Origin of the sequence: Crystallibacter permensis (genome assembly GCF_025960875.1) — a bacterium.
In the GTDB taxonomy this organism is placed as follows: Bacteria; Actinomycetota; Actinomycetes; order Actinomycetales; family Micrococcaceae; genus Crystallibacter; species Crystallibacter permensis.
The window spans coordinates 55,994-111,312 of sequence record NZ_JAODLR010000015.1 but is presented as its reverse complement, the minus strand read 5'-3'; the positions used below and the strand labels follow the sequence as shown (position 1 = coordinate 111,312).

Here is a 55,319-nt window from a genome sequence, read left to right as displayed (position 1 = left end):
GCAGCCGGTGTGGACAAGCTGCTCTTTCCGGAGCTCGTCGAATCGGACGTGGTGGTCACGAACGCCCGCGGCATCTTCGACCGGCCGATGGCGGAGTTCGTGCTTGGCGGCATCCTGCATGTCGCCAAGGGATTCGGAGTGGCGGGGGAGCGGCAGCGCCGGCAGCAGTGGGAAAGCTGGCCGACAACGGAGGTTGCAGGGGCACGGGTGCTGGTGGCCGGCACCGGGAGCATCGGCCGCTGCACCGCCAGGCTCCTGCGCGCCGTCGGAATGGAGGTGGACGGATTGGGCCGTACCGCCAGGACCGGGGACCCTGACTTCGGGACTGTCCACGCCAGCGCAGACTTTGCCCGGGCCGCCGGCGATTATGACTACGTGGTGCTCGCCGCTCCACTGACGACGGCGACAGAGAGGATGGTCAGCCGGACAGTCTTGGAAGCGATGAAGCCGTCTGCCGTGCTGATCAATGTGGGCCGGGGCAGGCTGGTGGACCAGGACGGTCTCGTTCAGGCCCTGCGTACCGGGCGGCTGGGCGGCGCGGTGCTCGACGTCTTCGAAACCGAGCCGTTGCCCAAGGGTCACGCGTTGTGGCAGCTGGACAACGTCCTCGTCACTCCGCATATGTCAGGCGATTCCCAGAACTGGCTGGACGAACTAGCCGCGCAGTTCGAAAGCAACTTCCATGCCTGGCGACAGGGGAAACCGATGGCGAATGTGGTGGACAAGCGGCTCGGCTTTGTTCCGCGGGACCGTTAACCGGCGGTCACGTAACCGGCGGTCACGCCTGCATCAGTGGTGTCCGTGATCTGAGTCGTCTCGTTCGTCATCCCACTGATCCCATGACTCGTCTTGCTGGTCATCCCACCGATCCTGGTCTTCGTCATCCCAACTGTCCCGGCCGTCGTCGTTCTCCCACTGTTCCCAGTCCTCATGTCCCTCGGAGTTCCGCCAGTCTTCACCATCATCGGAGAAGGTTTCCTCAGGGGCCGGACGGTCCGCCGTTTGGGTCACGTCCGACTGGGCGGTTTCCTCGGCCAGCACCTCGAGATCGTTGCGGACTTTGGCCAAGGCCTTCGCAGCTTCCTGCTGAATTTCCGCCGCGATATGCCCATTCGCGGCTGCCTTGTCCAAGTCGTTCTCCAGCAGGCCAACTTCGTCCAGAGCAGTGGAAAGGTTCTGTTCTGATGCAAGTTGCCTGATGGTGCTGGCCCGTTCCTGCAGGGTGTCGAGGGCGGTTGCGGCCGGATTCTCCTGCTGGGCGCAACCTGCCAGCAGTGCCGTGGCTGCTACGCCGGCCAGAAAGATTCGGGCGAGGGCTGTCGGCCGGTTCATGGGGTGAGGCTTTCTTCGAGCTGTTGCAGGTGCTCGTCCAGCTCCGCAGGCACAGCCGGAGAAGGCGTTTGCGCGGGGCCGGAGCTCCCGGAGGTGGCGATCACGGCACCGAAGATCAGTGCCGCGACCATGAGGATCAAGGCCACTGACGCAAGGCCGAGTTGCAGCATGGACGGCTTTCGTCTGCCGCGGGTCCGCGTGGCTGCGGACCCGGACAGCGCTATCGGATATACCGGGGCCGGTTGACGGGTCGGCCTTTCCGGCAGGGCCTGCCAGGGCAGGCCTCGCGTGGCGTTGGTCATGAGGCTCGTCTTCAGGACGGGCAGGGCAATGTGTGCTATCGGCGGTTCGTTGCCCGGGCGAGCAGCAACGGGCGGCATGGCAGCGGATCTGACACCGGAACGCACATCGGAACCGGCACGGGCAGCGGCGACGGGTGCCTCGCTACCGGAAATCCTGCGGAGGACTTGAGCGGCCTCGACTGCTGCGGGACGATGCCGGGGATCAATGGCTGTCATGGATTCAAGAAGCCGGGCCAAGTCCACCCCGAGGTGACTCGGTATTCTTGGCGGACGCGCCAGCCTGGCTCTTGCCGATGCCAAGGGCTGGCCGGGGTACTCCAATTCGCCCGTGAGGCACTGCAGCAACACCAGGCCAAGAGAGTAGACATCTGAAGGAGATCCAACGGCTGAGCCGACCACCTGTTCTGGGCTGAGGTAGCTGGCAGTGCCCAAAATAATCCCGGAGGCGGCCAGCGGCGTCCCATTGATCATGCTGGCAATGCCGAAATCGGCCAGCTTGGGGTGCGGAGCTTCATCATCGAAGTAGCGGGCCATCACGATGTTGGCCGGCTTCACATCCCGATGGACTATGTTGCGCCGGTGGATGTAGTGAAGGGCGGAAGCCAACTCGGCACCGAGCCGGATTGTTTCCAGGTAGTCCAGGGGCCCTACATCCAGATGCCGCCCGAGGTCGACCCCGGGGATGAGTTCCATGACCAGCCAGGACACGGTCCCGCCGTCGAAAGGGGAGCTGCCGGCATCGTAGAGCGTGACCAAACCCGGGTGGTTCAGCCGGGCCAAGGTCGCGATTTCCTCCTGGTGCCACCGGAGCCGTTCCGGATCAACGGGATCCGGGCGGTAAACCTTGAGCGCCACTTCGCGGCCAAGGACTTCGTCCTCGGCGCGGTAAACGGTACCCATGCCGCCCAGCCCGATGACCGGACCCACTCGGTACCGGCCGGCCAGAAGATTATTCGAGATACCCGGAACTGAGTGGTCGGTCATCAGATTCCCCGTCAATCCCGGCGGAGTTCTGGTGGCAAAGACGCTGTGTTTAGCTGTCATAGCGGTCCGCTCCCTGCAGCCAGACGTGTTAGCTGGCCTTGCTCGCGTAGTTCCCCCTGCGGGGCTATACCTGAGACCTTAGGCGGCGAATCTATGAAGAAGCTGTGACAGACCTTTGTTCCTCAGGTCAGATGCTCCCTGCGTCCGGCGTTCCCAGATCAGGCCTTGGCAGCCGTGTGGCCTCGTCCCAGGAGAAGACCGAGGCCGAGCATGGCGACGCCCAGGACGAAGTGCAGCCAGTTATCGGCCATGTTCAGCGGAACGAAGTTGGCCGGAGACTCGTGCCCGATGACCAGCCCGTAGATCCAGAGCACAAGGTAGATTGCTCCGCCCCAGATAAGGTAGCTTCGCGAGCCGGTCCAGCTGCGCGACAGCGCCAGACCGACGACGCCGAAGAGCAGGTGCACAACGTTATGCAGGACTGAAACCTGGAACAGTCCCAGCAGCATGGCGCCGGACTGGTGACCTGCGAAACTCAGCTGATCGACCCCGCTGGTAATGCCGGGAACAAAGCCCAGGATCCCGACCAGCAGGAAGACCGCGCCGACGGCCAAAGTTACTGTCTGAACGCTGGTCCGCCTGCCACCACGGATGCTGGTTTGATCTGACGTAGTCATGATGCTCTTCCTCTCTGATGGACTTACTTCTCGGCGGCCACGTAGTTGTCGTGTGGACTCGCCTGTCAGTTATTCGGAGCGGACGCGCGGGTGGTTTGGACCTTCTGTGAAAATCCGGCCAATACTTTTGGTTCGCGGCTACGAATACCGGGTGTGAAGAAGCTCAAGAGAATCCCCTTGTCCGCCCTGGCCGCCGCGCTCGCCGGACTGGTTTCGGCCGGTGTGCTGCTGGGAGTCGCCCAGCTGGCCGGCGTCTGGTTCCGTCCGGCCGCTTCGCCGCTGGTCGCCCTCGGTGCCGCGTTTATCGATTTCACGCCGGCCTGGCTGAAGAATTTCGCCGTCGAAACCTTCGGCACGGCGGACAAGACGGTCCTGTTCATCGCTATGGGTGTAGTCACGGCGGTACTGGCCTGCCTGGTCGGACTGCTCGCCCGGCGCCGCTGGACCTGGGGCGCCGCAGCGGTGGTACTGCTGGGCGCGGTCGTCGGCGCGGCAGTGATCACCCGGGCGGGCGCCAATGTCCTGGATTTAATCCCGACGGCCGCGGGCACCCTGGCCGGACTCGTTTCGCTGCGGCTGCTGGAGCGCCGCATCCCTCAGGCAAGAGAAACTGGCGCTGCAACTGCCGACCCTGCTGCGGCCGCCGATCCTCCTGCAGTTGCCGACCCTGCTGCAACCGCCGATCCTGCTACGGACGTTACCCCGGGTCCGGCCGTTGCCGGCGGCCGGTCGCCGTCCGGTCCCGCTCCCTCCGACCCGCCGACAAGGCGATCCTTCTTTGCCGCAGCAGGCATGCTCGCCGTTACCGCGGCGGTCATGGGGGCTGGCGGCACCGCGCTCGCTGGCCTGCGCAACAGCGTGGAGGATTTCCGCAAGGCACTCCGGCTGCCATCGGCGTTCCGCAAAGCAGACCCACTGCCGGCGGGTGTCCATGCACCGGTAGATGGAGTGGTCCCCTTCGTCACGCCCAACGCGGACTTCTACCGGATCGATACGGCGCTGGCCGTGCCCCGGGTTGATCCGCAGACCTGGCAGCTGCGCGTGCACGGCATGGTGGAGGAGGAGTTCACAATGTCCTTCCAGGAGCTGCTGGATTCCGAACTGCTGGAGTCCTATGTGACGCTGACCTGCGTCTCCAACCCCGTCGGAGGGGACCTGGCCGGCAACGCCAAGTGGCTGGGCTATCCGCTGGCGAAGGTACTGGAACGGGCGCGCCCGCTGCCCGGCGCGGACATGGTGCTCTCCACCAGTGCCGACGGCTTCAGTGCCTCGACTCCGCTGGAGGTGCTGCGGGACGGCCGGGATGCGTTGCTCGCGGTCGGCATGAACGGCGAACCGCTGCCGCTGGACCACGGTTTCCCCGTGCGGATGGTGGTGCCCGGGCTCTACGGCTTTGTTTCGGCCACGAAGTGGGTGGTGGATCTGGAGGTCACGAGGTTCCAGGACAAGACCGCCTACTGGACGGACCGCGGCTGGTCGGAGCGCGCCCCCATTAAGACCGCGTCACGGATCGAAGCCCCGCGGCCGTTCGCACGTGTGCCGGCAGGCAAGATCGCGGTAGGCGGCACCGCGTGGGCCCAGCAACGCGGTATCGAACGGGTGGAAGTGCAGGTGGACGACGGGCCCTGGGAGGAAGCCGAGCTGGCCGCCGAAGCCACGGTGGACACCTGGCGCCAATGGTCGTTCAGTTGGCAGGCCGAGCCCGGGCAGCATTACCTGCGCGTCCGGTCCTACGACGCGGTAGACGGACTGCAGACCGATGAGCGGGCAGACCCGATTCCGAATGGTGCCTCGGGCTGGCATTCCATCAGCGTCACGGTCGAACCCTGACCGGTCCCAAAGTTTTTCCGATGTCATCCAATCCATCCCGGCACCCGTTCCGAATACATCATGACAGCCCGGAAGCGTTGCTTCCGGAACAGGAGGCGGCAGCAGCCGCGCCACCCTCAAGGAGAAAAGCCATGTTGAAGAACAGCAGCAGGAACTTTGCAGCACTCGGAATGATCGCAGTGGCGACCCTCGGCCTGTCCGCTTGCGGCGGCGGGTCCGAGGAATCGGGCGACGCCGGCGCGGCTCCCGAATCCACCACCGGATCCGAGTCGACCACAACCGAGTCCATGGCGCCGGAGTCCGGCGAAGCCATGGATCCGGCCGCCAACCTGGTCGGCCCGGCCTGCGCCGACTACGCAGCAGCAGTACCGGACGGCGCAGGATCCGTGGCAGGCATGGCGCAGGACCCGGTTGCCGTCGCCGCCTCCAACAACCCGATGCTCACCCAGCTGACCGCAGCGGTCTCCGGCGAGCTCAACCCCAAGGTTGACCTGGTGGACACGCTGAACAGCGGCGAATTCACCGTCTTCGCACCGGTGGATGAGGCCTTCGGCGCCATCCCGGCCGAAACCCTGGAAACCCTCAAGACCGACGACGCCACACTGAGCACCATCCTGACCTACCACGTGGTGGAAGGACAGCTGAGCCCGGAGGAGATCGTCGGTGAGCACACCACCGTGCAGGGCGAGTCCGTCGAGGTCAGCGGCAGCGGCGACGAGCTGATGGTCAACGACGCCAAGGTTGTCTGCGGCGGCGTCCAGACCGCCAACGCCACCGTCTACATGATCGATTCGGTCCTGATGCCTCCGGCCAAGTAGCCGGAAAAACTCCGCCTAGGGGAGCGGAAAGGGGAGAACGACGGCGGCAGCCCGCCTGCCGCCGTCGTTCATCGCCAAAAAAGCAGGGCCGACACAGTGATCAGGGAGGTGCAGAGTGTCCGACGGGCGTGAGAACCTTGAATCCATGCGATTGCCATGGCTGCGGCCCGTGGGGCCGGACGCCCCGCCGACACAGGAGGAGCTCATCCGGCGCGTGGCGCTGGGGGACGAATCCGCGTTCGAATCGCTCTATGACTCGGTGTCGCCCACCATCTTCGGGCTGGTGCGCAGGGTGGTCAGGGACCCGGCCCAAAGCGAGGAAGTCACGCAGGAAATCTTCGTCGAAATCTGGCAGAACGCGGCCCGGTTCGACGCGGACCGCGGCAAGGCCCTCTCCTGGATCCTGGTGATCACCCACCGGCGGGCCGTGGACCGGGTGCGGGCCAGCCAGGCCAGCATGGACCGGGACCTGCGCCAGGGGGCCAAGGAATACCAGGCCAGTTACGACGACGTCGCGGATACAGTTGAACTGCGGCTGGAGTCCGAACGCGTGAACAAGGCGCTCGCCAGCCTGACGGACAGCCAGCGCGAGGCGATCACGCTGGCCTACTACGGAGGCCATACCCACCGGGAAGTCGCCACCATGCTGCACATTCCGGTGGGAACAGTAAAGACGCGGATCCGCGATGGCATGATCCGCCTAAGGGACAAGTTGGGAGTGGCGTGATGGACGAGCAGTTGCATCTGTTGACCGGCGCGTACGCCCTCAACGCCTTGGACGACGACGAACGCGATGCCTTTGAACGGCATGCCCTGGGAGCCGTGGATACCCGCGAGGAAGTCCGTGGATTGAGCGAAACCGCCGCCATGCTGGCCTACGGCACGCCCGCCGTCGCCCCGCCGCCTGAGCTGAAATCCAAGGTGATGGCTTCCATCCGCAACACCCGCCAGCTGCCCGTTGACGCAGTGGTCGCGGACCTCGATACGAAACGGCTCGAGGGCGGGGCGGGCCGGACCGGCCGCAGGGCCAGGGTTGGCGGCACAGACCGCGGTTCGGACGGTGCCAGGGCCAGAAGCACGACGGCGGTGCGCTGGCTAAGTGCCGCGGCCGGAGTTCTGCTGGTCACCACCGCCGCACTGGGTGGCTGGGCCGTGGGCGTCTCCAATGACCAGGAACGGACCGAGCAGCGCCTCCAGGCGCTGGCCGAGCAGCAGACCCAGGTGATGTCGGTCCTGACGGCGCCGGACGCCAAGATGATTCCGGCACGGATGCCGGACGGCGCCGCGGTGACCATCGCGTTGTCCGCGCAGGCTGACAAAGCCGCGGTGATCACGCACGACCTCCCGCAGCTGGAGCAGGACCGGACCTACGAGCTGTGGCTGATCTCGGACGAGGGTGCCCAGCCCGCCGGCCTGATCCAGACGGACGCCGCGGGGCAGACCAGCATGAGACTGCTGGAAGGCATCTCCGCTGCCACCCATCTGGGCATCACCGTGGAACCTGCCGGCGGATCACCCCAACCCACCACGGATCCGATCATGCTGCAGGAGCTCTAGGCTGAGCCGGTCCGGCTAGCACCAACCATTAAACGAAGCGGGCGGCCACCGAAAGGTGACCGCCCGCCGTCGTGAGTCCGGCGCTCTTAGTAGGCGCGGACCCGCTGCTCGACCACGAGGTGGATGAGGGCAAAGGTCTTCTGCTCGTCGATTGCCTTCAGGGCCGCTTCGAGGGCGGCGGGCACATCGGCGTCGTTCTCTACCTTGATGCCGAAACCACCGAAGGCCTGGGCCATCAGCGCGAACTCCGGGTTCTTCAGCTGGGTGCCGGAGATCCGCTGGGGGTAGTGCCGCTCCTGGTGCGTGCGGATGGTGCCGTATTCCTGGTTGTCCATCACGATGACCAGCGGAGTGGCGCCGTACTGCGCGGCCGTGGCCAGCTCCTGGCCGTTCATCAGGAACTCGCCGTCGCCGGCGATGGTCACCACACGGCGTCCGGGATGCGCCAGCGAGGCGGCGATAGCGGACGGGATCGAGTAGCCCATGGAACCGTTGCGGGCACTGAGCATCGAGGCGTACTGCTGGGTGGGGAAGTAGCGGTGCGCCCAGTTGGTGTGCTCGCCGGCGCCCAGCGTGACCATGGCGTCTTCGGGCAGGCCGCGGACCATGTTGGCCATAAGGGTGTCCATGCGGGCCTGGCCGGCCGTGGGCTCGGCCTGCGGCAGGGCGGCGAACTTCTCCTGCTCGGCGCGCATGCGCTCGGTCCAGGTCTTCCATTCCGGCTTGACCGGCAGGTCCATCATGACAAGGTCGCGCACAAAGACGTCGGGCTTCGCCACGATCTGGTGCGAGACCGCACCGGAGCGGCCGCGCAGCGAGGAATCGATGGTGACGAGGAAATTCTTCTTCGACCAGTCCTGGCGGACAAGGAAACCGTCGGTGATGACGTCGCCCGGGACGGTGCCGACGAAGATCAGCAGGTCCGTTTCCTCCAGCAGGTCGTACGTCGGCTTGGGCCGGCCATAGCCGATCGGACCTACGTAGGACGGCGAATCGAAGGGGACTATTCCTTCGCAGCGCCACTCGGCCGCGGCGGCAATATGGTGGTCCTCCAGCCAGTTGGACAGGGCCGTCGCGCCCTCCTGGGTCCAGTCATTGCCGCCGACTACGAACAACGGTTTCTCTGCATCCTTGAGCGCGGACTTCAGCGCCTTCCAGTCCGTGACGGTCATGCCGCCCTGGGCTACGGGGATTTCCGGGTGCAGTGTCGGGTCGACCTGCTCGCGGATGATGTCTTCCGGCAGACCAACGACGACGGGGCCCGGGCGTCCGCTCATGGCGGCGAACATGGCTTCGGCGACGATTTCGGACGCGCGCTCCGCGTGGTCCAGCACCATGACGCGCTTGGCACCGGTGTCGAACCAGGACTTGATGTCGAACTCCTGGAAAGCCTCGCGGTCCCGGTGCTCGAAGGGAATCAGTCCGACAAAGAGGACCATCGGGGTGGAGTCCTGCCACGCGGTATGCAGGCCGACGTGCGCGTTGGCCGCTCCCGGGCCGCGGGTGACCATGGCGATGCCGGGGACCTGGTTCATCTTGCCGTCGGCCTCGGCCATGTAGGCGGCGCCGCCTTCGTGGCGGCAGACCACGGTCTCGATGTCGGACTCATGCAGGCCGTCGAGGACATCCAGGAAGCTCTCGCCCGGAACCACATAGGTGCGCTTCACCCCGTGGGCCACCAGCGTGTCCACAATGACGTGCCCGGCTGACTTCAGCAGCGGCTGCTGCTCCTTGGCGTCGGCTGGTTCCACGGTCAACTGCGTCATGGGTGTCCTCTTTCATCTTTGAATGAACAGTTTGGTCGGTTCGTCAATGTGCGGTCGCATGGATTTTGCACATTGCGATTGAGCAAAAGTTACATCACTAACGGCGTAGGACGTCAGCGGGCAGGACACAGTGGGGTAATGAATGTGAAACGCGGCACTTTGGGTTGTTTTGTCCGATTGCCGCGCCTCGGCGGGCTGGAAGGCACGCTTCAGCCGATCGGCTCGAAGCGGTTGGGGTCTTTAACATCGTGGCAGTGTGCCAGGACCTCGACGGCGCGGGCGATGTCCTGGTCCTTGAGTGCCTGCAGAATGCGGCGGTGGTCGTGGATGACCTTGGCCTGGTGCTCGGGGCCTTGGCGGTAGGTGAGGGTGATGCGGTGCTGGATGGGGTGGTTCCAGATCGATGTGATGACGCCGCGCAGGTAGTCATTGCCCGAGGGCTCGACCAGGGCAAGGTGGAACGCCCGGCCAAGCCGGAAGAGTTCGGCGCTGTCCGCGGGATCGACAATTTCCGTTTCATCGATGAGTCCCTTGAGCCGCACCAGTTGCTGGGGCGTGTAAGCACCGGCCGCACGCTGGACCGCAAGGGATTCGAGCGCGTAACGGACCTCGTAGACATTCTCGATCTCGCGTTCATCTAACTCGTTGACGATGTAGCCCTTACCCGGGACCAGCGTCGTCAGTCCTTCAATGGTCAGCTGGGTCAGGGCGTCGCGCACCGGCGTGCGTGAGACGCCGTATTGTGCGGCGACGGTCTCCTGAGCCAGCGCCGAACCCGGCTCGATGGTCCCGCTGATGATGTCGGTGCTGATCTGTTCGTAAACGCGCACGGCCAGTGGCCTCACATCATTCGGCATTCCGGCCATGGCGGTCCTCCTTGGTTCTGATCCATCTTGGCATGAAGTTGTTCCCGCCAGCATCAGCCCCGCTGCCCGTGCATGGTCAGGACCGATGGCTGGATAAGCATTTGCAAGCCTTTTCCTAAAAGTGGTTGACCTCACATCGCTCCTCTGAATACAGTGTATACACGCTGAACGAGGAGATCTAGAAAATGTATGTGTTGAACACCTGGTACGTAGCCGCGTGGTCCACGGAAGTGACGCGCAAGCCGGTTCGCCGGGTCATCTGCGAACAGCCCATCGTCCTGTTCCGCACCCAGTACAACCAGACCATCGCGCTGGCGGACCGCTGTGCCCACCGGGCCTTTCCGCTGTCCGAAGGCCGAACCATCGGCGACTCGGTGGAATGCGGCTACCACGGCTTCACCTATGGGCCCGATGGCGTGTGCACGAAGGTTCCGGCCCAGTCTTCGATTCCGGAACGCGCAAAGGTGCGCAAGTATCCGGTGGTCGAACAGGACGGCTGGATCTGGGTCTGGACCGGCGATCCCGAACTGGCGAACCCGGCCGACGTGCCCGATACGCACTGGATGGTGGACCCGGAATGGGCCACGGTGACGCACTCATACCACTTCAAGTGCCGCGCTGATCTGATCCACGACAACCTGCTGGACCTGACCCACGAGTCCTTCCTGCACAAGACCACCGTGGGAGACGACTACATCTACGAACACGGCATCACGGTAGAGGTCGAGGGCAACGTGGTCAGCGTCGACCGCCTGATGCCCTCGGTGGCAGCACCCCCGCTTTACGCCGAAACGATGGACGCGCGCGGACTGTTCGACCGCTTCCACTGCACCGAATTCTTCGTGCCGAACCTGCATGTCCTCCACTCCGGTATCACGGGCGAGGGCAAGCCTCGCGAGGAGGGCTACCTGATCAAGGTCCTCAACGGCATCACCCCGATCGACGAGCACAATTCCTGGTACTACTACGCCTTCAGCCGCAACTTCGCCGTCGACAACGAACAGGCGACCGAGGATCTCCGCATAGGTTTGGCCACGGTGCTGGACGAGGACGCATCGGCGCTGGAGGCGCAGGAGATCGGCATGCAGACCCGGCCCGAGGGCGAGTTCGACGTGCTGATCGCCCAGGATGGCGGCGTGGCCAAGGCCCGCCGTATCCTGAGCGCCCTGCTGAAGAAGGAACAGCAGGCGAAGTCCGCCGCGGCCGGATCAGCTGTCCGTCGGGAGCCGGTTGCTCCCAAGACGGCGTAGGTGCCCGCATGTGGATGCTGATCCGAGCCAACGCGCTGGGCGGGGAGGCCGCGGCTGAATCCGGTGCCAGGATTCTTGCGGCCTGTCCTGACTCGGCCGAGCGCGGCGACCCATGGCGCTGGACCGTGGAGCTGGATGAATCCGGACCGGAACCGGCAGTAGTGCTCGACGCCGATGCCAGCTACATCTCCTCCGAAAACCACCGCTACACCGGCGGCTATACAGGAGTGCTGCAGCGTGGAGCCGGCGAGCAGCTGGTGGTGACGGGACTGGCAGGCGAAGCACTCGTCGCCGCGGAGGACGGCCCCTGGGAGCGCTGGCTCCGGGCGGGCGACGTTTTCATCGTCGAAGGCGAGGAAGCCGAGACCCTCAGGCTGTCGCTGGCAGCCGGCAATGCGGCCGTCCAAGTCATCACCCTCGCCCCAAGGCAAGCCAAGGTTCTGCGGTGGGTCCCTTGACCGCCGCTAGCGCCGTCGACACCCAGCACGGTACGTCAGGTACGGCCTTGCACGGGATCGAAACGGGCCGGGCCGGCAAGCAATTGGGTTTTGCCGGCCTGTCGCATTCGGACAACGTCTACGACAACGGGCTGATTCCGGTGCCGGTCGCGGTCATCTCCTCGGGAACCGGGCCAACGGCGTTGCTGGTGGCCGGCACCCACGGGGACGAATACGAAGGCCAGGTGGTGCTGCACGAACTGATCCGCTCGCTGGAACCGGAGCACCTGAACGGCACGGTGGTCATCGTGCCCGCCGCGAATGCGCCGGCAGTACGGGCCGGCACCAGGGTTTCGCCGATCGACGGCGGCAACCTCAACCGCAGCTACCCGGGACAAGAGCTCAGCGGTCCCACGGACCAGGTCGCCGATCTGATCGCGGGCACGCTGCTGCCGGAGGCCGACGTCGTTATTGATCTGCATTCGGGCGGTTCCAACTCCACCTACCTGCCGAGCATGTTCATCTACCGTGGGCCCGACCAGCAGACGTGGGAGCGGAAGGTCTCCGCGTCGCGGGCCATGGGACTGCCCTATGTGATCGCAGTGCAGCCCCGCCTTGAACCGGGTTCGCTCAGTACCGCGGGCGACGACGCCGGCGTGCTGGCACTGTCCACGGAACTCGGCGGCGGAGGCACGGTGGATCCGGGCATTCTGGCTGACGCGCGGCGCGGCGTGCGCTCGCTGCTGGCCCACATGGGAATCCTGGCAGCGCAGCCCGGCACCGAAGCGGAGCCGGAAGCAACGGCCGCCGAACCGACCTGGTTGGAGCTGGTGCCCGATTCCCCGGTCATGGCTACCGCTGCGGGGATCTTCGAACCGCTGGTGGGCCTGGGCCAGCGGGTCCGGGCGGGCGATCCAGTTGCCCGGGTCCATGCCATCGATGACCTGGCGCGTCCGCCCCAGGAATACACGGCCCGGGTGGACGGCGTCGTCGCCATCTTGCGCCGGCCCGCACTGGTCGCGCTGGGCAACTACCTGCTGCATGTCGCACCTGAACTTGAAGCACCGAGGCACTGATCGTCTCCTGATCAATGCCGGATATCCATAACCGGACAACGCTGTCCGGACCATGAGAGGAAAATCCATGCGTCATTCCCGTCAACGTGCCACCCGTTCAACCATCCTGGCCGGCTCCGTCCTGCTGGCCTTGTCCCTGAGTTCCTGCACCAATGCTTCCCAGGCCGCACCGGAGCCGGCAGGTTCCGCTGCGTCAGCCGGATCCGGTGCCGACGCCGTTGCCCTTAACGAGGCAGCCAGGGACCTGCTGCCTGAGGAGATCCGGGCCGCCGGAACCCTCCGCGTGGCCTCGGACCCGACCTACGCTCCATTCGAGTACTACGACACCGACAACAAGACGATGATCGGTTACGACGTCGACTTCTCGGACGCCGTGGGCGCCGCTCTGGGCCTGGAAGTCGAACACGTGCCGGCAACGTTCGATACCATCCTGCCGGGGCTGGCCTCCGGCAAGTACGACATGGCCATGTCGACGTTCTCGATCACACCGGAACGCGAGAAGATCGTGGACTTCGTGAAGTACCTCGACGGTGGTTCCGGTGTCGCTGTTCTGCCGGGAAACCCCAAAAATATCTCCATGGACGCCCTGAGCATGTGCGGCAAGAAGATCGCCGGCCAGAAGGGCTCGATCCAGTCCATGGACTATCTGCCCAAGTTCTCCAAGGAATGTGTCGACGCCGGCAAGGAGCCCATCACTATTCGCAACTTCCCGGGGCAGACGGATGCCAACCTTGCGCTCACCTCCGGCCGGGTGGATGCCGTTGTCGCTGACAGCATGTCGCTGGCCTACCAAGGTAAGGAAGCCGACGGACAGTTCGAGCTTGCCGCCGGCGAGGATTACGACCCGATCCCCACTGGCATCGCGCTAAGCCAGGACGGCGGGCTGCAGAAAGCTGTCACCGAGGCCACCCGGGGCATCCTCGACAGCGACTACTACCAGGAAATCGGCGACAAGTGGGGCATCCCTGACTCTGTCCTGCTGACCTCCGACGCCCTCGACAAGAAGTAGGGAGAGGAAGCAGCCGCATGACTGCCGTGACTACCCGAACCGAGCAAGCAGCCGCCACCAGCGACGGCTACACCGTTGTGAAGGCCAAACATCCCGGCCGCTGGCTGTCCGCCGTCGTCATCATTGTGATCGCGGGGCTGTTGCTGCGCTCCGTGATTACCAACCCCAACTTCGGTTGGGACATCGTGGGACTGTACCTGCGCGATGTTTCCATTGGCCGCGGCATCCTGGTCACCCTTGGGCTGACCGCGATCAGCATGGCTATCGGCATCGTGCTCGGTGTGATCTTCGCAGTCATGCGGCTCTCGGCCAATCCGATTGTCCGCAGCGCCGCCTTCGCCTACGTCAACTTCTTCCGTGGCACGCCGGTGCTGGTGCAGCTGCTGTTCTGGTTCAACCTGGCGGCACTGTACCCGGTCATCACCCTCGGCATCCCCGGCGTTCAACTGGACGCTAACCAGCTGATCACACCCATGACAGCAGCAATCCTCGGACTCGGCCTGAACCAGGGCGCGTACATGTCCGAGATCGTCCGGGCCGGCATCCTCTCCGTGGACCACGGGCAGACCGAGGCGGCCGAGGCCTTGGGCATCACCCGGCTGCAGACCATGCGCCGGGTGGTCCTGCCGCAGGCGATGCGGGTGATCATCCCGCCGACGGGCAACGAAACCATCGGCATGCTCAAGACCACCGCCTTGGTCAGCGTGATCTCGGTGCCGGAACTGCTGTATTCGGCGCAGATCATCTATGCACGGACCTTCGAGACCGTGCCGCTGCTGATCGTCGCCAGCCTCTGGTACCTGCTGATCACCTCGATCCTGACAGTTGGCCAGTACTACCTGGAGCGGCGGTTTGCCCGTGGCAACCAGCGGAACCTGCCGCCGACGCCGCTGCAGCAGCTGAAAAGGTTTTTCGCCACCCATGACGCACTCTCCCTGAAAGGCGGCAAAAAATGACGACGGCGCACGACGTTGAACCGATGGTCAAAGCCAACGCGATCTGCAAGAACTTTGGCTCCAACCAGGTGCTCAAGGGCATCGACCTGCACGTCCAACCCGGAGAGGTAGTGTGCCTGATCGGCCCGTCCGGATCCGGGAAGAGCACGTTCCTGCGCTGCATCAACCATCTGGAAACGGTCGACGGCGGCCGGATGTGGGTCAATGGGAAGATCGTCGGCTATGACCTGAAGGGCAGCAAGCTTTACGAGCAGAGCCATAACGATATCTGCCGCAGCCGCTCCGAAGTGGGCATGGTCTTCCAGCAGTTCAACCTGTTCCCGCACATGACCGTGCTGGAGAACCTGATTGAGGCGCCGCGGCTGGTGCGGAGGGAGAAGAAAACCGAGGCTGTGGCACAGGCCATGACCTTGCTGGAGAAGGTGGGCCTGGCCGAGAAGGCCCGGGCCTATCCGCGCCAGCTCTCCGGCGGCCAGCAGCAGCGGGTAGCGATCGCCCGTGCCCTGTGCATGGAGCCGCAGCTGATGCTCTTTGACGAGCCGACCTCCGCCCTGGACCCGGAACTGGTGGGCGAGGTCCTGAAGGTGATGAAGGACCTGGCCCACTCCGGCATGACCATGGTGGTGGTCACGCACGAGATGAACTTTGCCCGCGACGTCGCCGACCGGGTGGTCTTCATGGCCGACGGTTACGTGGTGGAGCAGGGCCCTGCCCGGGAGGTCATCACCAATCCGCAGAACGAACGTACCAAGGCCTTCCTCGCCTCGGTGCGCTCCGAACCGGCCGTGGCCTGAACTATCAACGGTGAATGAATCATGAATGAAGAATTTTTCGACGTCGAGGTCCGCTCGATCCAACGCGAGTCCAGCAGCGTGGTCTCGCTGCGGCTGGAACACCCATTGGGGGAGGAGCTGCCGGAATGGGAGCCCGGCTCCCACGTGGATGTCCTCCTGCCCAACGGGATTCTGCGCCAGTACTCGCTCTGCTCCGAGACTGCTGACCGGACTGCATGGCGGCTGGGTGTGCTGCGCGAAGCCGAAGGACGCGGCGGCTCGGCCTACGTCCACGACGAGCTGAAGCCGGGGACCAAGATCCAGCTCCGCGGACCGCGCAACAACTTCGCGCTGGAGCCAGCCACTGGCTATGTCTTCATCGCCGGCGGGATCGGCATCACCCCGGTGCTGCCGATGGTCCGCAACGCCGCCGAACGAGGGGTTCCCTGGCGGCTGGTCTACCTAGGGCGCAGCCGGGAATCGATGGCATTCCTGGAGGAAATACAGGCGCTCGGCGGGAACGTCGAAATCCACGCCGACGACGAAAGCGGTCTCTACCCGCTCGCAGACCTGCTGGGCGGGCTGGAGGCGGGCACGCACGTGTACGCCTGCGGGCCAGGGCCGCTGCTGAATGTGCTGCAGTCGTTCGCCGACGGGTGGGATGATGCCAAGCGCTTCCACTGCGAGCGGTTTACCGCTGGCGACCAAGCCTCGGCCAACCCCTCCGGCGAGTCTTCCTTCGTGGTGGAACTAGCCGACGGCACCGAGGTTCCGGTGGGACAGGATGAAACCATCTTGCAGGCGCTGGAGAACGTCGGGATCAACCAGCCGAACTCCTGCCGGGAAGGAATCTGCGGTACCTGCGAGACCGGCGTGCTGGGTGGCGAGATCGATCACCGGGACTCGCTGCTCTCCGACGACGAGCGCGAGGCTGGTGACACCATGATGATCTGTGTCTCCCGGTGCAAGGGCAAGCGGCTGCTGCTGGACCTGTGAGGCATCCCCGCTGCTTGTAAGCTGGACGAATGCTTCGACGCCCTGCTGGCCTGTCCCCGGTTCCGTCCAGCCCGATGCCGCCGCGCGCCGGCTGTAGCGGGGGCAGCGGACGGCGCGGCTCCGCCGGAAGGGAGTAGGCGCGTGCACGAGTTGACAGTGCTGGAGCAGCAGATTGTCACTGCACTTCAAATAGACCCGCGCGCGTCCTGGCGGAAAATCGCCATGGTCCTCAGAGAACCCGAGCGGACCGTAGCCCGCCGGGGGAGCGAACTGCTCGAGTCCGGCATCGTCGGCGTGCTCGGGATCCGCTTGCGGCCGACACCGGTACTGGTTGAAATGCGCTGCGCCCCGGGGACTGCCCGGGTCGCAGTCCAGGCGATGGCTCAACGAGCGGATACTTCCTTCGTCTATATGGTCACGGGTACTACCGACTGCCTGGCCGAGATCCTCACCGACCGGGACCGGCTGCATTCGGCGCTGGCCGATGAGCTGCCCGGAATTGCCGGACTCCAACATGTCAACACCTACCCGATACTGCGCTACTTCAAGACTCTGCGGGCCTGGCAGCCCGGGCCGCTCACGCTTGAACAGCGCGCCGCACTGCAGCCCGTCCCGCTCAAGGATCCGGCAGTGTTCGGCGAATACCCGGAGATGACCAAGGCCGACGAGCAGATAGCCACGGTGCTGTGCGAGGACGGCCGGGCGTCCTTCGAAGCCATTGCCCGTCGGGTGGGAGTCTCCGAGGCAACGGCACGGCGGCGCACCGAATGGCTGCTGGAAACCAACACCGTGCACCTGCGCGCCCTCGTCGAACCGGCAACGCTGGGACTGCCTGTCGAGGCATTGTTATGGATCAAGACCAGTCCCGCCCAGCTCGAAACCCTCGGACAGCGCTTGGCCGCGCTGCCGGAGACACGGTACGTGGCTGCGATTACGGGGGACTACCAGATCCTTGCGGACGTCACCGTGGCGAACAACCAGGCGCTGTACGACTTCACCAGCAGCGGCGCCTGGACCGCCGACGTTGCCCAGATCAGCACGTCGCTGCTGCTGCATGCGCGCAAGCGCGGCGGCCGCCTCACACCCGGGAAATAGCAAAACTGCGATCCCGGTGACGCTATCAGCCGCCACTGCCTCCGACGATAGTGCCTCATGGTCGGATTGAGGCAGAGTTTTGGCAGATTCCGTCACCTATTGCTTCTGGCTGGCCGAAAGACGCATTGTTGTTCCAACAGTAAACCGTTTGAGACACACATCACATCTTGAGGAACCATGTCACCCACAACCTCCAGCATTGTCTCCGCCGCCGGCGAATCCACTGACATTCTGGCCATAGCAAACATGCCAGTGCTGTGGATCTGCGCAGCCGGCGTCTTCGCCGTGATCCTTATCCAGTCCGTCATCTATATGAAGGCCGCCCGCAAAGCCGCCCCGGCGGCCGAGATCACCGGCCCCGAGCTGAAGACCGCCTTCCGGTCCGGTGCGATTGCCGCCATCGGCCCGTCCCTCGCCGTCGTCATGGTGGCCATTGCGCTGCTGGCCGTCTTCGGTACACCTGCCGTGCTGGTGCGGATCGGCCTGATCGGCTCGGCTGCCTATGAGACCGGCGCGGCGAGCATTGCGGCCGGTAGTGCCGGGGCGGAACTCGGCGGACCGACTTACACCCAGAACGTCTTCGCCATCGCCTTCTTTGCCATGAGCATGGGCGGCGCGATGTGGATGCTTGCCACTCTGATCCTGACTCCGTTGATGAAACGCGGCGGCACCAAGCTGGCCAAGGTCAACCCGGTGGCCATGTCGATTGTCCCCGGCGCCGCCCTGCTCGGTGCGTTCATCGCCTTGGGCGTTGCCGAGGTACCCAAGTCCATGATCCACGTCTATGCACTGCTCACGTCCGCCGCAGTGATGGGCCTGTGCGCCGCAATCGGCCGGAGCCGGAAGCGCGCCTGGCTGCGCGAATGGGGCTTGGGTTTCGCCATCGTCGCCGGTCTTGTGGTGGCCTACATGGCGCACACGGCCGGAACCCCCGTCGCCTGATCCGCCGCCCTACCGGAACGCTTTGTAAGGAACACATAATGTCTGCAACCAGCATCTCTACGCCCATTACCGCGGCCGAGGCCGAGTCGGATCTTGCCGAATTCGACCGCACTACGTCCCGCTGGGGACGCCTGACCATGATCGCCGGCCTCATCCTCTCGGTGGCCGGGCCGCTGTACCTGGTCTTCTTCACCGGCCTGGACATCAGTGCGGCCCAGCTGTGGACGGCCTTTGCAGCCGTGGCCGCCGTGTTCGCCGTCATCTGGATCGTCGAACCGGTCACGTATTTCCCGATCCTTGGGCCGGCCGCCATGTACCAGGCCTTCATGATCGGCAATATCTCCAGCAAGCTGCTTCCTTCGGCCCTGATTGCGCAGACGCGGATCGGTGCCAAGCCCGGCACCCGCCGGGGTGACTTCGCCGCCGTAGCCGCTATCTGCGGTGCCGCAGCAATCCACCTGGTCTCATTGGCCCTGTTTGTCGGCATCCTTGGCACCTGGCTGATCAGCATCATCCCCGTCGAGGTCATCGACGTTGCCCGGCTCTACGTCCTTCCGTCGGTATTGGGGGCGGTCATCGTGCAAGCGATCCTCACGATCAAGCAGTTGCGGATCACCATCATCGCCGTGGTCGTCGCGCTGTTGGTACAGTTCGTCCTGTTGCCGCTGGTCCCGGCCATCGCCTTCCTGACCACCGGTATCGCCGTGATCGGAACGATTATCGTTTCGTGGCTGGCACGGGACCGTAAGCCCGCTGTCGCCGTCGAGAATTAGACCTTAGAACTACAGGAGAGATGATGACCAACACCCTCGACGCCGTGGAACAGACCGCCGGGCTTGCCCTCACGCAACAGCAACAGGCACAGCTGCACGAGCTCTACCGGCACCTCCACGCCCACCCGGAACTGTCTATGCAGGAGCACCGGACGGCGGAATTCATCGAGCAGCAGTTGGACGGGCTGGGCATCGAAAACTTCCGCTGCGGCGGCACTGGCGTGGTGGGCGTACTGCGCAACGGCAACGGCCCCGTGGTTGGCTTCCGCGCCGATACCGACGGCCTGCCGATCGTGGAAGATACGGGTCTGGATTATGCCAGCACCGACACCGGCATCCTGCCGGACGGCGCCGAAGTGCCGGTGATGCACGGCTGCGGCCACGACACCCACACCGCGGTGTTGCTGACCGTGGCCCGCATATTTGCGGAGTCCCGAGGGGCTTGGGCCGGAACCTTGGTCCTGATCTTCCAGCCTGGTGAGGAGACCGCCGCCGGTGCGGCCGCCATGGTGGCCGACGGACTGTGGGAGCGCGCGCCGAAGCCGGAAATCGTCTATGGCCAGCACGTCATGCCCGGACTTGCCGGGACAGTCTCGCTCTCGGTCGGCAGCGCCATGGCCATGGCGGACTCGCTCAAGGTCACCGTCCACGGCCGCCAGTCCCACGGGTCGCAGCCGCAGGATTCCATCGATCCGGTTGTCCTGGGCGCCCACATGGTGGTTCGGTTGCAGACGATCGTCTCGCGCGAGCTGGATCCCCGGCAGGCTGCCGTGGTCACCGTCGGCACCTTCCACGGCGGGCTGAAAGAGAACATCATCCCCGCGTCCGCGGAGTTCACCCTGAATATCCGCACCTTCGACGACGTTGTCCGCGCCCGGGTGCTCGCCGCCGTGCGGCGCATCGTCTCGGCCGAGGCCTCCGCCTCGGGGGCGCCCGAGCCGGAGATCGAGGAGTTGTACACCTTCCCGGCCTGCTACAACGAGCCCGTCGAGGCCGAAAGCCTGGCCGAGGTGCTGCGGGGCGCGATCGGGCAGGATGCGGTCTCCGTAGTGCCGCCGCTAATGGGCAGCGAGGACTTCGGCCATCTGGCCGCGGCCATCGATGTGCCAGCCGTGTACTGGTTCTTCGGCGGCCATTCCGCGGACGTGGTGAACGGCGAGGGGCCGGTTCCGATGAACCATTCCCCGTTCTTTGCCCCGGTCATGGAGCCCACGCTTTCCACGGGCGTCAAGGCCGCTGTGGCAGCGTTGCGGTCGCGGCTGGGCCGCTAAAACGGCTCCAGCTCAGCAGCAGCGCGGTCAGCACGGCGGCAGCCAGATGGAAATGCAGCATCAGCATGACGTATTCGCCGTGGGGTCCTGCCTGCTCGGTAGCGACGCTGGCCGTGGCCGCCAGCTGTGCAGGGTCCACTTCCGTGTGGTGGGAGTGGGGCCCACCTGCCGAAGAAGCTGCGGATGCGCCTGTTGCCGGCCGTGCGGCACAGGCCTCGAAGGCTAGGTGCAGCACCTGCTGGGCGGCTCCTGCGGACACGATGAGGACCCATTGGGGAGCCTGAACGCGGGACAGTACGGTGGCGGTGAGGGTAGTCAGGGCGGTGATGGCGCCGAGGACCGGAAGGGCCGGCATGGTCCCGCCTGAGGCGAGATGGGCGACCAGCGCCAGCACCATCGTCAGCCCCGCCGCCACCAGGACAGGCACGAGCCGCACCTGTTTGTTCGGCGTTCCGGAAGGACCGGTGGATGCCCTGGCCATCAATGCCCTCCGTACCGTTGCTGGTGTTTTCCGCGTAGAAGTAGTTCGGAGCCACCGGCACAACGGATTGCATTCTTAGCAGGAAAGATCCGTGAACGGACTACTTCTCGCCGGCACCGCTGCGGGCGTCGCTTGGGATCAGCGGCTTGTCGGCCCGGACTTTCAGTTCCTGCACAGCCCACGTATTGCCGTCCGGGTCGCTGAACCCGAAGAAGGTTCCGCCGTCGCGCTTGTCGAAAACGGTGATTTCGCTGGCCTCCACACCGCGGGAGAGGAGTTCCTCGCGGGCGGCTTGAGCATCGGAAACCACCAGCTGGAGGCCGCGCAGGGAGCCGGGTTCCATTTCGCTCTGTGCCGGCAGGTTGCCGATGACGATCGAGCAGCCGGAGCCACGCGGGGTCAACTGGGCCACGTTCATGTGCTCATTGACGGTGTGGTGGTCCAGATCGAAACCGACCTTGTCGCGATAGAACTCGATGGCTCGGTCAATATCGGCGACCGGCAACAGTACTACTTCCAGCGTCCAATCCATGGTGCATCTCCTTGGTGGCGGTGGGATCAGGCGGCCCGAACCCCGGCGAGTACTTCCTCGAGCCGATCGTAACCTTCGGAGATGCCCCTTTCCATCCCATCGGTCAGATAGCGGTCGCGCGAAGCCAGATCAGGGAAGACGGAGCGCCCGGTCAACCGGGACCGTCCGCAGGGCAGATCCTCCAATGCTGTGTACTCCAGGGTGACAACGTCGGGGTAACCCTCGTACTCGAAAGTGTTGAGAATGAACTCGTGTTCGCGAACATTATGGAAGATGCCGCGGAAGGCATGCTCGACGCCGTCGCCGCGGTGCTGGACGAAGCGGAACTGTCCGCCGCTCCGGCAGTCATGCTCCTCGATCCGGGTGGTCAGGTCGCGCGGGCCGATCCACTGCCGGTACAGCTCCGGATCGGCATGGGCACGGAAGACCTCGGCAGCCGGGTAGTCGAACTCGCGCTCGTACTCGCTGTACGGCAGACTTTCCGGATTGTTGAGCTTAAGTACGTTGGCCATCATGTCCTCCCAGTGCTTGGTGAGGTGCCCGCTCAAGGCGGGCACCGCCGACTCTTCTATGTCTGTCAAGCGGTACTCGTGGTGGTGCAAGATACATTGAGCGTGCGGTGTACGCGTCGGGCCAGATAGCGTTTGATGCATCGGCGGATTTCCCTGTCAGTGCGGCCTTCTGCTCGCCGCTTTTCGACGTATTTCCGGGTCTCCGGATCGTGGGTCATTTTGGTCACTGCGACCATGTGGAGGGCGCGGTTCAGGCTTCTGTCTCCGCCTCGGTTCAGGCGGTGCCGGACGGTGTTGCCTGAGGAAGCGGGGATGGGATTCACACCGGCCAATGAGGCATAGGCCGCCTCATTCCGAACCCGTCCTTGATGGGACCAGGCGGTGAGGCAGGTCGCTGCAGTGACGGACCCAAAGCCCTTTTCCTGCAACAGGGGCGCGGCCTCGCTGATCTGCACCAGCTCGGTCAGTTGTTTCTCGTTGGCTTTGAGCTGTTCATCCAGTTCGAGGACACGTTTGGCCAGACGTATCGCCTCGGTCCGGGCGATGGTTAGGGAGAGCTCCTCCTCGCGCGCACGCCACCGCGACACCTCAGTGATCTGAGTTGTTGAGAGGGCCCTCCGGGCATCCAATCCCAGATCATGGGTGCGCAGCAGTGCGGTGAGCGCGTTGACCGAGCGGGTGCGCTCGGTGCTCATGGCGTCGCGGGCCGTGACCAGGATCCGCAAGGCTTGGCGCACCCCGTCGTTCAGCCTCGGGCGGCGCAGCTTTTCCTGCGGCAGCGGCAGCGCGGCCGCAGCGATGTGGTGCGCATCAAGGGCATCGGACTTACCAACGCCGCGGCGCTTCTTCGCATCCATCCGCGGTGCTTCGGCCACCGGACAGCCCTCGGCGGCGACAGTACCGGCCAGGACGGCCCCGTACGATGCGGCGCCTTCGATCACCCAGAGCGTGTCCGCGTCGGCGTTGGTGCGGCGGGCGACCCAGGCAATGGCCCTGTTGATGCCAGCACCAGTGGTCGGAAAAGCCTGGGTGTCGATCAGCTCGCCGGTTTTGGCGGCGAGGATTGCGTAAACGTGGTTACGGGCGTGCGTGTCGACGCCCACGACAAACGGTGGGAATGCGCGACGATAGAAATAGCGGTCACGGCACCTTTCCTCAGTGATGAACAGGTCAGGCCGCTGTCGGCCGGTACCAGTCCGGGTAGGAATCACATCGGAACAGCACTGTGACGGGTCACACGCCTCAAGGCGCGGACAATCTTCTGATCAAGCTACCGAGGTGGGCCGGACAGGTCCGGCCGGCCCCCGCCACGGATGGACAAGTCGGCGGCAAGACACTTCATGGTCAGCATACTTTCGAGTCACATCCATGGCGGCGGATCGGCCAGTACCCATCCTGCCAGCCAGTCCCAGACCAGCTAAAACAAGACTCACAGTCGTACTTTGTTTGTGCAGGTGGAATCAGCGCTGGAGTTAGGCCGCCCGGGCGCCGGTGAGCAGTTCGTCGAGCCGCTCGTAGCCCTCGGTCATGCCGCCCTCCATGCCGGATTGGGCCATGCCGTCGCGGGCCTCCTGGCTGGGGTAGACGGAGTGGCCGATCAGCTTGCAGCGGCCGCCGCCGAGGTCCTCGAACGTCATGAACTCGATGCTGACCACATCCGGGTAGCCGCCGAACTCGAAGGTCTGGACAGCGAACTCGTTCTCGCGGACCGTGTGGAAGACGCCGGAGAAGGAGTAGGGGACGCCATCCGGGCCGGTGTGGAGGTAGCTGTAGCTGCCGCCGGTGCGGAAATCGTAATGGTCGATGTCCATTTTCATGCCGCGCGGGCCGAGCCACTGCTTGATCAGCTCCGGGTCCTTGTGCGCGCGGAAGACGTCCGCTACCGGGTAGTCGAATTCGCGCTCGTAATCGATGAACGGCACGCCTTCGGGGACGGTGAGTTTCAGTGCGTTGCTCATGATGGATCCTTGGTGATGTTGGTTTTTGCCTGGGATTGGAGCACGGCGTCGAGGTTGCGGAACTGCCCCTCGCGGACCAGTCGGTACTGGTCGATCCACGCGGTGAGCGCTTCCAACCGTGCGGGATTCAGGTGGACGGGCCGGCGCTGGGCGTCGCGGGTGCGCGTGACCAGTTGCGCCTGCTCGAGGACCTGGATGTGCTTCGAGACCGCCTGCTTGGTGATTTCGAAGGGCTCCGCCAGTTCATTGACGGTGGCCGGACCGCGGCTGAGCCGGGCTATGATGCGGCGGCGGGCCGGATCGGCGAGGGCCAGGAAGGCCTTGTCGAGGAGGCTGTCGTCGCTGCGGTCCATGGCTTAGTCAACTTCTTTATTTATCAACCTATTGGTTGTTAACAACCTACGCCTGCGCGACTGGAAGATCAAGAGGTAAGGCAGTGGAAATATGAAGGGATGCCTCATGCACCTATGGGCTGGTTTTCTTGCTGGAACCGGAGAAGGGTGATGACTGTTGGGGGCATAGGCAACCGGAAGGATTTGGAAAATGTTGTCCGATACGTCCACGCCCATCATTAAAGCGACCCTGCCAGTAGTGGGAGACAATATCCAGGAAATTGCCCAGCGGTTCTACCGGCATATGTTCGATGAACGGCCGGATCTGTTGGACGGGCTGTTCAACCGGGGGAACCAGGCGGACGGCAAGCAACAGCAGGCGCTGGCCGGATCTATTGCGGCCTTTGCCACCACGCTGATCGAGAAGCCGGATGATCTGCCGGACCATTTGCTGTCGCGCATCGCGCATAAGCACGTCTCGCTGGGCCTGGAGGCAGGGCAGTATCAGATAGTCCATGACCACCTGATGTGGGCCATAGGTGACGTCCTGGGAGACGCAGTCACTCCTCCGGTCGCTGCAGCCTGGGACGAGGTGTACTGGCTGATGGCAAACATGCTGATCAACAAGGAACGTGGACTTTACGACGCCGTCCACCTGAAGCCAGACGAAGTCTGGCGGACGTGGCGCGTGGCGGAGCGTATCCAGGAGACACCGGACGTGGTGACCTTAGTTGTAGAGCGCACCGATGAGCGGGAGGTTAAGCCGTCGCTGCCGGGCCAGTACGTCACGGTCAAGGCGCTGATGCCCGATGGCGTCCACCAGCCGCGGCAATACAGCTTAACCAGGGCCGATGACGGCCAGCACCGGCAGTTCTCCGTCAAGCGCGTGCATGAAGGCGGCGGAAAGCCGGACGGAGAGGTTTCGACCCTGCTGCATAACGAGGTGCAGGTGGGCGATGAAGTAGTTCTTTCTGCTCCCTTCGGGGACGTGGTGTTGGAGTATTCGGATCGGCCTATTGTGTTCGCCAGTGCGGGGATAGGCATTACGCCCATGGCGGGAATGCTGTCGCATCTGGTCCAATCCGGGTCGCAGCGAACGGTGGAACTGCTGCACGCGGATCATTCCGAAGAGACGTTCGCGCTGCACGGGCAGGTTGCGGCGGACCTGGCAAAACTACCGTTCGCCTCAATGGCCACATGGTACGAGAAGCCCAACGAGCGTACCCAGTCGGTGGAAGGTGTCAAGGTCGGATATATGGACTTGACCGACACCGAGCTGCCGGCCGACGCCGAATATTATCTGTGCGGACCGCTGGTCTTTATGAAAGTGGTGCGCAGCGCGCTCATTGCCCGCGGCGTCCCAGCCAGGGACATCCAGTACGAAGTGTTCGGCCCGGACCTCTGGCTGGCCGACTTCGAATAAGCCGTCCCCGCCAAGGGTGGTCGGCCATGTCACGAGTTGTGATAGACAGCCTGCTTATTACCTGTCTACTGTTGCAATCAGCAGGTTCACGGTTTGTTCTTGCAAGGAGGCACGACGATGTCCAGTTCCAACCCGGATCCGGCTGAAGACCACATCACGGGACTTGAGCCCGGGGGCGGCGTCCCGCCGGGGGAAACGCCGCCGGCAGAGGCACAAACGAATCTGACCCAAGGTCACGCAGAAGGCGGGCCCAGGAGATGGGTGCCGTGGCTTTGGCTCGGCATTATTGGCCTATCGGCCCTCATCATGGCACTGCTGTTCCTGGTCTATGCGGGCGTGCTGGCCTTCTCCTGATCGATGAACCTTGAGCACGACGGCGGACCCCGGCCGTTGATTTAGTTGCTGCCATCCACTGCCGATTCGGGGAGGACCGGAACGTCAGGGATCGCGGCGGGATCGGTTTTCTGCGGGGCGGCCGGTCGCTCCGGAACCGCAGGCAGGGGCAGTTTGTTTTCGCCGGGCCGGTCGTCGAGGTCCTTGGGCAGGACCTTATCGCCGGGCACCTCGGGCATTGGCAGGACCGGCTGGGCGTCGTTTTGGGTACTCCTGCGATCAAGCAGCGGCGCGCCCTCGCGGCGGGTGGCGCCTTCCTGCTTCCCGGAAGGGGCCGGACCGGACCGGGACGTGCCGGGGCCACCGGTTCCGGGTTCACCGGGCTCACGGGGTTTGACGGATTCACTGGAATCGGAGTTGGCGTCGGCGGAACCTGAGTTGCGTTCCCCGGGTGCCCGTTGTTCTTTACCGGTGTCCTCATCCGTGCCCTTGCTACCGTCCTGGCCGGGGTTCAACACGGTGGTTTGCTGCACGGGCGAGCCGCCGTCGTCGTTGTTGAAGAAAGAGGCAACCTGCTGGACTGTCTGGTCCGCGGCGCTGCGGAACTCGGGGCTCGCGGCAGCGACGCCGGTTACGCCGAGCCCGGTGGCGGCGGCTACCGCGACGCCGATCATGGCACCCTTGGCTCCCCGGGCTGCCCGGCGCCGCGGCCGCAGGGGAGTGACCTTCGGCGACAGAAAGGCGGCCAGCTCGGTGGAAGGAGGGGCGGCCTGGGCCGAGCCGGCGGCGCGCAGCTCCAGCAGCGCGTCGTGCAGCGTGTCCGAGGAGGGCACATCCGATTCGTCGAGCAGCTGCCGGAGGAATTCTTCGTCGGTGGACGCATCGGTCTTCATACCAGTGCCTCCTTCCTTTCAACCAGTGTCTTGAGTTTCAGCAGGCCGCGGCGTTGCAGCTGCTTGATGGATCCGGTGGATTTGCCCATGATTTCGGCGACCTGCTCCAGGGAGAGGTCGGCCACGATCCGCAGGAGCAGGACTTCGCGCTGGTCCGGGGGCAATTCCTGCAGCTTCTCCTCGACGGTGCTGCCGCCCAAGGCTTCCAGCGCCACGGTTTCGGCTGAGTCCGAGGTGCGGACGTCGGTTTCCGGGTCGTAGTCGGAAACGTAGGGCTGGCGGGCACGTTTACGGACTTCGTCGACGTAACGCGCGTGCGCAACTGAAAAGGCAAAGGTGCGCAGGCCCTGGTAGCCGCCGCGGACCGTGCCGATGCGGGAGAAAACGGTAAGGAAGACCTCCTGCGCCGATCCTTCCGCATCCTCCATGCCCCGGGCTTTCAGGTAGCCGGATATGCCGGGTGCAAGGGTGTAATAGATCTGGCTGAAGGCTTCCGCGTCGCCGGACTGCGCAGCTGACAGAACGTCATCTGGGAGCGCTTGGGGCAAGGGGTGTCCTTCGATCCTGGGCAGGGGTGCGGCGCCACCAGTGTAGCCGCCGCACCTCCGCCGCCCGGAATCTACTTGCCGGCTTCGGCCTGGCCGGAAATGGCTACGCCGGCTCCAGCACCTGCGTCAACGCCCTTTTCCGAGGCGTCGGCGGAAGCCTCGCCGCGGGCATCAATGTGTGCCTGCGCCTGGCCGTTGGTGGCCGGAACCTCCGGCGTGGCCGGAATGGCAGGAACGGCGGGAACATCTGCGCCATCGATGCCGGGAACCGCGGGAGTCGCAGGAACAGCCGGATTCACGACGGCGCCGTTGTCGGCTTCCGCGTTCACGTTCACCTTCGCGTCGGCCTCCACATCGGCATCAATGTCGGCGTCGACATTGGCGTCCGCCCGGCCTTCATCGTTGACGTCGGCGTCGGCGTCAACAGCGGCGTCGGCGTCTGCTTCAACGTTGGCCTCGGCCTCAGCCTTTGCGTCACCGGTGGCGGGCACGGCGGGCGTTGCCGGAACAGCCGGAACCGCACCTTCGACGCCGTCCGTCGGAACCGCGGGAGTGGCGGGCACAGCCGGAGTGGTGACTGCAGTCGTGTCGGCAGCAGCGGTCAGGGCCGGAGCTGCAACGGCTGCACCCGCACCGCCGACGGCGATGATGGCGGCCAGTGCGGCGCCCTTGGCAGGAAGGCTCAGGGTGCGGAAGCGGTTGGTCATGAATCTCCTCATACTCGTCTAGAAGGCTCCGGCGCTGCGGAAAGAAATGCTGCGGCGGTGCCCGTACACCCAACTAATCGAATGCGGGAGCCGAAAGGTTACGCCTGCCCTGAAATTCTTTCGGCCGGTCCGGAAATGCGGCACCTAGCGGTTGACCGGAGCCGAGAAAAACCAGGGGACGCCCGCGTCCGGACGTCCCCTGGTTTGCTTCAGTTGGTTCTTAGTTATGTAGGAAGCCGGCGTTCCGGACTGCGGGCCTTCCGCTGCAGTAGCGACCACTAGCCGCGCCTGGCTAGCACCTGACCTGCAATGTCCTGCTCGAGTCCCAGTCGTCCTTGTAGCTGTAGGAGTGCGCCTGATATGTCTTGCCGCACGGCAGCTTCTTGCCGGACCACTCGAAGTTGCCGTTGTGGGTGGGCAAGTGCTTATGCGCGACTACGTAGTTCTTACCGTTCTTATTGATCCTGACGACCTTCACGTAGACCTTCTTGGCCTTGTAACCCTCGCCCTTGACTACGAACTTTCCGTTGTACCTGAGGTCCAGATCCGCCGCGTAGCTGGCGTTTGGAGCGGCAGAGACCGAACTCGGTGCTGCAGCGGTTGCCGGGGCCGAGAGACCTAGACCGGCGAGCAAGCCGAGAAGGGTTCCGGCGACTAGGACAAGCAGTTGCCAAGTGCGTGGTTTTTTCATGATCACTTCGTTCTTTCGCGAATACCGGTAGTACTGCGAGTTGGACTCCAGCCTTCTTTGGCTGAACCTCCGCCGAGGGTATGGCAAACAATAAGCTGCCCTATGGGACGGAAACAGCCCAGAATTGGGGGTTGCGAGATTCCCAAATCTGGGTCTTGCCCACGGAGCGGCCGACTCTGGCAGGCAACGTGTGGCGACCGTGTTGTGGACGGCGAGATGCGGATCAGGCAGCCAATGCGAGGCTCGACGGCGCCTGTGCTGGAGCTGCCGAAGCGCTGACACTGAGCCGGCATTCCGACTGGCCGGGGTCAATTCTTGAGGGCAATTGGCGCGCCTCGGCATACTGCAAGAGCTGGTCCATGACTTCCGGCAGGACCGTCGCCCGTTTCAGGTCGAGGACAATGTCCAGACCGGGCATGATGGCGTTCGTTCGTTTGGCCACGACGTAAAGTGCCTGGACGTTTCGGGCGTCCACTGAGCCTCTGATTTCGATGCGCGCATGCGAGCATTCCAGGTCCATCTGGACGAGGGCCTTCAATCTGCCGCTCACCGGGCACCTGCCTCTGCCATCTCGCGCTGCGTCGAAGGCCAAACGGGCAGCTGTTCTTCCACTGGCTTGCGGAAGTTCTCGCGGTCAGCCTCGGGGACCAGATTGAAATAAACGGGATGGGCGAAAATTTGCTTGCGGACTTCATGGCAGAAGGGCAGGACCTCAAGCCGGCGGCGATGCGCATCGGCCAGGGCCTTCCGGATCAGGCCGGTTCCCAGGCCCTGGCCTCGGTGGGTATCGTCCACGGCGGTATGAAGAAGCCACAGCTGATCACCTTGCATCTGATAGTGCAACGATCCCGCTACCGCTCCATCGATGTAGGCATCGAACTGGGACGCTCCAGAGTTATTGTGAATCACGTGCATGCTTCTCTCCTCACTTTTCACTCCGGACTACGGTGGGGCGAACTACGCCGCTTGTAGCGCTGCACACCGGCTTCGCCCGGTCCGGATGTGGCAGCCTCAAGGCTGATGCCCCGAGGCTGCAATCGGATTGGCTTACGATGTAAGCTAAGCATGCTTAGTTATTTCCAGCAAAACGGCGCCGGTCGGACGGCTTGCATCAGGGACTAGTTCTGGAGGGCCTCCAGCCGATCGAGCAGGCTCTCCAGGGCCTCCTCGAATTCCTGTTCTGAACGGTCTTCGGAGAGCCGCTCCTGCAGGCGCTGCAAGAGGGGGTAGTCATCCAAATCCGTGCTCCTCGGCGGCCGGGGCTCGACGTCATCCACCGGTCCCACATCTGCGCCCAAGGCTGCGACTTCCAGGAGCAGGTGGCCCAGCAGGAAACTGCTGAAGGCGCGGTAGGCATCGACGGCGGCCTGATTGGAGAAGCCGGCTGACGTCAGCGCTTTGAGGAAGGATTCGACCCAGCGCAGGCTGCGAAGGGGCGGGCGCACCCAAGGTGCCTCGGTTGGCCGGGTAGCGATCAGGGGGAATACCTGGGGGTGCGCCAGCGCCAGCCGGCGCAGTCCGTGGGCCAACCGCAGGAGGTAATCCTGCCAGCCGTGACGTGGCTCGGCGTAGACCTCCGGGTCTTGGTAGAGCTCGTCAATGACGACTTCGACGATGCCGTCCAGCAGGTTTTCCCGGGACGGAATGTAGCGGTAAAGGGACATCGCTTCGACGCCCAACTCGGTTCCAAGCCGACGCATGGTTAAGTGGCGCGGGCCGAACTGTTCAATAAATTCAGCGCCGGCCTCGAGAATGCGCTGGCGGTCCAACCGGGGTTTCTCCGCGGTGGATTTCCCCCTGTCCCCGCTAGCGCGCCTTTCGGGTTCGGACATCGATCGCTCCCTCCATGCGTTCTCCCCACCCTACGCCGCGGGAAACAGCTTCGTCACGTGGTGGGGGCGGAGGGCTCTTCGTTCGTGGGCTGGGCGCAGGAGGAGAGTTCGCGTGCGGCTGAAAGGGTTATCCTTCGGAAGGCTTACATTGTAAGCTGGGCGGAGGCAGCGTCCGCCGGCGGCTGTCCGGCACGCCCAGTTGGGTTCCGACCCGACGTCTGCCCGGACCGACTGATTGGATGAGTAAATGATGGACGATGAGTTGAAGCAGGTATGGGCCGCCTCGGCGGCGCTGGAAACACTTCAGGTTGAAATGGACCAGGCTCAGGTTTCCCTGGAGGAGGCCATCGACGAGGCAGCCAAGGCGGGAGCAGATCCCGAGGCGATCGACGAGGCCGCGCAGCTGACCTCGTCGGAGCTCACCGAGCCAGTGGAGCTGGCCGAGCCTGCCCAGCCGCAACAGTCTGCCGAGCTGGAACTCAGCTAGCGATTTATCCCTGAACACCTGTTAAACGCGGCACGGCCGTTGCAACTCCCAACGGATTGAGTTGCAACGACCGTCTGAACCGAAGCTCCCAAGGGGAGCCCCGCCGTCGTGCTTTGATCGACCGGTTTTTGACCGGAGCGTGCGTTACTTGGAGGCGAGCTGCTCGTCATCGCGAGTGAGCGCTGTCAGCGTGCCGGTGTCCACGTCCTGGGACGGGCCGTTGAGGTAGCGCTGCAGGCTATCGTCCATGGCATTGATCCAGCGGGTGTGGTGGCGCGTGGCCATGGTGCCGGTGATAACGGAGCGGTGGATGTTGTCGCGGTAGCCGAGGATGTCGTCTTCCTTGTCCTTCATCCACTGCTTGAACAGGGCGGAGACGGTGTCCAGATCGAATGCCGGGTAGTCAGTCAGTGCGATCAGTTCGCGCAGGTAGTCCGTCTGGTAGTCGGCCTCGGCGTCGTGGTCGGGCAGCGCATCCTGGCGCTCCAGCCACGTCTGGATGTCGGCGGCGCGTTCCGCGGCGGCGGGCAGCTCGATCCGGCCGAGCATCACGTCGCGGGCGAACCAAGCCTGCGCATCGAACATGTTGAACGTGTAGTACTGATCCTGCGCGCCGAGGTAGAACAGGTTGGTATTGTCCTGCCAAACCACGCCCTTGTAGAGGTTGCCCGGGTAGAGCACGTTCTTGGACTTCAGCGACAGTTCGGCCGGCAGGAACGCGTACTTGTGCTGGTAGCCGGTGCAAAGCACGACGGCGTCAAACTCGCCGGTGGTGCCGTCGCTGAAGTGGGCAGTGCGGCCTTCGAAACGCGTGACCAGCGGGCGCTCGACGGCGGATTCCGGCCAGTCGAAGCCCATGGGGCCACTGCGGTAGCTGAACGTGACGGACTTGGCGCCCATCTTGTGCGACTGCATGCCGATGTCCTCGGCGGAGTAGCTGCTGCCGATCAGCAGGAGATCCTTGCCGGCGAAACGCTCGGCGCCGCGGAAGTCATGGGCGTGCAGGACTTCGCCGGGGAAGCTGTTGATGCCGTCGAACTGCGGCACGTGGGGGACCGAGAAGTGGCCCACGGAAATCACCAGCTTGTCGAAGACATGGGTCTCGGTCTTCTGGGCGACCAGGTCCTCGACCGTGACCGTGAATTCCTGCGTCTGCTCGTTGTAGGAGACCCAGCGTGCGGTGGTGTTGAAGCGGACGTACTTGCGCACATCGGACTTCTCCACGCGGCCCTTGATGTAGTCGAAGAGGACCTCGCGCGGCGGATAGGAAGAGATCGGGCGGCCGAAGTGCTCGTCGAAGGTGTAGTCCGCGAACTCAAGGCATTCCTTGGGGCCGTTGGACCACAGGTGGCGGTACATGCTGCTGTGCACGGGCTCGCCCGCGGCGTCCAGGCCGGTGCGCCAGCTGCTGTTCCACTGCCCGCCCCAGTCGGACTGCTTTTCAAAGCACACGATTTCCGGGATATCGGCGCCGAGCTGGCGTGCCGATTCGAACGCCCGCAGCTGTGCCATTCCGCTGGGGCCTGCACCAATGATTCCGACTCGCAATTTCATGCATCTCCTCATCCATTGGATCTTGTTTCGTCAGATGCGACGCCCGGAATGACAACGGAACCAGGCGGCCAGGCTGCGCAGAGACGCGTATGCCCGGCGCAACACAGGTTGCGGCGGCAAAACAGTAACAGCGCACTACGCGCTTGGCCCTGTTCATCAATCCCGGTGACGGGAGACGGTCAATCAATCCCGGTGACGGGAGATCGGGGCACTGCAGGTCAGAGGTCCAGGCGGTCAGGCATGAACCAACGATTCCGAGCGGTTCACTGAAGATCCAATAACCACAGCAAACCTACTCCCCAGTACAACATTGCAGGAATTCTAAGTCAAAAGGAGCCGAGGATAAGCGCTGCTTGAGCTTCCCTCCGTCTGCCGGAAATCAGCTGGTCAGAACCTGGCCGTTATCGACTTCCCAGCGGGTGTCCAGCCGGACGTTTTCGAGCAGCCGGCGGTCGTGGGAAACGAGCAGCAGGGCGCCGTCGTAGCTTTCGAGCGCGTCCTCAAGTTGTTCGATGGCCGGCAGGTCCAGATGGTTGGTAGGTTCGTCGAGCACCAGCAGGTTTACCCCGCGCGCCTGCAGCAAAGCGAGGGCGGCACGCGTGCGTTCGCCGGGGGAGAGGGCGCCTACCGGACTGCTCACCTGATCGGCTTTCAAGCCAAACTTCGCCAACAGGGTGCGGACTTCGGCTTGGTTCAGCTGGGGCACCAGCGACTCGAAGGCTTCGCCGAGCGGCTTCGTGTCCGCCAGCTGGCCGCGGGCCTGGTCGATCTCGCCGACCGCGACGCTGGATCCAAGGCTGGCCGCCCCGTCATCGGGGGCAAGATGGCCGAGCAGCAGCTTCAACAAGGTGGACTTGCCTGCGCCGTTGGGGCCGGTGATGCCGATCCGCTCGCCAGCGTTGACCTGCAGGGAAACGGGGCCGAGGGTAAAGCTGTCCCGGTGCACTGTGACTTGGTTCAGGGTGGCCACCACGGAGCTGGAACGCGGGGCGGCGCCGATGCTGAACTGCAGCTGCCACTCCTTGCGCGGCTCGTCGACCTCGTCCAGGCGGGCGATGCGCGATTCCATCTGCCGGACCTTCTGCGCCTGCTTCTCCGAAGATTCCATGCTGGCGCGGCGGCGGATTTTGTCATTGTCCGGGCTCTTCTTCATCGCGTTGCGCACGCCCTGCGAGCTCCATTCGCGCTGCGTCCGCGCCCGCGAGACCAGGTCCGCCTTCTTGTCGGCAAACTCCTCGTACGCCTCGCGGGCATGGCGCTTGGCCACGGCCCGCTCCTCCAGGAAGGCGTCGTAGCCGCCGTCGTACACCGCCACTTTGTTCTGCGCGAGATCGAGCTCAACTACCTTGGTGATGCAGCGGGCCAGGAACTCGCGGTCATGGGAAACCAGTACGACGCCGCCGCGCAGCCCGCGGACAAAGTTCTCCAGCCGTGCCAGTCCGGCAAGGTCCAGATCGTTGGTGGGCTCGTCGAGGAGTACGACGTCGAAGCGGCTCAGCAGGAGGGCGGCGAGGGCCACGCGCGCGGCCTGCCCGCCGGACAGGCCGGTCATGTGGGCGTCGGGCCCGGCTTCCAGATCAAGCTCGGCCAGGACAGCCGGAATGCGGTCCTCCAGATCCGCGGCGCCGGAGGCCATCCAGCGGTCCAGTGCAACGGCATAGGCATCCTCGGCCTGCTTGGTCCCCGATCCGAGGGCCTCGGCAGCGGCTTCCATTTCCTCGGTTGCGGCCGCGGAGCCAGTGCGGCGGCTGATGTAGCCGGCGATGGTTTCGCCGGGAATGCGCTCGTGCTCCTGCGGCAGCCAGCCGATAAACGCATCCGAGGGAGCGGCGCTGACAGTGCCGGCCATGGGCGCGTCCACCCCGGCCAGGAGGCGCAGCAGCGTCGATTTCCCTGCTCCGTTGGCACCAACGACGCCGACAACGTCTCCCGGGGCGACGGTCAGGTTCAGATTGGCAAACAGGGTGCGGTGGCCGTGGCCGCCCGAAAGGTCTTTCGCCACGAGAGTTGCAGTCATTAGTCCATCTTAGAGATGGAACCGCAGACCCACGGCCCCCGGTCCTGCCCTCAAGCAAGAGGCGGCAGGCCACGTGGGTGACCTGCCGCCGTCGTTCTTCCTGCTGTACTACTTCAGGACCGTGGTGCTTTCCAGATTCGCTTCGAGCTGCTGCGGGTACAGGTTCTCGGTCTTGCATTCGAAATCCGCATACATCTGTAGCTGGTCCGCATAGTGCTCGGACTTGGTGCCGTCGGGAGCGATGAAGGCGCTCTGCCCCGGCGGCGCGACCGTGCACATGCTGGCCTCTGAACCGAAGAGCGAGACGATGTCGTTCTGCGTGCCGCGGTTCATGTAATCGGGACCGGTCAGGTTTTCTTCCGCATTCGACTGCGGGACCCCAATGAAGTTCTTGTAGGAGAACTCATGCTGCGGTGTCGGCACGCTCCACGCGGAGCGGTCCGCGCCCTGCTCTGCGGCCAGCTCGGCCAGCGCCTGGCGGTAGGTGTCCAGCAGCACCTGCTTCTTGTCGTCGCCGCTGAAGAAGTCGACGCTTTGCTCGACGCCGGCGTCCTCACCCAGCAGTGCGTTGTAGACGAGTTTGCTGCCGTTGGCGGGCCGTGCCAGACCGGTGCCCTGTGCGTAGTTCTCGAACACCGACGCCGGAAGGTCGTCCTTGAGCACGGTTTCGAACAGGATGGGCAACCAGGTATCCATGATCGCTGCCTGCGGCCCATCCAGATCGCCGTCGCCGTCCCCGTCGCGCCGCTGGCCGTCCCACTCGGTGAGCAGCCGGACATCCTGCGCCAAGGAATCCTTGGCCGGAAGCGTCTTAACGGCCTCCTCAAGGAACGGGCGGAAGTAGCGGATATTCAGGTCCGCGAAGGACGTTTCCTCGTTGATGTCCCAAATCTCGTCGGTGGTGAACTTCTGCTTCTCCTCCAGCCGTTCGATGATCTCGTTCACCCGATCCACAGGGGACCAGTTGCCGGAGCCCGCGTTAAACCCGGCGGCCGACTGGTTGTTCCAGTTGACGATGTAGCCCTGCTTGGGGTTGTAGACCTTGGGGTTCTCGGAGAAGGGGCGGATGCCTTCCCACTCCATGGAGCCATCGCCGACGGCCGGCAGCCGCGGGTCGTGGCCTTCGGCGCGGACCGGCAGCTTTCCGGGGGAGACGTAGCCGATGTTGCCTTCCTTGTCGGCGTAGTACCAGTTGATAGTGATGCCGACCTTCTCGGCCTGCTCCAGGTACTCCTCCCAGTTCTGCGCCTTCATGATCTTGATCCAGGCCATGAACGACTGGATTTCCGTACCGGCCCAGCTGCGCTTCTTCGAGTAGGCGGTGTTGTTCGCTGCGTCGAAGCTGGTGACGTAGCCGTGCACGGTGGAGTAGACCTGATGCTCGAGAGGTTCCTGTCCGGCGACCTCGATCTTTTCGGTGCGCACGTCCATGGGGCGCCACTCGCCGTCGTACCGGTACTCTTGCGGGTTCTCCGGGTTGAGCTGTTCCTGATAGACATCGTTGACATCAAGCGGCCCCGCCGTGGATCCCCAGCTGATGTCCTTGTTAGTGCCAAACAGGATGGTGGGGTGTGCAAACGGGGTGTTGCCGGTGACGTCGAACCCGGCTCCATGCAGGCCGATACCGTAGACATACGAGGGATTGAACCAGGAGAATTGCGGGCCGTTCAGGAGGACGGAGCCCTTCTCCTTGGACTTCTTATCGCCCACGATCCAAAGGTTGCTGGCTTCTGGCTTGACCGCGGGCCAGTCACCGCCGCCGAACTGTTTCATGGAAGCCAGCCCAGTGTCCCTCAGATCCGGGGAGACCTTGGCAAGATCGGACAGTTGGGAGGGGCTGTCCACGGCCAGTTTATTCGGGTGCTTCTTGTCCTCGCGGGGAACCGTGGTCGGCGCCGTCGGATCTTCGGTCCACTGCAACTGGTCGAACAGCAGCTGTCCCTGCTCCGCGCCGTACTCCGAGGTGAGCTGCTGGAGGACCTGCAGGTTGGACAGCTCCCCGGCACTGTCCGAGAAGCGGTTGGCCATGGTGCCAACCCAGATCATGGCGACGTCGTAGCCGCTCCAGGTGGTGGGCTCGAAGCCATAGTCGGTGAACTGCTTCGGCAGCAGCTCCTCCTGGTTCGCCATGACCTCGCCGACGCGCTCGTTGAAGCCGGCGGCGTAGCCCTCGAGGATGTCACGGTCTTCCTGCGGCAGAGCCTCGATCTGCGCCTTGATGGCCTCAGGATCGAAGGAAGCGCGGGAACGCTTGTCAATCTCCACGTAGTCCGGGCCGAGCACCTCGGCGGAGGTCCCCAGGACGGCCCGCTTGGCCATTTCCAGCTGGAACATCCGGTCCTCTGCGACGGCGTAACCGTAGCCATAGAAAAGGTCGCGCGTGGTGTCCGCGTAAACATGGGGGACGCCGTAGCTGTCCCGTTTGATAGTTGCCTTTCCTGCTTCGGACACCTGTGCGTTGACCTGTGCTGCCGCTGGTTCCTGGGCTACGGCGCCTGGAGCGGCGACCCCGGCAACCAGGCCGGTTGAAAGGATTAAGGAAAGTGCCGCTAAGGCGGACTTCTTCTTCATTGGACTCCTCATCGAATCTAATGGAGCACGCCTCAAGGCGCGGCGGGGGAGGGAGGGGAGGCGCCGGCACGGCGGGCTTATGGCGCGCAGGGCCGGCGGAGCCGCGGCAGGGCGGGGATGGCTTCCCGCCGCGGGCGTACCTAGTGTTGCGACGAAAAGATCCGATGGCAAGCTAACTGGTCTTAATTCCTGACCGGCCGTTCACTTGGACGGATGACCTTGAAAAGCGAAGGTAAGGTCTATTAGTGTTCGCCGTCACTGCACGCCCCTGGTTACGTCTCATGAGCGGGAGAAGCTGGAAGCATGACCGAGATTCTGGACCTGTCCGCCGCGGATCTGGTGGCGGGCATCGCCCGCCGGGAATTTTCTGCCCGCGAGGCCGTGGCTGCGCATCTGGCGCGGATCGAAGATGTGAACCCGGTGATCAACGCCGTCGTCACCCTCGATCCCGAGACAGCGTTCGACGCCGCAGACGCGGCCGACCGACTGACCGCCAGTGGTGCCGAACTGCCTCCGTTGCACGGGCTGCCAACGACGCATAAGGACACGCACGGGACCAAGGGGATGCGGACTACGCAGGGGTCGCCGCTCTTCAAGGACGACGTTCCCGACGTGGACGACCTCATCGTGGCACGGCTCCGGCAAGCCGGTGTTGTGACCACGGGGAAGACCAATGTGCCGGAATTCGCGGCCGGTTCCCATACGTTCAACGAGGTCTTCGGTACGACCACCAATCCCTATGCGCCGTCGTTGAGCGCGGGCGGTTCGTCCGGCGGTGTGGCTGCGGCGATTGCGGCGGGCATTCAGCCGCTGGGTGATGGCTCCGATATGGGCGGTTCGCTGAGGATTCCGGCGTCGTTCTGCAACGTTGTGGGTTTCCGGCCGTCCTACGGTGTCATCCCGTTGCCCTCGCCGGACAACGCCTGGGCCTGGCTTGGCCGCACCGGTCCGATGGCCCGGGAAGTAAGCGACATAGCGTTGTTCATGTCCGCTGTTGCGGGGCCGTCGCCGCTGCTGCCGACGCCGGCGCCGCTGGATGGGTCCGCGTTCGCCGGCAGGATCGACGGCGATCTTCGCGGTGTCCGCATCGGCTGGAGCCCCGACTTCGGCATCTGCATCCCGGTGGAGCCGGCAGTGCTGGAGGTGCTCCAGCGCCAGCTGCGGGTCTTCGAAGAGGCCGGCGCCATGGTGGAAGAGGCGGCTCCGGACTTCTCCGAGGCAGACCTGGTTTTCCAAACTACCCGCGCCATCGACTTCGCGGCGAAGCTGGGGCAGCTGGTGCGCGAGCACCGCGACATGATCAAGCCCGAAGTCGTCTGGAATGTGGAGCTTGGCTGGTCGCTCACCGCCAAGGATTTGATCGAGGCAACGGCGGCACGGACCAGGCTCGAAGCCTCCGTGCGGGAGTTTTTCGGCCGCTATGACCTGTTCCTGAGCCCGGCGGCGCAGGTCCTGCCCTTTGATGCAACGCTGCGCTATCCGGAATCCGTGGCGGGCGCCGAATCCCACACCTACCTGGACTGGATGCGTTCGGCCTGCGTGCTCTCCGCGACCGGTCTGCCGGTGCTGGCGGTGCCTGCGGGATTCACCCCTGGCGGCCTGCCCGTTGGTTTTCAGCTCGCTGCTAACCATTACCGCGACGTCGAGTTGCTGCGCTACGCGAAGGCGTTCGAAGACCGCACGCGGTGCGTAGATGTGCGGCCGGAGCTGCGTCAGCCGTCGTCGTAGTTGGGATGTGGATTTTTTCAGGGCAGGTCGAGCACCGGCGGTTCGAAGATCCACGGCTCGGTGGGCAGCTGACCGGGTGAGAACGCCTCGAGCGCCTGCTCCAGCGGACCGGACGGGAGATCTACGGAGCGCAGGACCATGTCCCGCACCCTGTCGGGACCAATCCCGGCCAGGGCGAGGGTGCGCAGGGAGATGGCGCCGTCGCGCTTGGCAATCCGGCGGTGGTGAGCATTCAACACCAGCGGCACATGGGCATATTCGACCGGAGCCAGGCCGAGCAGGGATGCCAGGTAGGCCTGCCGGGGTGTGGAGCTGAGCAGATCATCGCCGCGGACTACCTGGTCGATGCCCTGGTCTGCGTCGTCGACGACGACGGCGAGGTTGTAGGCCGGCACGCCATCGTTGCGCAGCAGTACCAGATCGTCCACGACGCCGGTGTACTCGCCGTGCAGCCGGTCCGTCACGGTGTATTCGGTGACCCCGGCGCGCAGCCGGAGTGCAGCGGGACGCTCCTGCCGCCGTCGTTCGCGTTCCGAATCACCGAGGTTCCGGCAGGTTCCGGGGTAGGCACCGGCCGGGGAATGGGGAGCGCTGGGGGCTTCGGCGATCTCCCGGCGGGTGCAGAAGCATTCGTAGACCAGGCCCGCGTCGGCCAGGGTGGTGATGGCCGTGCGGTAGAGAGGGAAGCGGTCCGTCTGGCTGAGTACATTGCCGTCCCACGTAAGCCCGACGGCTGCCAGATCCTCGAGCACCTTGGCCTCGGCTCCGGCGCGGGCGCGGTCCAGATCCTCGATGCGCAGCAGGAAGTCGCGGCCGGTGCTGCGGGCGAAGAGCCAGGCGAGGATGGCGGTGCGCAGGTTTCCCACATGCAGTTCGCCCGATGGGCTGGGGGCGAAGCGGCCGGCTCCGGCGTCGATAGGAGGCACGGGTCCAGTCTATAAAGCGAAGCTGGCGGTTTCTGCCCTTACTCTAGCCGCGACAGCCGGACGGTCCAGCCCCAGGTGCTCGCGCAGTGTGCTGCCCGTATAGGAGGTGCGGAACAGCCCCCTGCGCTGCAGCACGGGAATGACGCGGTCCACGAACTCGTCCAGGGAGTCCGGCAGCAGCGGCGGCATCAGGTTGAATCCGTCCGCGCCGCCGGAGCTGAACCAGAGCTCGATCTGGTCCGCCACCTGTTCCGGCGTGCCGGTCATGGTGCAGTGTCCGCCGCCGGCCGCAAGCCTTCCAAGTAGTTGGCGCACCGTGGGCTTTTCGGCGTCGATAATCCGCAAGATGGTGGTGTAGCGGCCCTGCGGCCCGGTGAATTCCGACGCCGGCGGGAGCCTGGGCACGGGCGCGTCCAGCTCCCAGCCGCTGCAGTCCTGCTGGATGAAGGTGCCCAGCTGGGCCAGGGAGTGTTCCGTGGGCAGCAGCACATCGGTTTCGGCCTGCTTGGCCTTGGCTTCCGCCGTCGTTGTCCCGAGGTAGGTCACCAGGCCCGGCATGAAGGCCACGTTGTCCGGGTTTCGGCCGGCGGCGTTGATACGGCGCTTCACGTCCGCGTAGTAGGCCTGCGCGCTGGCCAGATCGTAGGCGACGGCGTAGATGCCTTCGGCATAGCGGGCGGCGAGGTCGCGTCCCTGCTCCGATGCGCCGGCTTGAAACAGCACCGGCCGGCCCTGCGGTGAGCGCGGAACGGTGAGCGGGCCGTCCACCAGAAAGTGCTTTCCCTCATGGTGGAGCGGCAGGACTTCGGCCGGATCCGCGTAGTGGCCCTGGCGGTCGAGGACGAGCGCGTCGTCGGACCAGGAATCCCACAGCCGCAGGGCGACATCGATGAACTCGGCGGCACGGTCATAGCGTTCCTGATGCCCGGGCATGGCCGCCATGCCATGGTTGCGGGCCTCGGCGTCGAACATCGACGTGACGACGTTCCAGCCGACGCGCCCGGCGCTGATATGGTCCAGCGAGGCCAGCATGCGGGCTGCGTGGAAGGGCGTGTAGAAGGTGGCCGAAACCGTGCTGACCAGGCCGATCCTGCTGGTGGCGCGGGCCATGGCCGACAGGGCGGTCAGCGGTTCCAGGTGCCAGAGCGGGCCGGCACCCAGATTGCCCGCGGAGTGCCCGTCCGCGAAGAAAACGGCGTCGAACAGGCCTCGCTCGGCGGTTTGGGCCAGCCGCTCGTAGAACGCGATATCACCGAGCTGCTCGATCGGGGACTGCGGCCGGCGCCAGGCTGCGCTGTGGTGGCCGCAGCCGAACAGGAACGCGTTGAAGTGCAGTTGCCGTGCCGCCACTAGTTCATCACCAGTCCGCCATCGACCATCAGGTTCTGCCCGGTCACCGAGCGGGCCCAGGGCGACGCGAAAAACAGTACCGCGTCGGCGAGTTCTTCCGGCGTCGTTACCTTGCGCAGCGGAGTGGAGGCGGCGATCAGGTCGAAGACGTCGTCCGGTGTGGCGGCGCTGGCGTCGGTGGTGCGGAGCAGCCCGCCGGAGACCATGTTGACGGTGACGTTGTGCTGGCCCAGGTCCGCCGCCAACGTCCGGGTCAGCGAGAGCAGTGCCGCCTTGGCTGCGGTGTAGTCGTGGTACGGCACCACCGGATTCTGGAAGAGGTTGGTGCCGATGTTGATGATCCGGCCGAACCGCTGGCCGCGCATGCCGGGAAGTGCCTGCTGAGCCGTGTTCAGCGCGCCGCGCACGCTGCCGGAGAATTGGGTCTCGAACTCGGACCAGGAGATGTCGGCGGCGCGGGAGCGGGCGTCCCCGTTGAAGGAGAAGTCCGCCAGTGCGTTGTTGACCACCGTGCTCACTGCGGTGCCGAAATGGGCTTCGGCACGGCTGAACAGCTCCACCATCTGGCCGGCATCGGTGACGTCCGCCTGCAGAGCCACGGCCTGTTCCGGCCCGAACTTGGCGGCCAGTTCCTCCGCGGCCGAGCCGCTGTTGCGGTAATTGATCACTACCCGGGCGCCGGCTTCCGCGAAGGCTGCGACGATCCGAGCGCCGAGGCCACGGCCGCCGCCGGTTACCAGTACGGTCTGTTCTGCGAGCTGCATTGAGGTTCTCCACCTTGAGTAAGGCGAAAAGATGGGTGCAGGGCACCGCATGGCAGCCGCTGCATGACATCCCTTCGCTAGTACGAACTAGATCAGGTTCAACGGGTTTGCTCTCAGCCCCTCAAGGGGCACCCCGTGTCACTGCCTGCGAGTCTACCTGCGCGAGCCGGCTACTGCAGCACCGCCACCTCCAAGCGGTCGATGAAGCTCCGCGCCGTTACGCCCGGTAGTCCAGCACCACTTGAGAAGACGGTCCCTGAGCCAACATCTCCTTGGTGACCCCATGGAGCTCCAGAATCTTGTCCTTGAACCAGACGTCGAAGGGCTCCTCGGAGGCAGCCAGCTTGCTGAACCCCGCGGAGATGCTGTCGCCCTCGTGGAACAAAGCGGCGAAGTCTCCTTCAGGGCTCTGGACCAGGCCGATCACTTCACGGCTGGCTCCGAGGCGCTGCCGGGACTGGGCGAAATCGTCCTTCCGCGGACCGTTGATCTCCTCCACAAAAGCCCTCCACGCCTCTAGCTTCCCGGACAGGATAGGCACAAACCAGGTAATACATTCCATGACAGATCCTTCATTTGCCGCTGCTGGGAACTCATGATGCGAGCCGGTGTAGGGCTCATGCTAGGCCCGGCCAGGGAGCGCCAACACCCTCAATGTGAGGGATGCGGCGGCGCTAGGTACGCCGTTCCCGGTCGCCGCGGTCTCCGTGGGGAGGGCTAATCTGGAGCGGTGATCATCATCCTTGGGGCATTGATGGTTTTCCTGGGCCTGCTCTGGTGGGTCCTCTCCCTCCTGCTGCCGGACGCGATCGCGCTGGTTGGAACCGTAGTGCTCGGTGGAGCGGTGGTTGCCGTGCTGGCGTTTGTGTACCTGAAGTCGGAGCGCTTCGGCCGGCCGGAAGAACGGGAGTACAGCCGCCGGTTCCGGGCCGTGCTGCGGGAAGCCGGGCGTGCCGGCCGGTACGAGGAGATCTGGGCCGTCACACGCAGGGAAACAGCCGATCAGGACATGGCACAATTTATTGCCGCCGAAGAGCAAGGGCTCCTCGGCGGATTCATCGCCGAATGGGACCAGGCGCTGCGGCACGGCCGGGAGGACGATTTCTTCCGGGAGCGCCGGCAGGGCTGAAAGCGCCATCTCCGGCGGATGGCCCGGCGTGGCTGCCGCCCCGGGTGGCTCAATCCTCAAGGTAAGCCCGGGTGAAGAGCAGGTTCAGTCCTTCGGCAATGGTTGGATGGGTGATGACAGCATCCCGCACTGCAGTGAAGTCGAGCCCTGCCAGCATGGCCATCTGGACCACGGCGATGGCTTCGCTGGCCTCGGTGCCCAGCAGCGCCACGCCCAGGATCCTGCCGGTCTTCCGGTCCAGCACGGCCTTCCAGACGCCCTCGGTCTGGCCCAGAGTACGGGCGCGCGGAATGGCGGCAACCGGCATCTTGGCGATGCGCACGTCGTGGCCGGCCTCGCGGGCCTGCTGCTCCGTCAGGCCGACCCGACCCAGCTCCGGCGTGATGAAGACCGTGTAGGGAATGAGCCGTCCGGCGGTGGTGCGGGCCTCGCCGTCGCCATGCCGGGCGGCCAGATTGGCCTTGAGGATGCGGTAGTCGTCGTAGGAAGCATGGGTGAACTGCGGGGTTCCGGCAGCATCGCCGGCAGCCCAGACGCCATCCCCTACCCGCAACTGCTGGTCGACCTCGATGAAGCCGCGGTCGTCCAGGACTACGCCGGTGGCTTCCAGCTTGGCGCCGTCGGTCATGGGTTTCCTGCCGAGCGCCACGAGGACGTCCCCCGCGCTCACCGTTTCGCCGTCGTCGAGAGTGATGGTGACCGTGCCGTCCGCAGCGCGCTGGATTTTCTCGGCTGCGGCGCCGAGGCGGACGGTGATGCCGGCGTCGATAAAGGCCTTCTTGACCGCAGCCGAAACGTCCTCGTCCTCGCGGCCCAGCAACTGGTTCCCGCGCTGCACAATCGTGACGTCAACGCCGATGGTGTTGAGCAGGTCGGCGAACTCACAGCCGATGTAGCCGCCTCCGAGGATGACAATGCTCTCCGGCAGGGACTCAAGCTCCAGCAAGGTGTTGCTGGTCTGTACCCGGGCCTCAGCAAGCCCGGCGATGGGAGGCAGCGCCGGTTCGGTGCCGAGGTTGATCACGACGTCGGTGCCGCGCAGGACGCGGGTGCCGCCGTCGTTCAGGTCGACGTGCACCGTTCTGGGCCCGGTAAATTTCGCTTCGCCCAGAACGAAGTCCATGCTGGAGTCGATGAAGCTGGTGAGCTGCCCCTTGACCATGGTGCCGACGACGTCGTCCTTGCGGTGCCTCAGCAGGGCCAGGTCCATCCGTGGGTCTTCGACGCCGGAAATGCCGAACTCTTCGGCGCGCCGGACGGTCTCCAGCACGCGGCCGCTGTTGATCAGGGTCTTCGTGGGAATGCAGGCCACATTAATGCAGGTGCCGCCGATCATGGCGCGTTCAACCATGGCAACTTTTTGCCCGGCCTTGGCCCGGTCCATCGCCAAGGACTTGCCGGCCTTGCCGCCGCCAATGACCAGCAGGTCGACTTCTTCAACGTCCACGATGGTCCTCCTGAAGTGTGCCGCCGGGCAGTGCCGCCCTCGGCTCGATCCTACGCGGGTCGCCTTCCAGAAGGGGTATGGACAGGGTGCTTAGCACCTACCTACGCTGGGAATCCGCCGTCCGGCAACCCGCCGGACGGAGCAACGGCCAGGAGCGCCACGATGACCAGCGAAGCGAACGAAAACAAGGATCAGCCCGAGGACTCGGAACTGCATCCGCACGAACCCCAGCCGGCCGCCGAATCCGGTAGCAGCCAGGAGGAGCCGATGGAAGCGTCGGCCGGCCCGGATTCGGAAAAGGTGGATGGCTCAGCCGAGGCCCAGAACGCCAAGGAAGGCGGTTACGGGTACTGACATCTGGTGGGTAGACCAGTGCCGGGCTATCGGGAAAATGTGATTCACGATACACTGCTTGATCCATGAGCCAGCACCACTTTGATGCCGTACGGCGTGCCGCTGCAGGGCAGGGCTCTGCCACGGGGCACGAACAAACCGCGGTTCCGGCCCCGGGGCTTGCCGACCACAAGCCTGCGAAGCTCCTGAAGTTCAGCACCGACGGCATCCCCGCGACCAATCGGGTCCAGCTCTGGGAGCACCATAACTCCAAGGCGTTGATTCCGCTGGACATCCGCACTATGGACGATGCCCCGCTGCAGGCCAGCGAGGTGAACCTGCATTTCCCCTCGCTGAAGTTTGCCCAGGTCAAGGGCAGTGCGCAGGTGGTGGAACGAAACGAACGGTTCATCCGGCAGAACCCCATGGACGCCATTGCCGTCTTCTTCGCGTTAGAAGGCGAAGCATTTTTCTACTATGGAGACGGACAGGAATCGCTCAAACCCGGCCAAGCGGTCATCTACGATGCCGACCGGCCGTTTCTGCGGGGCTTTTGCAAGGGTCTGCGTGAACTGGTGCTCACCATCCCGCGCGATGACTATCTGGAACTGTCCGGCGGGAAACCGCTGTTAAAGCCCCAGGTCTTTAACTTCAATCAGGGCGAGGCGGCGAACCGGCACATGCTCGCCTTGGCCAAGTTGGTCAGCGGTACTATCGCCGGGCAGGCCCAGACCAGCCAGCCCGCGAATCTGGAGGGTGCGGAGGACTCGGCCCTGGAACTGCTCAGCCTCATGATCATTGGGGAGCGCAGCGGCACCGGTGCCGGCTACCTTGCCACCGCCCGCAGTTACATCGAGGACAGGCTGGTCGATCCGCAGCTCAGCGCCGCCGAAGTTGCCGCGGCGGTCGGCATCAGCGAACGCCATCTGACCCGGATCTTTGCCGAGGCCGGCGAACCCCCCAGTCTTTATGTCCTGGGCCTGCGGCTGGAGCTGGCTCGGACCATCCTCTCCGATCCAACCCAAAGAACGACGCCGGTGGGCCGGATCTCCGCGCGGGCCGGCTTCGCGTCGCAAAGCTATTTCACCCGTGCATTCAAGGCGCGTTTCGGGCTCACTCCGCTCCAACTGCGCAAAGACGCCCTCCTCAGCGTCGCGCCTTAGGTTCCGCACCGCCGTCGTAGTCATCCTCACCGAAGACAGTCGTAGTCATCCTCACCGAAGACAGAGGTGCGCCGTGCCGGATTAGCACCCACCGGACCTGTTTTGTCACTGTTCGGCCGGATCCTCGTGAACAGCCCCCGCCATCCGGTGTGATCCAGAACACTGTTGTCTAACGGCGATATCGCCGAAGACCACAGGAGGGACAGTAATGACTACTGAAACACAGGCAACGGCGGCTGCTTCTGGTGCCAATGCGACGGACCGCTTCCGGGAGAACAAGAAGTTCGCGGCCGGTACCAGCCAAGAGCGGGTGGACCTGCTGGCCTCGCGGGTCATCGGGGCCATCAACCAGACGATCCTGGAAGAAAAGGTCACCTACGACGAGTACAACGCGTTGAAGGCGTGGCTGATCCAGGTCGGCGAGGACGGGGAGTGGCCGTTATTCCTGGACGTATGGGTGGAGCACTCGGTGGAGCAGGTGGCCAACGAGAACCGTGAGGGCACAAAGGGCTCCATCGAGGGACCGTACTACATTCCGGACGCCCCAAAACTTGAGTCCCCGGCAACCCTGCCGATGCGCGACGACGAGGAGGGCACGCCGCTGCTCTTCCAAGGCCGCGTCACTGATCTGGCCGGAAAGCCGCTGCCCGGGGCCACGGTGGAGATCTGGCACGCGGACGATGTGGGTTTTTACTCCCAGTTCGCCCCGGGCCTGCCGGAATGGAACCTGCGCGCGACCGTCATCGCAGATGGGAACGGCGACTACCGGATCCATACGATGCAGCCGGCCCCGTACCAGATTCCCACGGACGGTTCCTGCGGCAAGTTGATCGCGGCGGCTGGCTGGCATGCCTGGAGGCCGGCGCACCTGCACCTGAAGATCTCCGCGCCAGGGCACCAGCTGGTCACCTCGCAGCTCTACTTCAAGGGGGATGAGCATGTGGGCGACGACATCGCCTCCGCCGTCAAGCCCGAACTCATCCTCGATCCCACGCCCAAGGCGGATGGGAACGGCCGCGAAGTCACCTACAACTTCGTACTGGACGCGGCGTAACCGCAAGCTGCGCGGCCGGCGGGCGACCCCACCCCCGCCGGCCGTGCCCCAACAGCAGGAGGACATGATGTCTGAAACAACCCCCGTTGCCGCTGCCGCAACGGCCATCGATCCGCGCGAGCTGCGGAACACGTTCGGCCAGTTCGCGACCGGCGTGACCGTGGTGACCTGCCGCTCCGCGGACGGCACCCCGCACGGTGCGACGGTGAACGCGTTTACCGCGGTGTCGCTGGATCCGCCGCTGGCCCAGGTCACCCTGACCCGCAGTTCCAAGGCGGCCCAGTACCTGGAGGGCGCGCCGTTCGCGATCAACATCCTCTCCCAGGACCAACTGGACGTCGCATGGCATTTCGCCGGTAAGCCGCTACCGGAAGAACCGGCCTGGACCGTGGACGGCGACGTCCCGGTCCTGCTGGAGAACAAGGCAACCCTGGAATGCCGGCCCTGGCAGGTGTACGACGGCGGCGACCACGTGATCGTGATCGGCGAAGTCCACAAACTCGAGACCACCGGCCGGGAGCCACTGCTCTTCTTCGGCGGCAAGTTCCGCGAGATCGGCCCCATGTCCGGCTCCAGCCACTGGCACCACTGCGGAGACTCGCTGGAGGCCGGCTGGTTTTCCGGCGCCGATTCCTTCAAACCCCTCATCCAGGCCTGACGGCCACTGAACTGATAAGGACAAGACGATGACTGAAACTATCGACCCCACCACCACGCCCAGCACCGGTACCGGCACCGACGCACCCGACATGAGCGCCCGGACCACGCAGGCGGATCAGCTCAAGCCCCAGACCGGCGATGAATATATCGAGTCGCTCCGGGACGACCGCGAGGTCTGGATCTACGGCGAAAGGGTCAAGGACGTCACCACCCACCCGGCGTTCCGCAACTCCGTGCGCATGGCCGCCCGCCTCTACGACGGCTTCCACAAACCGGAAACAGCAGGCAAGCTCCTGGTCCCTACGGACACCGGGTCCGGCGGCCTGACGCACCCCTTCTTCAAGGCCGCGCGTTCCATTGACGACCTGAAGGCCTCGCGAACCGCGATCGAAACCTGGGCGCGGATGTCCTACGGCTGGATGGGCCGGTCCCCGGATTACAAGGGCGCTTTCCTGGGCACCCTTGGCGGGATGCCGGACTTCTATGAGCCGTTCCAGGACAACGCCAAGCGCTGGTATGCCGAGTCCCAGGAGAAGGTCCTGTATTGGAACCACGCCATCATCAACCCGCCGGTGGACCGGCACCTGCCGCCGGACCAAGTCGGCGACGTGTTCATGAAGGTCGAAAAGGAGACCGACGCCGGGCTCGTTGTCTCCGGGGCGAAGGTCGTTGCCACCGGCTCGGCCATCACCCAGTACAACTTCATCGCGCACTACGGGCTGCCGATCAAGAAGAAGGAATTCGCGCTGATCTGCACGGTTCCCATGGATGCACCCGGGGTAAAGCTGATCTCCCGTGCCTCTTACTCGCACCAGGCGGCTGTGATGGGCACTCCGTTCGATTACCCGCTCTCCTCCCGACTGGATGAGAACGATTCGGTGTTCGTCTTCGACAAGGTCCTCATCCCGTGGGAGAACGTGTTCGCGTACGGGGACATTGAAAAGATCAACAACTTCTTCCCGCAGACCGGGTTCCTGAACCGGTTCACGTTCCAGGGCGTAATCCGCCTGGCCGTGAAACTGGACTTCATCGCCGGCCTGCTGCTCAAGGCCCTGGAAATCGCCGGCACCAAGGACTTTCGCGGCGTCCAGGCCCGCGCCGGAGAAGTCATCGGCTGGCGCAACATGTTCTACGCCCTCGCGGACGCGATGGCGCTGAACCCGGATGCCGGACCCGACGGGACCGTGCTGCCGAAGCTCGACTACGGTCTGGCGTACCGGATGTTCATGTCCACCGGCTACCCGCGGATCAAGGAAATCATCGAACAGGACGTCGCCTCCGGCCTGATCTACCTGAATTCCTCCGCTCTGGACTTCAAGACCCCGGAGATCCGCCCTTACCTGGACAAGTACGTCCGAGGCTCGGATGGCATCCAGGCCGTGGACCGGGTGAAGCTGATGAAGCTGCTCTGGGACGCGATCGGCACCGAATTCGGCGGCCGGCACGAACTCTACGAACGCAACTACTCCGGCAACCACGAAAACGTGAAGGCTGAAATCCTCTTCGCCGCCCAGGCCCAAGGCCACACCGACATGATGACCGGCTTCGCCGACCAATGCATGTCTGAGTACGACCTGGACGGCTGGACCGTACCCGACCTGATCAACAACGACGACGTCAGCATCTTCCTCAAAAAGAACTAGCCGCAGTCCTGCCTCACCCCTGCAGCGCCGACAACGACGGCGGTCGGTCACCATTCGTGACCGGCCGCCGTCGGGCGTTGGTTACCGGACCTAAAGCCGCCACTCGTCCCGGTAGGCGGGATGCCCGGCGTAGGGCACGGCCATGATCAGCAGCATCGGTCTGCGGTGGACGGCGTCGAGGCGCTGCAGTTGCTCGATCATCCGGCGCTTCGCCTCGCACTCGGCCAGGGCCCGGTCCAGCACGGGGACGGACGCGGTGTGCCACCAGGAGTGCAGGTTGGACTCGTCCTCGGCGATCCTCGCCAGCAGGAATTCGACGATGTCCTCCATGCACCCACCGTACGCCGCAGTTAGCCGCGGGGGATGTTGCGCAGGTTGCTCCGTGCCATGCTGACAGCTTCGCCGGCTCCCCTGTTTAGCACGATCTTGGACATTGCGGTGGCGAAGCCGAAGACTTGGGTCCCGGTGATCTTCGGCGGCAGGGACAGCGCCTTCGGATCGGTGATGAGTTCCACCAGCGACGGGCCCGGGTGGGCGAAGGCGTCCCGGTAGGCCTTCTCGATGCCGGCCGGATCGGCGACGCGGACGGCATGGAAGCCCATCGCCTGGGCGATGGCGGCGTAGTTGGTGTCGGGGACGTCGACACCGAAGTCCGGAAGCCCGTCCACCAGCATCTCCAGCTTCACCATGCCGAGGCTGGAATTGTTGAAGACGACGACGTTCAGCGGCAGCCGGTAAGCCGCCGCGGTGACCAGTTCGCCCAGCAGCATGGACAGGCCGCCGTCGCCGGACACGGAGATGACCTGGCGTTCGGGGTAGGCCAGTTGCGCGCCGATGGCGTGGGGGAGGGCGTTAGCCATGGAGCCGTGCAGGTAGGAGCCGATCAGCCGCCGGGTGCCGCGCGGGGTGATATATCGGGCGGTCCAGACGTTGCACATGCCGGTGTCCGCGGTAAAGATGGCGTCCTCGGCAGCGACCTGGTCCAGCAGGGAGGCGGCATACTCGGGGTGAATGGGTTTGATCTTGTCGGCACGCCGGGTGTAGGCACCGACAGCCTTGTTCATCAGTTTGTCGTGCTTCTTGAGCATCTGGTCCAGGAAGCGGCGGCTCTTCTTGCGTTTGAGCAGCGGCATCAGGGCGGCCAGCGTGGGCAGCACGTCGCCGTGGATCGCGATGTCCACGTCGGTCCGGCGGCCCAGGTGCTCCGGCGCCCGGTCCACCTGGGCGGTGCGGGTGTCCGGCAGGAACTGGTCGTACGGGAAGTCGGTGCCCAGCAGGATCAGCAGGTCCGCGTCCTCAATGCCCTCGGCTGCGGCACCGTAGCCCAGCAGCCCGGTCATGCCGATGTCGTACGGATTGTCGTACTGAATGAAGTCCTTGCCGCGCAGCGAATGCCCGATTGGCGCGCCGATCAGCTCGGCCAGGGCCACCACTTCATCATGCGCACCCTCCACGCCGGCACCGGCGAAAATGGCGACCTTGCCGGCGTCGTTAATCGCGTCCGCGAGCTGTTTGACGCTTTCGGCGGCCGGCACCACAGTGGCGGGCAGGAACGGGGTGCACAGCGGCGTCGGGGCCACCGCCTCCAGGCTGGCGATGTCGCCGGGCAAGGTAACGACGGCGACGCCCCGCTTGCCGAGGGCATACCGGATGGCGCTCTGCGTGACCCGCGGGGCCTGCTCGGCGGTGCTGACCATTTCCGAGTAGACCGAACATTCGTTGAACAGCCGGTCCGGATGGGTTTCCTGGAAGTAGCCGGTGCCGATCTGCTTGCTGGGAATGTGCGAGGCGATCGCGAGCACCGGGGCGCCGGAGCGGTTGGCGTCGTAGAGCCCGTTGATGAGGTGGAGATTGCCCGGCCCGCAGGATCCGGCGCAGACCGCCAGCTGACCGGTCAACTGGGCTTCGGCCGCTGCGGCGAAGGCTGCGGCTTCCTCATGGCGGACATGGATCCAGTCGATGCCGCCCTTGGCCGCCCCGCCGGTCTGCCTGACCGCGTCCACAATCGGGTTGAGGCTGTCGCCCACGATCCCGTAGATCCGGCGGACTCCCGCCGCACGGAGCTGGTCGATGAGCTGGGCTGCGACTTCTTGGGCCATGACGGAACGCTCCCGGTGGTTGGAGGAAGTTACCTGTTCCGGCCAATATAGCCGAGTTGCCGGTGCCGGGGCGGGGGCGGGGGAACTTCGTGGGCTTGCCGGACTCCACCTGTTCACCGCTGCGTTAACCGCTGCGTGTTTGCTCGGGGTTGCAGGAGATTTCCGCTTCGGCGGAACGAATGATTCAGGCGAGGCAGACCGGGGGAGTGCGTGGAACAACCCGTTGGTCGAAGCCCGGGCGCGCCAGCACCCGCCGGTCAGGACGCCGCCGTGGAAAAGTTCAACTCACTGCTGGATTGAGCTAGTGCTGGGGGCCGTGATGCACGTGCCCCCGGAACCAGTCCGTGCCGGAGACCAGCAGCCCGCCCGCGAACGCGATGACGCCCACCATGGCCAGCAGTAGCGAGTTGCCGGCGATGCCGGCCAGCAGCAGGAACGCCCCGGCCAGCGCCATTAATGCCCCGTTGCCGATTCGGTGCCCGAAGACGAGGACACCCTTGCCGGAGAGGGATTTGGCCAAGCGTGGATCATCTTCTTCCAGCTGGTGCCCAAGCTTGTCCAGCCGTTGTCGTTCCTCATCGGATAATGACATTTCGCGCCTCCTCGAGACCGTGCCGACGTACTACAAATTTACCGCTGTTGGCCGGAAACGGGCAGGACCTTGTGCCCCGAGGATCCGGATCGAACGCAATCGTTATCGCGCCGGAGCCGGGCGAGGATAACGACGGCGGGACGTTGCCGAACCGTGACAGGTCGGCCTACTTCAATACGCGTGGGGCACGACTGGAACGTCGTTCCCCTGACAGCAGTTAGCCCGGCTTAAGGTTCGCGCGGCGGGATGACCGGTCCGGGTTCCGGGATCGGCAATGGACCGGGGGCGGGCGGCGGCGGTTCCGGCGGGTTGTCCGGCTCGGGGCCGGGCAATGGGTTCGGGAACGGATCAGGCGTCATCGGATCAGGCTCACCGGGCTCATTCGGCCTGCCTGGCTCTGACGGGTGCGGCGAGGTAGGATCCGGATCCGGTTCCGGCGGCGGCTGTGGAATAGTCATGACGGTGCCCCTTCTGCGCGGCGTGCTGCCAGCGTACAACCGCGATCCGAAGGCCACAATGGGCCTGCCCCCAGCGGCCTTGCCTGACGCTGGCCTCCCGCCAGGCAGCGGACCGTTAGATCGCGGCGAGGAGCTCGCGCTCTTCCTGGGCGGTCAGTCCGGCCTTGCGCTCGCGGTCCGGTCCGGCCGTCTGCTCCCAGGCCAGCACGTCGGCCAGCGTCTCGGCGAGCGGCCGCAGCTTCAGCCCCGCTGCCACGGCGGCGCCGTTGTCCCGGGACGCGAAACAGGCGTACTCGGGCAGCGGCAACCACAACGGCAAGGAGCGCTCGCCGGACCAGTAGTTGACGCCCGCGTCCGCCAGCCGCTGCGGCTCGACGGAAACCAGCGGTCCGGTGTGGCCCGCGGCCTGGCGGGCACGCTCCAGATGCGCCGGCAGCATCATCGGCTCGCCGACGGCGTTGAACGTGCCGCTGACCTTGCGCTCCGCTGCTCCGACGAGCCAGGCCGCCAGGTCCCGGACATCGATCACCTGCGTAGCCAGCTCCGGCGCATCGGGCACCAGCACACTGCCGTCAGGGGACGCCGGGCGGGCAAAGCGTAGCGGCCAGTAGCCGGTCCGGTCGGAGACATCACCGGGGCCGGCGATCAGACCGGGCCGTGCGATGAACGCCCGGCCGGGACCGAACGCGTCCAGCACGTGCTGCTCGCAGGCGGCCTTGGCTTCCCCATAGGTCTCCATCGATGCCATGACGTCAGCTTCCAGAGCCGGAAGCAGCGGGGCGGACTCATCGGCGCCCGGGATATCGTGGTCCGCGACGCTGCAGGAGGAGACGAAGATGTACCGGCGCGCGCAGCCGGCGAGGGCCTCCGCAGCCCGCCGCACTTGACCGGGCTGACTCGAGACGTCGACGACGGCGTCCCAAGACTGCCGCCCGACGGCAGCATAGGCGTCCGGCGAGTCCCGGTCGGCACGGAAGAAGGCCGCACCGTCCGGCACCGGCCCCGACTCGCCCCGAGCCAAAGCGGTCACGTCGTGACCGAGCCGCAGCGCCGCCGTCGTAATTTTTCCGCCGAGCCATGCCGTACCGCCGAGCACCAGGATCCTCATAGCTTTTATGCAACCTTTGATCGCCGCGGTGCGCCGCAGGATTCACTGACGGTGAACTCGGCGTTGACCGCCATGACCGTGCGGGAGTGCCGCCAGGGCTTGGCCGGATGGCCCTAGCCGGGTCCTCCTTCCGCACCTAGGCTGGCCTCAGCACGATCCACGCCGGGGCGAATCGCCGGCACGCTTACCTGAGGTGGAAACGATGACGACATCAGCCCGGGCCGCCGTCCTGCGCGGAACGCACGAGGACTTCGCGCTCGAAGATATCACTCTGGACAATCCGCGGCCGGACGAGGTGGTGGTACGCGTGGTGGCCAGCGGGGTCTGCGGCACCGATCTGGGCGTGCAGGCGGGCCATATCCCGTTTCCGCTGCCCGGCGTGCTGGGGCATGAAGGGGCGGGCATCGTGGAGGCCACGGGCAGCGCCGTCACATCCGTCAAGCCGGGCGACAAGGTGCTGATGACCTTCACCAGCTGCGGTGTGTGCCGGAACTGCCGCTCCGGGCATCCGGCGTACTGCGTGGAGTTCCTGTCCCGCAACCTGCTCGGCGGCGAACGGGCCGACGGCAGCGCGACCATCCGCCAGGGCGATGAAGTGCTGCACGGGCACTTTTTCGCCCAGTCCTCGTTCTCCACCCTGGTGCTGGCCGACGAGCGCGGGCTGAGCAAAGTGGACCCGGACGCCGACCTTTCCGTGCTGGCCCCGCTGGGCTGCGGCATCCAGACCGGGGCAGGCGCCGTGCTGAACGTGCTGCGGCCGGCACCGGGCAGCACTCTGGCGATCTTCGGCGCCGGGGCCGTGGGCCTTGCCGCCGTGATGGCTGCGGCGTTGACCGGATCGGTGCGGATCATCGTGATGGACCTGGTGGATTCCCGCCTGCAGCTGGCAAAGGAACTCGGCGCCACCGACGTGGTCAACAGCAAGGAAACCGACGCGGGGGAGGCACTCGCGGAGCTGACTGGCGGGGCAGGCGTCACCCATGCGATCGACGCCACCGGGAACGCCGGCGTGCTCGGCACGGCGCTCCATGCGCTGGCCCCGCTGGGCGAGCTGGGACTGATCGGCGCGCCCGCCGCGGGAACGACCGTCGACGTCGATATCAACTACATGCTCAACGGCCGGCGGATCACCGGGATCACCGAAGGCGACTCGATGCCGCAGCTGTTCCTGCCGGCGCTGGTGGAGCTGGTGCAGCAGGGCAGAATGCCGCTGGACAAGCTGGTGACGCCGTACGCGTTCGCGGACATCAATACCGCTGCGCAGACGGCCAAGGAAGGCTCGGT

The 55,319-nt window shown here is 64.9% G+C and carries 56 protein-coding genes, 1 pseudogene and 1 riboswitch (2 of these 58 running past the window's edge); of the genes and pseudogenes, 27 read left to right on the top strand and 30 right to left on the bottom strand.

Going from position 1 to position 55,319, the window contains the following annotated elements; all coding sequences use genetic code 11:
* Positions 1–756, top strand: the 3' portion of a protein-coding gene (locus B0G38_RS16430; RefSeq protein WP_264670398.1) for a D-2-hydroxyacid dehydrogenase. It extends 216 nt beyond the left edge of the window; the window shows 756 of its 972 coding nt (coding positions 217–972); the start codon falls outside the window, past its left edge; it ends in the stop codon at positions 754–756.
* A gap of 33 nt (positions 757–789) precedes the next feature.
* Here B0G38_RS16430 and B0G38_RS16425 read toward each other — a convergent pair whose 3' ends face one another.
* From B0G38_RS16425 to B0G38_RS16415, 3 genes are all read right to left on the bottom strand, one after another.
* Positions 790–1,332 (bottom strand): hypothetical protein, encoded by a 543-nt coding sequence (locus B0G38_RS16425; RefSeq protein WP_264670397.1) that lies wholly within the window; start codon positions 1,330–1,332, stop codon positions 790–792.
* Entirely contained in the window at positions 1,329–2,618 is a 1,290-nt protein-coding gene (locus B0G38_RS16420; protein WP_264670396.1) for a serine/threonine-protein kinase, read from the bottom strand. The genes B0G38_RS16425 and B0G38_RS16420 overlap by 4 nt, the downstream gene beginning before the upstream one ends.
* Before the next feature lie 218 nt (positions 2,619–2,836).
* The gene (locus B0G38_RS16415; protein ID WP_264670395.1) at positions 2,837–3,295 is read right to left on the bottom strand and encodes a DUF4383 domain-containing protein; all 459 of its coding nucleotides are present in this window, start codon (positions 3,293–3,295) and stop codon (positions 2,837–2,839) included.
* Between the two features lie 153 nt (positions 3,296–3,448).
* On the opposite strand from B0G38_RS16415, the gene B0G38_RS16410 reads away from it, so the two are divergent.
* The 4 genes from B0G38_RS16410 (at position 3,449) to B0G38_RS16395 (ending at position 7,500) form a co-directional block, all read left to right on the top strand.
* Positions 3,449–5,125 carry a molybdopterin-dependent oxidoreductase gene (locus tag B0G38_RS16410; RefSeq protein ID WP_264670394.1) on the top strand — a complete coding sequence of 559 codons (1,677 nt, stop codon included), beginning with the start codon at positions 3,449–3,451 and terminating at the stop codon, positions 5,123–5,125.
* A gap of 131 nt (positions 5,126–5,256) precedes the next feature.
* Positions 5,257–5,943 (top strand): fasciclin domain-containing protein, encoded by a 687-nt coding sequence (locus B0G38_RS16405; protein ID WP_264670393.1) that lies wholly within the window; start codon positions 5,257–5,259, stop codon positions 5,941–5,943.
* 145 nt (positions 5,944–6,088) lie between these two features.
* Complete coding sequence (gene sigK / locus B0G38_RS16400) at positions 6,089–6,670, top strand: ECF RNA polymerase sigma factor SigK (protein WP_264670405.1); 582 nt, start codon at positions 6,089–6,091, stop codon at positions 6,668–6,670.
* Positions 6,670–7,500: an anti-sigma factor gene (locus B0G38_RS16395; RefSeq protein WP_264670392.1), complete on the top strand. Its 831-nt coding sequence runs from the start codon at positions 6,670–6,672 to the stop codon at positions 7,498–7,500. The genes sigK and B0G38_RS16395 overlap by 1 nt, the downstream gene beginning before the upstream one ends.
* 86 nt (positions 7,501–7,586) lie before the next feature.
* On the opposite strand, the gene B0G38_RS16390 is transcribed toward B0G38_RS16395, so the two are convergent.
* A complete protein-coding gene (locus tag B0G38_RS16390; RefSeq protein WP_264670391.1) occupies positions 7,587–9,266 on the bottom strand; it encodes a thiamine pyrophosphate-dependent enzyme in 1,680 nt (559 codons plus the stop codon).
* A gap of 209 nt (positions 9,267–9,475) precedes the next feature.
* The gene (locus tag B0G38_RS16385) at positions 9,476–10,132 is read right to left on the bottom strand and encodes a GntR family transcriptional regulator (RefSeq protein ID WP_264670390.1); all 657 of its coding nucleotides are present in this window, start codon (positions 10,130–10,132) and stop codon (positions 9,476–9,478) included.
* 185 nt (positions 10,133–10,317) lie between these two features.
* On the opposite strand from B0G38_RS16385, the gene B0G38_RS16380 reads away from it, so the two are divergent.
* From B0G38_RS16380 to B0G38_RS16330, 11 genes are all read left to right on the top strand, one after another.
* A complete protein-coding gene (locus tag B0G38_RS16380; RefSeq protein WP_264670389.1) occupies positions 10,318–11,382 on the top strand; it encodes an aromatic ring-hydroxylating dioxygenase subunit alpha in 1,065 nt (354 codons plus the stop codon).
* Positions 11,383–11,390: 8 nt separating this feature from the next.
* Entirely contained in the window at positions 11,391–11,840 is a 450-nt protein-coding gene (locus tag B0G38_RS16375) for a hypothetical protein (RefSeq protein ID WP_264670388.1), read from the top strand.
* Positions 11,828–12,895, top strand: a complete 1,068-nt coding sequence (locus B0G38_RS16370) for a succinylglutamate desuccinylase/aspartoacylase family protein (protein ID WP_264670387.1) — start codon at positions 11,828–11,830, stop codon at positions 12,893–12,895. The genes B0G38_RS16375 and B0G38_RS16370 overlap by 13 nt, the downstream gene beginning before the upstream one ends.
* A gap of 67 nt (positions 12,896–12,962) precedes the next feature.
* The gene (locus tag B0G38_RS16365; RefSeq protein WP_264670386.1) at positions 12,963–13,904 is read left to right on the top strand and encodes an ABC transporter substrate-binding protein; all 942 of its coding nucleotides are present in this window, start codon (positions 12,963–12,965) and stop codon (positions 13,902–13,904) included.
* Positions 13,905–13,921: 17 nt separating this feature from the next.
* Positions 13,922–14,860: an amino acid ABC transporter permease gene (locus tag B0G38_RS16360; protein ID WP_169991414.1), complete on the top strand. Its 939-nt coding sequence runs from the start codon at positions 13,922–13,924 to the stop codon at positions 14,858–14,860.
* Positions 14,857–15,654 (top strand): amino acid ABC transporter ATP-binding protein, encoded by a 798-nt coding sequence (locus tag B0G38_RS16355; protein ID WP_319801260.1) that lies wholly within the window; start codon positions 14,857–14,859, stop codon positions 15,652–15,654. The genes B0G38_RS16360 and B0G38_RS16355 overlap by 4 nt, the downstream gene beginning before the upstream one ends.
* Before the next feature lie 21 nt (positions 15,655–15,675).
* A complete protein-coding gene (locus tag B0G38_RS16350) occupies positions 15,676–16,629 on the top strand; it encodes a PDR/VanB family oxidoreductase (RefSeq protein ID WP_264670385.1) in 954 nt (317 codons plus the stop codon).
* Positions 16,630–16,770: 141 nt separating this feature from the next.
* Positions 16,771–17,724 (top strand): Lrp/AsnC family transcriptional regulator, encoded by a 954-nt coding sequence (locus B0G38_RS16345; protein WP_264670384.1) that lies wholly within the window; start codon positions 16,771–16,773, stop codon positions 17,722–17,724.
* Between the two features lie 177 nt (positions 17,725–17,901).
* The gene (locus B0G38_RS16340; protein WP_169991408.1) at positions 17,902–18,666 is read left to right on the top strand and encodes a DUF5058 family protein; all 765 of its coding nucleotides are present in this window, start codon (positions 17,902–17,904) and stop codon (positions 18,664–18,666) included.
* A 38-nt stretch (positions 18,667–18,704) separates the two neighbouring features.
* Complete coding sequence (locus tag B0G38_RS16335) at positions 18,705–19,439, top strand: hypothetical protein (protein ID WP_264670383.1); 735 nt, start codon at positions 18,705–18,707, stop codon at positions 19,437–19,439.
* A gap of 23 nt (positions 19,440–19,462) precedes the next feature.
* A complete protein-coding gene (locus B0G38_RS16330; RefSeq protein ID WP_264670382.1) occupies positions 19,463–20,710 on the top strand; it encodes an amidohydrolase in 1,248 nt (415 codons plus the stop codon).
* Here the strand turns inward: B0G38_RS16330 and B0G38_RS16325 are convergent.
* From B0G38_RS16325 to B0G38_RS16300, 6 genes and pseudogenes are all read right to left on the bottom strand, one after another.
* Positions 20,667–21,191, bottom strand: coding sequence for a hypothetical protein (locus B0G38_RS16325; protein ID WP_264670381.1), 525 nt, complete (start codon positions 21,189–21,191; stop codon positions 20,667–20,669). The genes B0G38_RS16330 and B0G38_RS16325 overlap by 44 nt on opposite strands.
* Positions 21,192–21,291: 100 nt before the next feature.
* The gene (locus tag B0G38_RS16320; protein ID WP_264670380.1) at positions 21,292–21,723 is read right to left on the bottom strand and encodes a VOC family protein; all 432 of its coding nucleotides are present in this window, start codon (positions 21,721–21,723) and stop codon (positions 21,292–21,294) included.
* A gap of 26 nt (positions 21,724–21,749) precedes the next feature.
* The gene (locus tag B0G38_RS16315; RefSeq protein WP_319801259.1) at positions 21,750–22,304 is read right to left on the bottom strand and encodes an SRPBCC family protein; all 555 of its coding nucleotides are present in this window, start codon (positions 22,302–22,304) and stop codon (positions 21,750–21,752) included.
* A pseudogene (locus tag B0G38_RS16310) lies at positions 22,301–23,379 on the bottom strand (IS110 family RNA-guided transposase). The gene B0G38_RS16315 and the pseudogene B0G38_RS16310 overlap by 4 nt, the downstream one beginning before the upstream one ends.
* Before the next feature lie 328 nt (positions 23,380–23,707).
* Positions 23,708–24,193: an SRPBCC family protein gene (locus B0G38_RS16305; RefSeq protein WP_264670379.1), complete on the bottom strand. Its 486-nt coding sequence runs from the start codon at positions 24,191–24,193 to the stop codon at positions 23,708–23,710.
* Positions 24,190–24,546, bottom strand: a complete 357-nt coding sequence (locus B0G38_RS16300) for an ArsR/SmtB family transcription factor (RefSeq protein ID WP_264670378.1) — start codon at positions 24,544–24,546, stop codon at positions 24,190–24,192. Before B0G38_RS16300 ends, B0G38_RS16305 begins: the two co-directional genes overlap by 4 nt.
* A 190-nt stretch (positions 24,547–24,736) precedes the next feature.
* Here B0G38_RS16300 and B0G38_RS16295 point away from each other — a divergent pair, with 190 nt between their 5' ends.
* Both B0G38_RS16295 and B0G38_RS16290 read left to right on the top strand, forming a co-directional pair.
* Positions 24,737–25,948, top strand: coding sequence for a globin domain-containing protein (locus tag B0G38_RS16295; protein ID WP_264670377.1), 1,212 nt, complete (start codon positions 24,737–24,739; stop codon positions 25,946–25,948).
* A 117-nt stretch (positions 25,949–26,065) separates the two neighbouring features.
* A complete protein-coding gene (locus tag B0G38_RS16290; protein WP_169992009.1) occupies positions 26,066–26,302 on the top strand; it encodes a DUF6480 family protein in 237 nt (78 codons plus the stop codon).
* Between the two features lie 41 nt (positions 26,303–26,343).
* Here B0G38_RS16290 and B0G38_RS16285 read toward each other — a convergent pair whose 3' ends face one another.
* From B0G38_RS16285 to B0G38_RS16255, 7 genes are all read right to left on the bottom strand, one after another.
* Positions 26,344–27,174 carry a hypothetical protein gene (locus B0G38_RS16285; protein ID WP_264670376.1) on the bottom strand — a complete coding sequence of 277 codons (831 nt, stop codon included), beginning with the start codon at positions 27,172–27,174 and terminating at the stop codon, positions 26,344–26,346.
* Positions 27,171–27,722 (bottom strand): RNA polymerase sigma factor, encoded by a 552-nt coding sequence (locus B0G38_RS16280; protein ID WP_264670375.1) that lies wholly within the window; start codon positions 27,720–27,722, stop codon positions 27,171–27,173. Before B0G38_RS16280 ends, B0G38_RS16285 begins: the two co-directional genes overlap by 4 nt.
* A gap of 71 nt (positions 27,723–27,793) precedes the next feature.
* A complete protein-coding gene (locus B0G38_RS16275; protein WP_264670374.1) occupies positions 27,794–28,429 on the bottom strand; it encodes a hypothetical protein in 636 nt (211 codons plus the stop codon).
* 292 nt (positions 28,430–28,721) lie between these two features.
* Positions 28,722–29,120 carry a hypothetical protein gene (locus B0G38_RS16270; protein ID WP_264670373.1) on the bottom strand — a complete coding sequence of 133 codons (399 nt, stop codon included), beginning with the start codon at positions 29,118–29,120 and terminating at the stop codon, positions 28,722–28,724.
* Positions 29,121–29,343: 223 nt separating this feature from the next.
* Positions 29,344–29,670: a hypothetical protein gene (locus tag B0G38_RS16265; RefSeq protein WP_264670372.1), complete on the bottom strand. Its 327-nt coding sequence runs from the start codon at positions 29,668–29,670 to the stop codon at positions 29,344–29,346.
* On the bottom strand, positions 29,667–30,035 hold the full coding sequence (locus tag B0G38_RS16260) for a GNAT family N-acetyltransferase (RefSeq protein WP_264670371.1): 369 nt from the start codon (positions 30,033–30,035) through the stop codon (positions 29,667–29,669). Before B0G38_RS16260 ends, B0G38_RS16265 begins: the two co-directional genes overlap by 4 nt.
* A gap of 203 nt (positions 30,036–30,238) precedes the next feature.
* Positions 30,239–30,952 (bottom strand): TetR/AcrR family transcriptional regulator C-terminal domain-containing protein, encoded by a 714-nt coding sequence (locus tag B0G38_RS16255; protein ID WP_264670370.1) that lies wholly within the window; start codon positions 30,950–30,952, stop codon positions 30,239–30,241.
* A 247-nt stretch (positions 30,953–31,199) separates the two neighbouring features.
* Here B0G38_RS16255 and B0G38_RS16250 point away from each other — a divergent pair, with 247 nt between their 5' ends.
* On the top strand, positions 31,200–31,439 hold the full coding sequence (locus B0G38_RS16250; protein ID WP_264670369.1) for a hypothetical protein: 240 nt from the start codon (positions 31,200–31,202) through the stop codon (positions 31,437–31,439).
* A 144-nt stretch (positions 31,440–31,583) separates the two neighbouring features.
* Here the strand turns inward: B0G38_RS16250 and B0G38_RS16245 are convergent, their stop codons facing one another.
* The 3 genes from B0G38_RS16245 to B0G38_RS16235 form a co-directional block, all read right to left on the bottom strand.
* The gene (locus tag B0G38_RS16245) at positions 31,584–32,993 is read right to left on the bottom strand and encodes an NAD(P)-binding domain-containing protein (RefSeq protein ID WP_264670368.1); all 1,410 of its coding nucleotides are present in this window, start codon (positions 32,991–32,993) and stop codon (positions 31,584–31,586) included.
* Between the two features lie 379 nt (positions 32,994–33,372).
* Positions 33,373–35,010: a ribosomal protection-like ABC-F family protein gene (gene abc-f, locus B0G38_RS16240; protein ID WP_264670367.1), complete on the bottom strand. Its 1,638-nt coding sequence runs from the start codon at positions 35,008–35,010 to the stop codon at positions 33,373–33,375.
* A gap of 108 nt (positions 35,011–35,118) precedes the next feature.
* Positions 35,119–37,581 (bottom strand): penicillin acylase family protein, encoded by a 2,463-nt coding sequence (locus tag B0G38_RS16235; RefSeq protein WP_264670366.1) that lies wholly within the window; start codon positions 37,579–37,581, stop codon positions 35,119–35,121.
* Positions 37,582–37,884: 303 nt separating this feature from the next.
* Between B0G38_RS16235 and B0G38_RS16230 the strand changes: the two genes are divergently transcribed.
* Positions 37,885–39,309, top strand: coding sequence for an amidase (locus B0G38_RS16230; protein ID WP_264670365.1), 1,425 nt, complete (start codon positions 37,885–37,887; stop codon positions 39,307–39,309).
* Between the two features lie 17 nt (positions 39,310–39,326).
* Here B0G38_RS16230 and gluQRS read toward each other — a convergent pair whose 3' ends face one another.
* From gluQRS to B0G38_RS16210, 4 genes are all read right to left on the bottom strand, one after another.
* Positions 39,327–40,235, bottom strand: a complete 909-nt coding sequence (gluQRS, locus tag B0G38_RS16225) for a tRNA glutamyl-Q(34) synthetase GluQRS (protein ID WP_264670364.1) — start codon at positions 40,233–40,235, stop codon at positions 39,327–39,329.
* A gap of 9 nt (positions 40,236–40,244) precedes the next feature.
* The gene (locus B0G38_RS16220) at positions 40,245–41,585 is read right to left on the bottom strand and encodes an LLM class flavin-dependent oxidoreductase (protein WP_264670363.1); all 1,341 of its coding nucleotides are present in this window, start codon (positions 41,583–41,585) and stop codon (positions 40,245–40,247) included.
* Positions 41,585–42,349 (bottom strand): 3-oxoacyl-ACP reductase, encoded by a 765-nt coding sequence (locus B0G38_RS16215; protein ID WP_264670362.1) that lies wholly within the window; start codon positions 42,347–42,349, stop codon positions 41,585–41,587. The genes B0G38_RS16220 and B0G38_RS16215 overlap by 1 nt, the downstream gene beginning before the upstream one ends.
* Positions 42,350–42,401: 52 nt before the next feature.
* A riboswitch (TPP riboswitch) is annotated at positions 42,402–42,495 on the bottom strand.
* A gap of 71 nt (positions 42,496–42,566) precedes the next feature.
* Entirely contained in the window at positions 42,567–42,911 is a 345-nt protein-coding gene (locus tag B0G38_RS16210) for a hypothetical protein (protein ID WP_264670361.1), read from the bottom strand.
* Positions 42,912–43,079: 168 nt separating this feature from the next.
* Here B0G38_RS16210 and B0G38_RS16205 point away from each other — a divergent pair, with 168 nt between their 5' ends.
* Positions 43,080–43,478, top strand: a complete 399-nt coding sequence (locus B0G38_RS16205; RefSeq protein WP_264670360.1) for a hypothetical protein — start codon at positions 43,080–43,082, stop codon at positions 43,476–43,478.
* Between the two features lie 49 nt (positions 43,479–43,527).
* Here the strand turns inward: B0G38_RS16205 and B0G38_RS16200 are convergent, their stop codons facing one another.
* Entirely contained in the window at positions 43,528–44,925 is a 1,398-nt protein-coding gene (locus B0G38_RS16200) for a dihydrolipoyl dehydrogenase family protein (RefSeq protein ID WP_264670359.1), read from the bottom strand.
* A 162-nt stretch (positions 44,926–45,087) separates the two neighbouring features.
* Between B0G38_RS16200 and B0G38_RS16195 the strand changes: the two genes are divergently transcribed.
* The 5 genes from B0G38_RS16195 (at position 45,088) to B0G38_RS16175 (ending at position 49,778) form a co-directional block, all read left to right on the top strand.
* Positions 45,088–45,279 carry a hypothetical protein gene (locus B0G38_RS16195; RefSeq protein WP_264670358.1) on the top strand — a complete coding sequence of 64 codons (192 nt, stop codon included), beginning with the start codon at positions 45,088–45,090 and terminating at the stop codon, positions 45,277–45,279.
* 65 nt (positions 45,280–45,344) lie between these two features.
* On the top strand, positions 45,345–46,421 hold the full coding sequence (locus tag B0G38_RS16190) for an AraC family transcriptional regulator (protein ID WP_264670357.1): 1,077 nt from the start codon (positions 45,345–45,347) through the stop codon (positions 46,419–46,421).
* A gap of 208 nt (positions 46,422–46,629) precedes the next feature.
* Positions 46,630–47,475 carry a catechol 1,2-dioxygenase gene (gene catA, locus B0G38_RS16185; RefSeq protein ID WP_264670356.1) on the top strand — a complete coding sequence of 282 codons (846 nt, stop codon included), beginning with the start codon at positions 46,630–46,632 and terminating at the stop codon, positions 47,473–47,475.
* 67 nt (positions 47,476–47,542) lie between these two features.
* Positions 47,543–48,133 (top strand): flavin reductase family protein, encoded by a 591-nt coding sequence (locus tag B0G38_RS16180; protein WP_264670355.1) that lies wholly within the window; start codon positions 47,543–47,545, stop codon positions 48,131–48,133.
* A gap of 28 nt (positions 48,134–48,161) precedes the next feature.
* A complete protein-coding gene (locus B0G38_RS16175; protein WP_264670354.1) occupies positions 48,162–49,778 on the top strand; it encodes a 4-hydroxyphenylacetate 3-hydroxylase family protein in 1,617 nt (538 codons plus the stop codon).
* 90 nt (positions 49,779–49,868) lie between these two features.
* On the opposite strand, the gene B0G38_RS16170 is transcribed toward B0G38_RS16175, so the two are convergent.
* The 4 genes from B0G38_RS16170 to B0G38_RS16155 form a co-directional block, all read right to left on the bottom strand.
* Positions 49,869–50,108, bottom strand: a complete 240-nt coding sequence (locus B0G38_RS16170) for a DUF6221 family protein (protein ID WP_264670353.1) — start codon at positions 50,106–50,108, stop codon at positions 49,869–49,871.
* 20 nt (positions 50,109–50,128) lie between these two features.
* The gene (locus B0G38_RS16165; RefSeq protein ID WP_264670352.1) at positions 50,129–51,877 is read right to left on the bottom strand and encodes a pyruvate dehydrogenase; all 1,749 of its coding nucleotides are present in this window, start codon (positions 51,875–51,877) and stop codon (positions 50,129–50,131) included.
* A 301-nt stretch (positions 51,878–52,178) separates the two neighbouring features.
* A complete protein-coding gene (locus B0G38_RS16160; RefSeq protein ID WP_169991356.1) occupies positions 52,179–52,469 on the bottom strand; it encodes a DUF3040 domain-containing protein in 291 nt (96 codons plus the stop codon).
* Between the two features lie 573 nt (positions 52,470–53,042).
* Complete coding sequence (locus B0G38_RS16155) at positions 53,043–54,035, bottom strand: NAD-dependent epimerase/dehydratase family protein (RefSeq protein ID WP_264670351.1); 993 nt, start codon at positions 54,033–54,035, stop codon at positions 53,043–53,045.
* Between the two features lie 202 nt (positions 54,036–54,237).
* Between B0G38_RS16155 and B0G38_RS16150 the strand changes: the two genes are divergently transcribed.
* A protein-coding gene (locus B0G38_RS16150) for an NAD(P)-dependent alcohol dehydrogenase (protein ID WP_264670350.1) crosses the window boundary here: on the top strand, positions 54,238–55,319 show its 5' portion. 37 nt of this gene lie beyond the right edge of the window; only the first 1,082 of its 1,119 coding nucleotides appear in the window; its start codon is at positions 54,238–54,240; the stop codon falls past the right edge of the window.

What these genes read in the sequence shown, in the direction of transcription:
- B0G38_RS16425 (WP_264670397.1), bottom strand. Translation starts at nt 1,332, where the DNA reads ATGAACCGGCCGACAGCCCTCGCCCGAATCTTTCTGGCCGGCGTAGCA.
- B0G38_RS16420 (WP_264670396.1), bottom strand. Translation starts at nt 2,618, where the DNA reads ATGACCGACCACTCAGTTCCGGGTATCTCGAATAATCTTCTGGCCGGC.
- B0G38_RS16415 (WP_264670395.1), bottom strand. Translation starts at nt 3,295, where the DNA reads ATGACTACGTCAGATCAAACCAGCATCCGTGGTGGCAGGCGGACCAGC.
- B0G38_RS16405 (WP_264670393.1), top strand. Translation starts at nt 5,257, where the DNA reads ATGTTGAAGAACAGCAGCAGGAACTTTGCAGCACTCGGAATGATCGCA.
- sigK (WP_264670405.1), top strand. Translation starts at nt 6,089, where the DNA reads ATGCGATTGCCATGGCTGCGGCCCGTGGGGCCGGACGCCCCGCCGACA.
- B0G38_RS16395 (WP_264670392.1), top strand. Translation starts at nt 6,670, where the DNA reads ATGGACGAGCAGTTGCATCTGTTGACCGGCGCGTACGCCCTCAACGCC.
- B0G38_RS16390 (WP_264670391.1), bottom strand. Translation starts at nt 9,266, where the DNA reads ATGACGCAGTTGACCGTGGAACCAGCCGACGCCAAGGAGCAGCAGCCG.
- B0G38_RS16385 (WP_264670390.1), bottom strand. Translation starts at nt 10,132, where the DNA reads ATGGCCGGAATGCCGAATGATGTGAGGCCACTGGCCGTGCGCGTTTAC.
- B0G38_RS16380 (WP_264670389.1), top strand. Translation starts at nt 10,318, where the DNA reads ATGTATGTGTTGAACACCTGGTACGTAGCCGCGTGGTCCACGGAAGTG.
- B0G38_RS16375 (WP_264670388.1), top strand. Translation starts at nt 11,391, where the DNA reads ATGTGGATGCTGATCCGAGCCAACGCGCTGGGCGGGGAGGCCGCGGCT.
- B0G38_RS16365 (WP_264670386.1), top strand. Translation starts at nt 12,963, where the DNA reads ATGCGTCATTCCCGTCAACGTGCCACCCGTTCAACCATCCTGGCCGGC.
- B0G38_RS16360 (WP_169991414.1), top strand. Translation starts at nt 13,922, where the DNA reads ATGACTGCCGTGACTACCCGAACCGAGCAAGCAGCCGCCACCAGCGAC.
- B0G38_RS16355 (WP_319801260.1), top strand. Translation starts at nt 14,857, where the DNA reads ATGACGACGGCGCACGACGTTGAACCGATGGTCAAAGCCAACGCGATC.
- B0G38_RS16350 (WP_264670385.1), top strand. Translation starts at nt 15,676, where the DNA reads ATGAATGAAGAATTTTTCGACGTCGAGGTCCGCTCGATCCAACGCGAG.
- B0G38_RS16340 (WP_169991408.1), top strand. Translation starts at nt 17,902, where the DNA reads ATGTCACCCACAACCTCCAGCATTGTCTCCGCCGCCGGCGAATCCACT.
- B0G38_RS16335 (WP_264670383.1), top strand. Translation starts at nt 18,705, where the DNA reads ATGTCTGCAACCAGCATCTCTACGCCCATTACCGCGGCCGAGGCCGAG.
- B0G38_RS16330 (WP_264670382.1), top strand. Translation starts at nt 19,463, where the DNA reads ATGACCAACACCCTCGACGCCGTGGAACAGACCGCCGGGCTTGCCCTC.
- B0G38_RS16325 (WP_264670381.1), bottom strand. Translation starts at nt 21,191, where the DNA reads ATGGCCAGGGCATCCACCGGTCCTTCCGGAACGCCGAACAAACAGGTG.
- B0G38_RS16320 (WP_264670380.1), bottom strand. Translation starts at nt 21,723, where the DNA reads ATGGATTGGACGCTGGAAGTAGTACTGTTGCCGGTCGCCGATATTGAC.
- B0G38_RS16305 (WP_264670379.1), bottom strand. Translation starts at nt 24,193, where the DNA reads ATGAGCAACGCACTGAAACTCACCGTCCCCGAAGGCGTGCCGTTCATC.
- B0G38_RS16300 (WP_264670378.1), bottom strand. Translation starts at nt 24,546, where the DNA reads ATGGACCGCAGCGACGACAGCCTCCTCGACAAGGCCTTCCTGGCCCTC.
- B0G38_RS16295 (WP_264670377.1), top strand. Translation starts at nt 24,737, where the DNA reads ATGTTGTCCGATACGTCCACGCCCATCATTAAAGCGACCCTGCCAGTA.
- B0G38_RS16290 (WP_169992009.1), top strand. Translation starts at nt 26,066, where the DNA reads ATGTCCAGTTCCAACCCGGATCCGGCTGAAGACCACATCACGGGACTT.
- B0G38_RS16285 (WP_264670376.1), bottom strand. Translation starts at nt 27,174, where the DNA reads ATGAAGACCGATGCGTCCACCGACGAAGAATTCCTCCGGCAGCTGCTC.
- B0G38_RS16275 (WP_264670374.1), bottom strand. Translation starts at nt 28,429, where the DNA reads ATGACCAACCGCTTCCGCACCCTGAGCCTTCCTGCCAAGGGCGCCGCA.
- B0G38_RS16270 (WP_264670373.1), bottom strand. Translation starts at nt 29,120, where the DNA reads ATGAAAAAACCACGCACTTGGCAACTGCTTGTCCTAGTCGCCGGAACC.
- B0G38_RS16260 (WP_264670371.1), bottom strand. Translation starts at nt 30,035, where the DNA reads ATGCACGTGATTCACAATAACTCTGGAGCGTCCCAGTTCGATGCCTAC.
- B0G38_RS16255 (WP_264670370.1), bottom strand. Translation starts at nt 30,952, where the DNA reads ATGTCCGAACCCGAAAGGCGCGCTAGCGGGGACAGGGGGAAATCCACC.
- B0G38_RS16250 (WP_264670369.1), top strand. Translation starts at nt 31,200, where the DNA reads ATGATGGACGATGAGTTGAAGCAGGTATGGGCCGCCTCGGCGGCGCTG.
- B0G38_RS16245 (WP_264670368.1), bottom strand. Translation starts at nt 32,993, where the DNA reads ATGAAATTGCGAGTCGGAATCATTGGTGCAGGCCCCAGCGGAATGGCA.
- abc-f (WP_264670367.1), bottom strand. Translation starts at nt 35,010, where the DNA reads ATGACTGCAACTCTCGTGGCGAAAGACCTTTCGGGCGGCCACGGCCAC.
- B0G38_RS16235 (WP_264670366.1), bottom strand. Translation starts at nt 37,581, where the DNA reads ATGAAGAAGAAGTCCGCCTTAGCGGCACTTTCCTTAATCCTTTCAACC.
- B0G38_RS16230 (WP_264670365.1), top strand. Translation starts at nt 37,885, where the DNA reads ATGACCGAGATTCTGGACCTGTCCGCCGCGGATCTGGTGGCGGGCATC.
- B0G38_RS16215 (WP_264670362.1), bottom strand. Translation starts at nt 42,349, where the DNA reads ATGCAGCTCGCAGAACAGACCGTACTGGTAACCGGCGGCGGCCGTGGC.
- B0G38_RS16210 (WP_264670361.1), bottom strand. Translation starts at nt 42,911, where the DNA reads ATGGAATGTATTACCTGGTTTGTGCCTATCCTGTCCGGGAAGCTAGAG.
- B0G38_RS16195 (WP_264670358.1), top strand. Translation starts at nt 45,088, where the DNA reads ATGACCAGCGAAGCGAACGAAAACAAGGATCAGCCCGAGGACTCGGAA.
- B0G38_RS16190 (WP_264670357.1), top strand. Translation starts at nt 45,345, where the DNA reads ATGAGCCAGCACCACTTTGATGCCGTACGGCGTGCCGCTGCAGGGCAG.
- catA (WP_264670356.1), top strand. Translation starts at nt 46,630, where the DNA reads ATGACTACTGAAACACAGGCAACGGCGGCTGCTTCTGGTGCCAATGCG.
- B0G38_RS16180 (WP_264670355.1), top strand. Translation starts at nt 47,543, where the DNA reads ATGTCTGAAACAACCCCCGTTGCCGCTGCCGCAACGGCCATCGATCCG.
- B0G38_RS16175 (WP_264670354.1), top strand. Translation starts at nt 48,162, where the DNA reads ATGACTGAAACTATCGACCCCACCACCACGCCCAGCACCGGTACCGGC.
- B0G38_RS16170 (WP_264670353.1), bottom strand. Translation starts at nt 50,108, where the DNA reads ATGGAGGACATCGTCGAATTCCTGCTGGCGAGGATCGCCGAGGACGAG.
- B0G38_RS16165 (WP_264670352.1), bottom strand. Translation starts at nt 51,877, where the DNA reads ATGGCCCAAGAAGTCGCAGCCCAGCTCATCGACCAGCTCCGTGCGGCG.
- B0G38_RS16160 (WP_169991356.1), bottom strand. Translation starts at nt 52,469, where the DNA reads ATGTCATTATCCGATGAGGAACGACAACGGCTGGACAAGCTTGGGCAC.
- B0G38_RS16155 (WP_264670351.1), bottom strand. Translation starts at nt 54,035, where the DNA reads ATGAGGATCCTGGTGCTCGGCGGTACGGCATGGCTCGGCGGAAAAATT.